The organism is Alphaproteobacteria bacterium, from assembly GCA_016699735.1.
Taxonomy (GTDB): Bacteria; Pseudomonadota; Alphaproteobacteria; order Micavibrionales; family Micavibrionaceae; genus JAGNKE01.
Window position 1 is genome coordinate 976,534 of the sequence record CP065008.1, and the last position, 57,671, is coordinate 1,034,204.

Annotated in this window: 50 protein-coding genes (2 of these 50 only partly in view); 25 read left to right on the top strand and 25 right to left on the bottom strand. The window is 54.0% G+C overall.

The features are described from left to right. Positions 1 to 164, top strand: partial view of a hypothetical protein gene (locus IPN28_04740; GenBank protein ID QQS58532.1) — the 3' portion only. 46 nt of this gene lie to the left of the window's left edge; the window shows 164 of its 210 coding nt (coding positions 47–210); its start codon lies off the left edge, out of view; it ends in the stop codon at positions 162 to 164. Positions 165 to 171: 7 nt separating this feature from the next. Here IPN28_04740 and IPN28_04745 read toward each other — a convergent pair whose 3' ends face one another. Then, positions 172 to 861, bottom strand: a complete 690-nt coding sequence (locus IPN28_04745) for a YIP1 family protein (protein ID QQS58134.1) — start codon at positions 859 to 861, stop codon at positions 172 to 174. 271 nt (positions 862 to 1,132) lie between these two features. On the opposite strand from IPN28_04745, the gene IPN28_04750 reads away from it, so the two are divergent. Genes IPN28_04750 through IPN28_04775 form a run of 6 tightly spaced genes read left to right on the top strand, consistent with a single transcriptional unit; the run spans position 1,133 to position 8,635 of the window. Continuing rightward, on the top strand, positions 1,133 to 2,059 hold the full coding sequence (locus tag IPN28_04750; GenBank protein ID QQS58533.1) for a MoxR family ATPase: 927 nt from the start codon (positions 1,133 to 1,135) through the stop codon (positions 2,057 to 2,059). 21 nt (positions 2,060 to 2,080) lie between these two features. Beyond that, positions 2,081 to 3,025 (top strand): DUF58 domain-containing protein, encoded by a 945-nt coding sequence (locus IPN28_04755; protein QQS58135.1) that lies wholly within the window; start codon positions 2,081 to 2,083, stop codon positions 3,023 to 3,025. Further along, positions 2,988 to 3,473, top strand: a complete 486-nt coding sequence (locus IPN28_04760; GenBank protein ID QQS58136.1) for a DUF4381 domain-containing protein — start codon at positions 2,988 to 2,990, stop codon at positions 3,471 to 3,473. Before IPN28_04755 ends, IPN28_04760 begins: the two co-directional genes overlap by 38 nt. After that, positions 3,461 to 4,489, top strand: a complete 1,029-nt coding sequence (locus IPN28_04765; GenBank protein ID QQS58137.1) for a VWA domain-containing protein — start codon at positions 3,461 to 3,463, stop codon at positions 4,487 to 4,489. Before IPN28_04760 ends, IPN28_04765 begins: the two co-directional genes overlap by 13 nt. Continuing rightward, positions 4,482 to 6,785, top strand: a complete 2,304-nt coding sequence (locus IPN28_04770; protein ID QQS58138.1) for a VWA domain-containing protein — start codon at positions 4,482 to 4,484, stop codon at positions 6,783 to 6,785. Before IPN28_04765 ends, IPN28_04770 begins: the two co-directional genes overlap by 8 nt. After that, positions 6,779 to 8,635 carry a BatD family protein gene (locus tag IPN28_04775; protein ID QQS58139.1) on the top strand — a complete coding sequence of 619 codons (1,857 nt, stop codon included), beginning with the start codon at positions 6,779 to 6,781 and terminating at the stop codon, positions 8,633 to 8,635. The genes IPN28_04770 and IPN28_04775 overlap by 7 nt, the downstream gene beginning before the upstream one ends. 91 nt (positions 8,636 to 8,726) lie before the next feature. On the opposite strand, the gene IPN28_04780 is transcribed toward IPN28_04775, so the two are convergent. From IPN28_04780 to IPN28_04805, 6 genes are all read right to left on the bottom strand, one after another. Continuing rightward, positions 8,727 to 9,302, bottom strand: coding sequence for a hypothetical protein (locus IPN28_04780; protein QQS58140.1), 576 nt, complete (start codon positions 9,300 to 9,302; stop codon positions 8,727 to 8,729). 244 nt (positions 9,303 to 9,546) lie between these two features. Continuing rightward, positions 9,547 to 10,137 carry a hypothetical protein gene (locus IPN28_04785; GenBank protein ID QQS58141.1) on the bottom strand — a complete coding sequence of 197 codons (591 nt, stop codon included), beginning with the start codon at positions 10,135 to 10,137 and terminating at the stop codon, positions 9,547 to 9,549. A 108-nt stretch (positions 10,138 to 10,245) separates the two neighbouring features. Then, positions 10,246 to 11,163, bottom strand: a complete 918-nt coding sequence (locus IPN28_04790) for a polyhydroxybutyrate depolymerase (GenBank protein ID QQS58142.1) — start codon at positions 11,161 to 11,163, stop codon at positions 10,246 to 10,248. 81 nt (positions 11,164 to 11,244) lie between these two features. Beyond that, a complete protein-coding gene (locus tag IPN28_04795) occupies positions 11,245 to 12,153 on the bottom strand; it encodes an efflux RND transporter periplasmic adaptor subunit (GenBank protein ID QQS58143.1) in 909 nt (302 codons plus the stop codon). A 5-nt stretch (positions 12,154 to 12,158) separates the two neighbouring features. Further along, on the bottom strand, positions 12,159 to 12,875 hold the full coding sequence (locus IPN28_04800) for an ABC transporter ATP-binding protein (GenBank protein QQS58144.1): 717 nt from the start codon (positions 12,873 to 12,875) through the stop codon (positions 12,159 to 12,161). After that, complete coding sequence (locus IPN28_04805; protein ID QQS58534.1) at positions 12,876 to 13,994, bottom strand: FtsX-like permease family protein; 1,119 nt, start codon at positions 13,992 to 13,994, stop codon at positions 12,876 to 12,878. Positions 13,995 to 14,090: 96 nt separating this feature from the next. Between IPN28_04805 and IPN28_04810 the strand changes: the two genes are divergently transcribed. From IPN28_04810 to typA, 6 genes are all read left to right on the top strand, one after another. Further along, positions 14,091 to 14,723, top strand: coding sequence for a TetR/AcrR family transcriptional regulator (locus IPN28_04810; GenBank protein QQS58145.1), 633 nt, complete (start codon positions 14,091 to 14,093; stop codon positions 14,721 to 14,723). 340 nt (positions 14,724 to 15,063) lie between these two features. Beyond that, on the top strand, positions 15,064 to 15,819 hold the full coding sequence (locus IPN28_04815) for a hypothetical protein (protein QQS58146.1): 756 nt from the start codon (positions 15,064 to 15,066) through the stop codon (positions 15,817 to 15,819). A gap of 185 nt (positions 15,820 to 16,004) precedes the next feature. Then, positions 16,005 to 16,559, top strand: coding sequence for a PAS domain-containing protein (locus IPN28_04820; GenBank protein QQS58147.1), 555 nt, complete (start codon positions 16,005 to 16,007; stop codon positions 16,557 to 16,559). After that, positions 16,531 to 17,835 (top strand): methyl-accepting chemotaxis protein, encoded by a 1,305-nt coding sequence (locus tag IPN28_04825; GenBank protein QQS58148.1) that lies wholly within the window; start codon positions 16,531 to 16,533, stop codon positions 17,833 to 17,835. Before IPN28_04820 ends, IPN28_04825 begins: the two co-directional genes overlap by 29 nt. A 141-nt stretch (positions 17,836 to 17,976) precedes the next feature. Next, positions 17,977 to 18,684, top strand: coding sequence for a pirin family protein (locus IPN28_04830; protein ID QQS58149.1), 708 nt, complete (start codon positions 17,977 to 17,979; stop codon positions 18,682 to 18,684). Positions 18,685 to 18,788: 104 nt separating this feature from the next. Next, entirely contained in the window at positions 18,789 to 20,606 is a 1,818-nt protein-coding gene (gene typA, locus IPN28_04835; GenBank protein QQS58150.1) for a translational GTPase TypA, read from the top strand. A gap of 5 nt (positions 20,607 to 20,611) precedes the next feature. On the opposite strand, the gene IPN28_04840 is transcribed toward typA, so the two are convergent. Continuing rightward, a complete protein-coding gene (locus IPN28_04840) occupies positions 20,612 to 21,034 on the bottom strand; it encodes a hypothetical protein (protein QQS58151.1) in 423 nt (140 codons plus the stop codon). 249 nt (positions 21,035 to 21,283) lie between these two features. On the opposite strand from IPN28_04840, the gene IPN28_04845 reads away from it, so the two are divergent. Next, positions 21,284 to 22,954 carry a hypothetical protein gene (locus tag IPN28_04845; GenBank protein QQS58152.1) on the top strand — a complete coding sequence of 557 codons (1,671 nt, stop codon included), beginning with the start codon at positions 21,284 to 21,286 and terminating at the stop codon, positions 22,952 to 22,954. Positions 22,955 to 22,960: 6 nt separating this feature from the next. Here IPN28_04845 and hemN read toward each other — a convergent pair whose 3' ends face one another. The 7 genes from hemN to IPN28_04880 form a co-directional block, all read right to left on the bottom strand. Next, complete coding sequence (hemN, locus tag IPN28_04850; protein ID QQS58153.1) at positions 22,961 to 24,298, bottom strand: oxygen-independent coproporphyrinogen III oxidase; 1,338 nt, start codon at positions 24,296 to 24,298, stop codon at positions 22,961 to 22,963. Positions 24,299 to 24,481: 183 nt separating this feature from the next. Further along, positions 24,482 to 25,276: a hypothetical protein gene (locus IPN28_04855; protein ID QQS58154.1), complete on the bottom strand. Its 795-nt coding sequence runs from the start codon at positions 25,274 to 25,276 to the stop codon at positions 24,482 to 24,484. Continuing rightward, positions 25,276 to 27,381 (bottom strand): transglycosylase domain-containing protein, encoded by a 2,106-nt coding sequence (locus IPN28_04860; GenBank protein QQS58155.1) that lies wholly within the window; start codon positions 27,379 to 27,381, stop codon positions 25,276 to 25,278. The genes IPN28_04855 and IPN28_04860 overlap by 1 nt, the downstream gene beginning before the upstream one ends. A gap of 58 nt (positions 27,382 to 27,439) precedes the next feature. Continuing rightward, the gene (locus IPN28_04865; protein ID QQS58156.1) at positions 27,440 to 28,021 is read right to left on the bottom strand and encodes a DUF2199 domain-containing protein; all 582 of its coding nucleotides are present in this window, start codon (positions 28,019 to 28,021) and stop codon (positions 27,440 to 27,442) included. Between the two features lie 7 nt (positions 28,022 to 28,028). Next, complete coding sequence (locus tag IPN28_04870; GenBank protein QQS58157.1) at positions 28,029 to 33,971, bottom strand: large extracellular alpha-helical protein; 5,943 nt, start codon at positions 33,969 to 33,971, stop codon at positions 28,029 to 28,031. 84 nt (positions 33,972 to 34,055) lie between these two features. Next, positions 34,056 to 35,060, bottom strand: a complete 1,005-nt coding sequence (locus IPN28_04875; protein QQS58158.1) for an inorganic phosphate transporter — start codon at positions 35,058 to 35,060, stop codon at positions 34,056 to 34,058. 9 nt (positions 35,061 to 35,069) lie between these two features. Next, entirely contained in the window at positions 35,070 to 35,699 is a 630-nt protein-coding gene (locus IPN28_04880; GenBank protein QQS58159.1) for a DUF47 family protein, read from the bottom strand. A 170-nt stretch (positions 35,700 to 35,869) separates the two neighbouring features. On the opposite strand from IPN28_04880, the gene IPN28_04885 reads away from it, so the two are divergent. Continuing rightward, a complete protein-coding gene (locus tag IPN28_04885; GenBank protein ID QQS58160.1) occupies positions 35,870 to 36,649 on the top strand; it encodes a 3-hydroxybutyrate dehydrogenase in 780 nt (259 codons plus the stop codon). Positions 36,650 to 36,659: 10 nt separating this feature from the next. Here IPN28_04885 and IPN28_04890 read toward each other — a convergent pair whose 3' ends face one another. From IPN28_04890 to IPN28_04910, 5 genes are all read right to left on the bottom strand, one after another. Beyond that, positions 36,660 to 38,978, bottom strand: coding sequence for a prolyl oligopeptidase family serine peptidase (locus IPN28_04890; GenBank protein QQS58161.1), 2,319 nt, complete (start codon positions 38,976 to 38,978; stop codon positions 36,660 to 36,662). 127 nt (positions 38,979 to 39,105) lie between these two features. Then, a complete protein-coding gene (locus IPN28_04895) occupies positions 39,106 to 39,882 on the bottom strand; it encodes a hypothetical protein (GenBank protein ID QQS58162.1) in 777 nt (258 codons plus the stop codon). An 83-nt stretch (positions 39,883 to 39,965) separates the two neighbouring features. Further along, positions 39,966 to 40,694 carry a hypothetical protein gene (locus IPN28_04900; GenBank protein ID QQS58163.1) on the bottom strand — a complete coding sequence of 243 codons (729 nt, stop codon included), beginning with the start codon at positions 40,692 to 40,694 and terminating at the stop codon, positions 39,966 to 39,968. After that, positions 40,691 to 41,551: a universal stress protein gene (locus IPN28_04905; protein QQS58164.1), complete on the bottom strand. Its 861-nt coding sequence runs from the start codon at positions 41,549 to 41,551 to the stop codon at positions 40,691 to 40,693. The genes IPN28_04900 and IPN28_04905 overlap by 4 nt, the downstream gene beginning before the upstream one ends. Positions 41,552 to 41,554: 3 nt before the next feature. Continuing rightward, the gene (locus IPN28_04910) at positions 41,555 to 42,031 is read right to left on the bottom strand and encodes a hypothetical protein (protein ID QQS58165.1); all 477 of its coding nucleotides are present in this window, start codon (positions 42,029 to 42,031) and stop codon (positions 41,555 to 41,557) included. 190 nt (positions 42,032 to 42,221) lie between these two features. Between IPN28_04910 and argS the strand changes: the two genes are divergently transcribed. Continuing rightward, the gene (argS, locus tag IPN28_04915; GenBank protein QQS58166.1) at positions 42,222 to 44,150 is read left to right on the top strand and encodes an arginine--tRNA ligase; all 1,929 of its coding nucleotides are present in this window, start codon (positions 42,222 to 42,224) and stop codon (positions 44,148 to 44,150) included. Positions 44,151 to 44,153: 3 nt separating this feature from the next. On the opposite strand, the gene IPN28_04920 is transcribed toward argS, so the two are convergent. Together IPN28_04920 and IPN28_04925 are read right to left on the bottom strand one after the other, a co-directional pair. After that, positions 44,154 to 44,837 carry a TIGR00730 family Rossman fold protein gene (locus tag IPN28_04920; GenBank protein QQS58167.1) on the bottom strand — a complete coding sequence of 228 codons (684 nt, stop codon included), beginning with the start codon at positions 44,835 to 44,837 and terminating at the stop codon, positions 44,154 to 44,156. A gap of 13 nt (positions 44,838 to 44,850) precedes the next feature. After that, entirely contained in the window at positions 44,851 to 45,384 is a 534-nt protein-coding gene (locus tag IPN28_04925; GenBank protein QQS58535.1) for a YbhB/YbcL family Raf kinase inhibitor-like protein, read from the bottom strand. Between the two features lie 153 nt (positions 45,385 to 45,537). On the opposite strand from IPN28_04925, the gene IPN28_04930 reads away from it, so the two are divergent. Then, positions 45,538 to 46,893, top strand: coding sequence for an MBL fold metallo-hydrolase (locus IPN28_04930; protein ID QQS58168.1), 1,356 nt, complete (start codon positions 45,538 to 45,540; stop codon positions 46,891 to 46,893). Between the two features lie 3 nt (positions 46,894 to 46,896). Here the strand turns inward: IPN28_04930 and IPN28_04935 are convergent, their stop codons facing one another. Beyond that, entirely contained in the window at positions 46,897 to 47,934 is a 1,038-nt protein-coding gene (locus IPN28_04935; GenBank protein ID QQS58169.1) for a hypothetical protein, read from the bottom strand. A gap of 159 nt (positions 47,935 to 48,093) precedes the next feature. Here IPN28_04935 and IPN28_04940 point away from each other — a divergent pair, with 159 nt between their 5' ends. Both IPN28_04940 and IPN28_04945 read left to right on the top strand, forming a co-directional pair. Next, positions 48,094 to 48,921, top strand: a complete 828-nt coding sequence (locus tag IPN28_04940) for a 3-keto-5-aminohexanoate cleavage protein (protein ID QQS58170.1) — start codon at positions 48,094 to 48,096, stop codon at positions 48,919 to 48,921. After that, positions 48,918 to 49,427, top strand: a complete 510-nt coding sequence (locus IPN28_04945; GenBank protein QQS58171.1) for a hypothetical protein — start codon at positions 48,918 to 48,920, stop codon at positions 49,425 to 49,427. Before IPN28_04940 ends, IPN28_04945 begins: the two co-directional genes overlap by 4 nt. 142 nt (positions 49,428 to 49,569) lie before the next feature. Here IPN28_04945 and gyrB read toward each other — a convergent pair whose 3' ends face one another. Beyond that, positions 49,570 to 52,008, bottom strand: coding sequence for a DNA topoisomerase (ATP-hydrolyzing) subunit B (gyrB, locus tag IPN28_04950; GenBank protein ID QQS58536.1), 2,439 nt, complete (start codon positions 52,006 to 52,008; stop codon positions 49,570 to 49,572). 293 nt (positions 52,009 to 52,301) lie between these two features. Between gyrB and hisC the strand changes: the two genes are divergently transcribed. From hisC to IPN28_04965, 3 genes are all read left to right on the top strand, one after another. Continuing rightward, positions 52,302 to 53,402 (top strand): histidinol-phosphate transaminase, encoded by a 1,101-nt coding sequence (gene hisC / locus IPN28_04955; protein ID QQS58172.1) that lies wholly within the window; start codon positions 52,302 to 52,304, stop codon positions 53,400 to 53,402. 2 nt (positions 53,403 to 53,404) lie between these two features. Continuing rightward, positions 53,405 to 53,932 (top strand): transcription elongation factor GreB, encoded by a 528-nt coding sequence (gene greB, locus IPN28_04960; GenBank protein QQS58173.1) that lies wholly within the window; start codon positions 53,405 to 53,407, stop codon positions 53,930 to 53,932. A gap of 74 nt (positions 53,933 to 54,006) precedes the next feature. After that, positions 54,007 to 54,162, top strand: coding sequence for a hypothetical protein (locus IPN28_04965; protein QQS58174.1), 156 nt, complete (start codon positions 54,007 to 54,009; stop codon positions 54,160 to 54,162). 20 nt (positions 54,163 to 54,182) lie between these two features. On the opposite strand, the gene IPN28_04970 is transcribed toward IPN28_04965, so the two are convergent. Beyond that, complete coding sequence (locus IPN28_04970) at positions 54,183 to 54,461, bottom strand: hypothetical protein (GenBank protein ID QQS58175.1); 279 nt, start codon at positions 54,459 to 54,461, stop codon at positions 54,183 to 54,185. A gap of 657 nt (positions 54,462 to 55,118) precedes the next feature. Here IPN28_04970 and IPN28_04975 point away from each other — a divergent pair. From IPN28_04975 to IPN28_04985, 3 genes are all read left to right on the top strand, one after another. Continuing rightward, positions 55,119 to 56,738, top strand: a complete 1,620-nt coding sequence (locus tag IPN28_04975; GenBank protein ID QQS58176.1) for a TROVE domain-containing protein — start codon at positions 55,119 to 55,121, stop codon at positions 56,736 to 56,738. A gap of 28 nt (positions 56,739 to 56,766) precedes the next feature. Next, positions 56,767 to 57,003 carry a hypothetical protein gene (locus tag IPN28_04980; protein QQS58177.1) on the top strand — a complete coding sequence of 79 codons (237 nt, stop codon included), beginning with the start codon at positions 56,767 to 56,769 and terminating at the stop codon, positions 57,001 to 57,003. A 124-nt stretch (positions 57,004 to 57,127) separates the two neighbouring features. After that, on the top strand, positions 57,128 to 57,671 hold the 5' portion of the coding sequence (locus IPN28_04985) for an ATP-binding protein (GenBank protein ID QQS58178.1). The gene runs 626 nt beyond the window's last position; only the first 544 of its 1,170 coding nucleotides appear in the window; its start codon is at positions 57,128 to 57,130; its stop codon lies off the right edge, out of view.

Below are 57,671 nucleotides of genomic sequence, written 5' to 3' on the forward strand. Positions count from 1 at the left end.
CTATTCAGGCTGCGTGGGTCTTCGGCGGCAAGGGCACATGGAATGATATCCGTCTGGAAGACGGCAAGGATCACGATACATACGAAAAACTGTCAGACGAGCTTTATCTGAGTTTCTGCAAAGCCATCGTCTACGCCGTCAATTCGGGCTTCACCAAGGAATAGGAGCCTTTCAGACTTGCCCGCTGATTTTGGCCAGCAGAAATGCAGCGCCAAACACGATGACGGCAGCGGCAACAATATAAAGAACCCCAAGCAGAATATTTCCGAAACCCCGCCACGCCGAAGCATAACCCTGAACCTGCGCGACCATATGGCTAAGCAGGATCAGGGACCAAACCGTCGTAAGGATGACAACGGCCAGGTTTGCAAGCTCAAGGGTCATCAGCGGCCCCGATAAATCGCCCCATCGCCCCTTCTGAAAGGAAGATGTAAAAATTTGGCCACCGAAGGCCGAAAGTCGGGGGTAATACATGAGTCCGGATAAAATCAGCGGTGCGTACGACCATACAAGCGCAAGGCGCAGATCGGCCTGACTCGCCCGCCCGCCCAGCCTTCGCCCCCCGCGTTCAATCACATAGCCGCCGATATAGGTCGAAGCCAGAGCGATGGGCGGTCCGATCAAAAGGGAGGCGGCCAGAAACTCGGAAAGGCTGCTGATCTGGTCGCCGACATGGTTATTCTCTCCGCTCTGAAGGACGTTGATAAACCCGTAAAGGCCAAGCAAAACAAAAAACCACAATGGCGAGGGGCGATTTAGAAGAGAGCGAATCGTCGCCCGCGGCCTGAGCCAGATGGAAAGAATGGGGTTCAGAACCTGCCCGGCGGGGCCGTAATGGTCGTCGGGGGTCGGGTATCGCAAGGCTGATGATCCTGATAAATGAGTTGTCCGAATAAACGTAAAACATAAGGGGTAAAACTCAAAATCATAATTTTTTAAGGAAATGCTGTTAGTGGTTTTCATAAGCAAAATCAAGCACTTCATGTTTCCTTTTGCTTTTCTTAAGCGAATGAATAAGATCGGAACACTTCACGCATAAGGGAGAACAACACCAATGGCCAAGGGAAAATCCGTATCGCAGGAACCGGTCGCAGATGTCAAGGCGGACAAAATGCAGGCGCTTGTGGGCGCAATGGAAAGCCGGATCGTCGGCCAGAAAGACCTGATCCGCAGCATGATGCTTTGCCTGCTCTGCGATGGGCATATGCTGATCGAGGGGATGCCGGGCCTAGCCAAGACCACGGCGGCTAAAACATTGGCCGAAGCCCTGGAAGGAGAATTCCAGCGTATCCAGTTCACGCCCGACCTCCTACCTTCTGACCTGATTGGTACTGACATTTACCTCCACGAAACTTCTAAATTCGAATTCCGTAAGGGGCCGCTCTTTCATAACATCATCCTCGCCGACGAGATCAACCGCGCCCCGGCCAAGGTCCAGTCGGCCTTGCTGGAGGCCATGGAGGAGAAACAGGTCTCCGTTGGCCTGCACACCTATCCCTTGCCGCCGCTTTACATGGTTCTGGCCACGCAAAACCCCATCGAGCAGGAGGGCACCTACAACCTCCCCGAAGCGCAACTCGACCGCTTCCTGATGCACTGTGTTGTTGGCTATCCCGATCACGACGAGGAAATGAAAATCCTGGAACTCGATGAAAAGCGGTCCGGCGAACCGGACATAAAAAAGGCGCCTTCCGCAGCGATGTCGCAGGAGGAGATTTTCAGGGCCAGAAAGCAGATCCGCGAAATCTATATGGACCCGAAGATCAAGCATTACGCGGTGTCCTTGGTCAGCGCGACCCGCAAACCCGGCGCCTACAGCCAGCAACTTTACGACTGGATATTGCACGGCGCCTCGCCCCGCGCCACTCTGGGGCTTGTCCACACGGCACGCGCACTGGCATGGCTGCAGGGGGATGGCTACGTCGCGCCCCATCACATCCAGCAGGTCGCGCCAAATATCCTGCGCCACCGGATTATCCCGACCTTCGAGGCCGAGGCCGGTGGGGTCACCCGCGACCGCATTGTCGCGCATTTGCTCGAAGTGGTCGCGGTGCCGTAAGATGGGCGCAAGGGGTCGGTCATGCTGTATCCGGATTTCAGGGAATTGATGGAACTGGGGGTTCGAACGCCGGGAATGGACCTCGCGGCGCGGCGAAAAGCCGTCTCCGTCATGACGGGGGATTATAAATCGCCCTTCCGCGGGCGTGGTCTGGAATTTGAGGAAGTTCGCGCCTACGCCCCGGGTGATGATGTCCGCAATATCGACTGGCGCGTCACCGCTCGCACAGGCCGCCCGCACCTTAAACTTTATTCCGAAGATCGGGAGCGCAGCGTTCTGGTCTGCATCGACCGCAACGACTCCATGCGCTTTGGAACCCGCGTAACCTTCAAATCCATTCAGGCGGCCCGCGCCGCCGCGCTCATCGGCTGGGCGGCCGTTCGGGATAATGACCGCATAGGCTCCTCCCTGTTTGGCAACGTCCCCGAGGGACAAAGATTTTTCGGCCCCCGCCGATCCCGCCGTTCGCTCTGGCGGATGCTCAAACTTTTGAGCGACAAAAAAGACCACTATAAGCAGCCGATGGCCCTCGCCGATCATTTGCAGCTTCTGGGAAAGGCCACCCCTTCAGGTTCCCTCGTTTTTATCATCAGCGACTTTCTCGATCTCGGCCACGATCTCAAAAAACGTCTGGCCGACCTTCATGCCCGCGCTGACGTGGTCCTCATCGCCGTGAACGACCCGGCAGACGGTAAACTGACGAAGGCGGGAACGATTATATTCTCCAAGGGGCAGGAAAGAATTGCGATTGATACCGATGACCGGGAAGGCTTGCGGGCATACGAACGGAATTGGAACCGCAATCGGCAAATTCTGGATGACATGGTTAGATCCCTGCGGCTGGGCTTTGTGCAAATCTCAACCGACCGGGATGTCCGAACGGATTTGGCGCTCGGACTTCGGCGCATCAGGAAGACAGGAGGGCGCGGTGCAGGACCAAAACACACAGCTTCTGGCGCAGCTTAGGGATATCAGGGGCTTTGACCCCTTCCCGTGGTGGCCGATCCCCCCCGGCTGGTGGTTTCTGCTGGCGGCTCTGGCTTTTTTGGGAGTGGCCTTGTGGGCGCTGGAGAGAGCTCTTGCCGCCCACCGCAACCGGAACGTCTGGAAAGTCGAGGCGCTTAAACTTCTTCAAACGCTTGAGGAGGATCGGCAAAAGCCTGTTAAGGATAAAATTGCCTCGCTCTCGATCCTTCTTCGCAAGCTGGCCATCCGTCGCCACGGACGCAAGCCATGCGCGGGGCTGGAGGGGCGCGACTGGCTGAAATGGCTCACCCTTAACGATCCGATCGGCTTTGATTGGGAACGAGAGGGTAAATTTCTGATCGAGGCGCCCTACGCACCCGAAGGTCGCACCGAACACGCCGCGGCTCTCGAAAGAATTATCAAGGCCGTGAAAGGATGGGTGCGGTAATGTTCACCTTCGCCTGGCCTTCGATGATTGCACTTCTTGTTCTGCCACTGGTGGCCCGCTATCTCCTGCCGAAGATCTCCGGCCGCATCGGCAAATCGGTCATCCGCTTTCCGCATCTCGAAATTCTTAAAAAGGCTTTCGGGGGAGTCGCCCCGCAACTCAGCCTGACCCTCAAACTGTTCCTCATACTGCTTTCTTTACTCTGGGTATGCCTTGTTCTCGCGCTCATGCAGCCCCAGATCGTCAATAAAAGAGAAGACATTAAATCCGAAGGCTACGACATCATGCTGGCGGTCGATCTTTCCGGCTCCATGCGGGCGATGGACTTCACCCAGGGCTGGACGCCCGTTAACCGCCTCGATATTGCCAAGACCGTGGTGGGGGATTTCGTCAAGGGCCGCAAGGAGGACCGCATCGGCCTCGTTCTCTTCGGCGACTTCGCCTACCAGTACGCGCCCCTGACCATGGATCACGACGCGGTCGTCAAGATGCTGAGGGAAACGGTGATTTCCATGGCCGGGGACGGAACCGCCATCGGCGATGCCATCGGCCTCTCGGTCAAGGCCTTGCGCGACCGCCCGGAAAAATCCCGGATCATCATTCTCCTCACTGACGGCGAGGATACCGCCAGTTCCCTTCCCCCGTTGCAGGCCGCAAAACTGGCCAGACAATACGGGATCAAGGTTTATGCCATCGGCATCGGGCGCGAAGGCACGGTGGGGATACCCGTCGGAGGGTTTTTCGGCGGCATGGCGATGACAACGAAAAACGACAAGCTCCTCAAAATTATCGCGGACCAGACGGGAGGAAGTTACTTCGAAGCCTCGGATACGACCACTCTGGTCAAGGTTTACGAACAGATTAACCAGTTGGAAAAAACCAAGGCCGAATCGCGGGAGTATGTCATCCGCACGCCTCTATACCGCTATCCGCTTTTGGCAGCTCTGGTCCTCTTTTCCCTGCTGGCTCTTATGCCTCTGGCCCAGCAGTCACAGGGAAGGAGGGCGAATGTCTAGCGCAGCGCAGATATCTGAAATAGCCTATGGCGGTTTTCATTTCTCCGAACCAGAATGGCTCTGGCTCTTGGCGGCAATTCCATCCCTCTGGTTGCTTTATAGCCTCTTTTACAAAGGCGGTCCGGTCAAGGACGACCGCCTCAAAGCCTTCGCCGACCCGCATTTGCTTCCCCACCTGCTGGACGGATCGGAAGGAGGCGCTAAAAAAAACAGCGTCTGGCGCTCGTTACTGATTTGGTCGATAATCTGGCTGTGCGGAGTTCTGGCGATGGCCGGCCCACGCTGGGACTACACCGAAATCGAAGCCTTCCGCCCCGCAAACGCGCTGGTTGTTCTTCTCGACCTGTCGCGCTCAATGGATGTTTCGGATATCAAGCCGTCCCGCCTCGCCCGCGCCCGTCAGGAGATCGAGGATATATCAAAATTATCGCAGGGATTAAATATCGGTCTCGTAGCTTTCGCCAATATCGCGCACTTGATTACTCCCCTGACAGACGACAAGGTCACGCTCGAACGCCTCCTGCCCTCAATAAAAACCGATCTGGTCTACACGCGGGGCAGCCGCCTCTCACCCGCCCTGCACATGGCGCGCAAGATGCTGGAAAATCAAAAAGGGGAGGAAAAACACATTCTGGTCCTCAGCGACGGCGGCTATGAGGAACCCGACGGTCCTATTTACCGCGCCATACGCGAAATCACGGATAGCGGGATGAAGGTCCACGTTCTTGCTATCGGCACCGAGCAGGGCGGCCCGGTCCCCGAGGGCAATGGCGGATACGTCCGGTCTTATTCAGGACAACAGGTGGTTTCTCGGATAGACACCGGCCGCTTGAAGCGCATCGCTTCCGACGGGCAGGGCGTTTACCGTGTGGCTTCTTTTAATGAAGACGACACATTAGAGGTATTGGCGCAAATCAACATCAAAGCGGATGAAAGCGAAGACTCACGAAAGTTGTTGCGCTTTTGGGAGGAGCGTTTTTACATCTTCCTGTTTCCCTGCCTTCTCCTGCTTTTGCCTTTATTCCGGCGGGGAGTGGCTTTTCCGGCCCTCGTAATTATGTCTTTATCACTGACTTCGCCCGCTCAGGCGCAGGACTGGCGCGATCTGTTTCTGACCAAGGAACAAAAGGGGCGTCAGGCACTCGAACAAAAACACTATGACGAAGCCGAGCAGATTTTCGAAGATGACCCTTATCGCCGTGGGGTCGTCGAGTACAAGGCCGGAAAATATGATGAGGCCGAAAAATCCTTCGAGCAGGTCAATCGCCCGGAAGTCGCGCAGGATGCGAAATATAATCAGGGCAACGCGCAACTCATGTCCGGCAAGCTTAAAGAGGCGATAGAAAGCTACGAAAAAGTCCTCAAGGACAATCCACAGCATAAAGACGCACAACACAACCGCGACATCGCCAAAAAAATGCTCGAGCAACAGCAACAGCAGCAGGATCAGCAAAAGCAGCAGGATCAGCAACAGCAACAGGATCAGCAACAGCAGCAGGATCAGCAACAGCAGCAGGATCAGCAACAGCAGCAGGATCAGCAACAGCAGCAGGATCAGCAACAGCAGCAGGATCAGCAACAGCAGCAGGATCAGCAACAGCAGCAGGATCAGCAGCAGCAGGATCAGCAGCAGCAACAGCAACAGCAGAAAAACAACGAAAGCCCTGAGTCTGCAAATCAGAAAAGCGCCGACGAAGAAAAAAATCTGCCGCAGAAATCAGAAAATTCCAAACCTACTAACCCTGAAGAACAGAAAAAGGAGGAGAGAGACACCCAGCAGGGCGCAAGTCAAAATCAGGATGAAGTGCAAGAGCAGAAAAAATCCGAAGAAAATCAGGAGGAGAAGCAGCAGGAAAGCTCCTCACATCAAAAACCGCAGGAGGAAAAGAAAAATTCTGGCGATTTTCCGCCTCATCCCGACCAAGTGAAGCCGAAAGAATCAGAAAAGGAAAAGCCGGAACAGCAACAATCGGAACAAAAACAGCAGGCGCAAGACCAGCCCGAGCAGCAAGAACAACCACCACAGCAAGATATGAGTAACACAGCACAAAACGACCAGAGACAACAGCAGGCTCAACAGGATCAAAGCGGGCAGGTTGAACCGACCAAGCGCCCGAGCCTGCGTGACCAGGCCAACCAGCAGAGGTTGCGCGATCAGCGCCCTCGCACACAGCAGGATGTCAACGCCGATCAATGGCTCAGCCACATCGATAGCGACACCGAGACCTTTTTGAAAAACAAATTTTATATTGAATCCTTGCAGTCAGGAGCAACCGAAGGAGGACAGACATGGTAAAAGCGCGCCATTTTCTCGTATTCTTGACTTTTATTCTGATGTTATGCGGGTCATGGACGGCATGGGCGGCAAGCTTTAAAGCCCAAACAGACCGTTCGGAAGTGTCCCTGAACCAGACCCTAACGCTGACCCTGACAGTGGAGGGAGCAAATAGTGCAGGCACACCCGATTTTTCAGCCCTTAAAGGCGATTTTCGGATTGTATCCCAGGGTCAATCCTCAAATTTCAGCATTATTAACGGCGCTTATTCATCCCAAATTGTCTGGAACCTTGTTCTCATGCCACTCCATGAGGGGGAAATCATCATCCCGCCCCTGAACGTGCAGACGGATCAGGGTAAGGTAAATTCACAGACGCTCAAGTTGATGGTCACAAAAACGGTGCGTAATACGAACATTTCTAAAAACAAACAAGGCCGCGATGTCTATATCGACGCGGCGGTCAGTGACCGCACCCCTTACCGCAACAGCCCTGTAGTTTTTACGGTCCGCTTGGTAGCTGCGGCGGCCGTCTCCGATATTTCCTTCGGCGAGTTGAAGATAGACAGCGCCGTCGTCGAAAAACAGGGGGAGCCAAAAGTTTATGATGAGATTCAGGGCGCAAGGTCGGTGAAAATCATTGAGTTGCGCTATCTCGTAACCCCGCTTCAGGACGGACCACTTAAAATCCCGTCTTTCGTTTTTCAGGGCATGGTCAGGGGCCAGGCCCGCAGCACCTCTCCCTTCGGCGGATCGCCCCAGGATCCCTTCGGAATATTTCAGGATTTCGCTTTTCTGGCAGACATCATGGGCCAGCCCTTTACCCTGACCTCGGACGAAATCATGCTGGAGGTCAAAAAAGACGCCGCGCAGATGGACCCCTGGATTCCGGCCGAAGATTTGAAAATCTCGGATGCCCTGGAGGGTGCAGAAAAAGCCAAAGTCGGTGAACCTCTCTACCGCCACCTGACTCTGGTGGCGAAGGGAAACGTCGGGGCCATCCTTCCCGATCTCAACGGAAAGATAGCATCGGAAAACGACTTTCGCATTTATGCGGAAACCCCGCAAACGGGCTTAAGCATAAGTCAGGACGGAAAGTCGGTGTCGGGCTGGCGTGAGGAAATATATACGCTGATCCCCCAGAACGGCGGGGCGTTGACGTTGCCCGAGATCAAGGTTCCGTGGTGGGACATAAAAAACAATAAGGTCGCATATGCAATCGTTCCGGGCCGTACGATCAATGTAGCGGGCGACAGAGCCGCACAATCTGGAAATCAGACTCCCGCCACCTCGCAGACCGGGCAAGCAGGGCAGCCGCAGGGGGAAACTCCGACCACAGACGATGCGGAAGAGGCCAAACTCCTGACGCGGGATACATATATTTTTTGTGCATTGGCGCTTCTGGGCACCGTAGGTTTACTTTTAACCTTGTATTTAATTCGGGGAAAACAGCCCAAGACCGCGCAACCCGAACAACCTAAGGAGACGCCGTCAAACGGCAGGCCTGTTGTCCGCAAACCCGTGCCTCAGCCCGCAAACGAAGATAAAATATCGCCCGCCGACTTGCATAAGGCCGCAACGCTGGACGAACTCAAAAAAATGATCGTGACCTTCGTGGTCCAGAGAGCGGGAGTGCGCCCCGCCGCCTCGCTCAAGGACATCGCGCTGCATATTTCCAAAGGGCTGGAAGGCGATATGCGTGAACGCGCGGAAAAAATCTTCGCCCGCCTCGAAGCAGCCCTCTATGCTGGACAGGAGACGCCCTTCGAACCCTTGAAAGAAGATTTTGCGCGAGTGCTGGAACAGTATGCCCGCCCGAAAAAGGATCAGGCGGTAAAAGTCGATCGCCTCGGCGCCCTGAACCCCAGTTGACAATATCCCAAAAAAGACGAACCGGCCCGAAACCTCCGGGGGGAAGGCGGGCCGGTCCGGCCGGCTTAAGAGGGTGGGAACCTCTTAAGCCTTAGTCGTAGCGGATATTGATCCGGTTCGTGTTCACGCGGTAATGCCCATCCAGAAGCCCGAGGACGGAACGGACGATATCGTCCTCATGCCTGCGGAAACCGTAAGGGTTTCTGCTATAGGTATAGGCAAGGATAAATCCCTCCCGAGCGGCCTTGTCGCGGTAAAACCTGTGGCTCGGAACGCCTCTGAAATTGCCACGGCTGTCCACGACGATCAGCAGCGGCAAACGGGCGTGCGTACCTTTCAGGCGCTTGGGGACGTGCAGGTCGAAACTTTTGCGCCAATCGTAACGGTTATTGTATCCGCCATAACGGTCCCATTGTTTATCGTAGTGTTTCCGTTTTTTCCAGTCATAGCCGCCGCGGTGATCGTCGCCATCCTCGCGCCAGTTATCCTCGCGGTGGTCGTCGTCGTCGTCCCATCGCCCATGATCGTCGTACCCGTAATCGCGGTTTTCGGAGCCACCCCACTTGCCACCATGATGGTTGTTACTATCGGCCAAAGCCGTTCCGGATGCCGCCGCGCTCATCAGCAGCAGCGAAAAGGTCAGCAGTGTTTTTTTCAATTTGGGCATCGTAAAATCCTTTCACACAAAGTGTTGCCTCACCTATGCAACGAGGAACCGGACGATTCCCTTCTAAAAAGTTAATGACGAAATAGGGGGGATATGAACGCGAAAAAAAAGCCATTGTTTCCGGGAACCGCATCGCAGGATACTAAGGAGTATTTGAGAAAAGGAAGCACAGACAACGGCCCGAAGCCTCCGGGGGGAAGGCGGGCCGTCCCGGCCGGTTAGGAGAGAGGGTACCTCTTAAGCCTTAGTCGTAGCGGATACTGATCCGGTCCGTGTTCACGCGGTAATGCCCGTCAAGCATATTCAGCACGGTCTGCACGATAAGGTCGTCCGTATGGCCGTCATCGTAAACCCGGTGCCCCTTTACAAGCGCATAGGCGAGGATGAATCCTTCGCGGTGCGCCTTTTTCTGAAAGAACACGCGGCTGGGTTGTCCGCGGAATTCTCCCGTGCTGTCCACAACGATCAGCAGCGGCAGGCGCCTGTCCACTCCCTTCAGGTAGCTGGGAGCATGAAGGTTGAAGGCCTTGCGCCAGTAGTCTTCGTTATAGCGTTTCTCGTAATACTTCCCGTCATGGGAATTTTGCTTCTTCCGCTTCCAGTGGGGGTCGTTCCAGTTGTCGTCCTCTACGTCGCGCCAACCGTTATCCGGGCGGCGGTCATCGTCGCCGTCATGGTTTCCGCGATTGCCGTAGTCGTAATGTCGGCTCTCGGAACTCCCGCCGCCCGAAGAACCGTTGCGGTGGTCGTCGTCATGAGCCAGTGCCGTGCCGAAAGCCCCAGCGCTCATCAGCAGCAGCGAAGCGGCCAGAAGTGTTTGTCTCATTTTGGACATCGTAAAATCCTTTCACTCAAAATGCTGGCTCATCTATGCAACGGGACATCGGGCGATTCTATTCAATAACAGAAATGAAGAAAACTGTGGGAGTATATCAGCAATAACCTACTCCGTCATCTCCATGAAAAACGCCCACATTTCATCGGTGGCGTTGAGGGCTTGAGAGGGCGCGTCAGCCTTTTTCCGCCCAGCCCGTCCACCCGGCCAGGAATGCCCGCCGCCCTCGATGATCAGATGCCGCACATCTTTCCCCTTCGGGCAGTGATAATCGTAAAGGATGACATCCTTCTTGTATTGAATTTTCTCCGGCTTGGCCTTGCATCCGTTGCGTTTCGCCCAGTATTCGGATTGCCAGAGCGCGGGCTTCATCGGCGTTCCATCCCACGCGTCCTGAATCCGGCTCACATTTTTTCCACCGTCCATTTTAATATGCTTGTCGGCGGTGCCGTTGATGATGAACGCCGCAACCGGCCCTTTAGCTCTTGGCTCATCGCCGAACATCGTGCCGACCACGGGAGCAATAGCCGCCACTTTATCCGAAAGTTCGATCCCCGCCCTGTGGCTCATCATCGCTCCGTTCGACATCCCGGTCACCAGAACCCGGTCGGGATCGACGGGATAGTTTTCAACAAGATGATCGATAAGCGCACTGAGAAATCCCGCATCGTCTGTATTATTCTCCATCGCATAACCGCAGCAATGCCAGAAATTCCAGGTTTTCAGGATTTTTCTAAACCGCCCGCTGCCGCTCGGATAAGCCACGATAAACCCTTCCTGATCGGCCTTCTTGGAAAATTGACTCATCTTGACCCCGTTAGAGTCATTCCCGCCGCCGCCATGAAGCATCAGGACCAGAGGGACTTTTTTCTTGGAGCCAAGAACACGCGGAGGAACATGGAGCGTATAATAGCGCTCCACCCCGTCATGGGTCATGGTCATGCGCTCTGAAGGACTCTCCCGCAACGCATGGACCGGAGCCCAGAGAACACATAGAACCAGAAAAAACACGGCAAAACGGGTCACAAAAATCTCCTGCGGGATTTCTTGCATTTTAACCCGATTGGAGCAACAAGGGAGCAGGGAATTTGTAATATTTTGTAAGCCCTATTTATCGGCGGGTTCTTCGATATAGACATCCATCTGCTGCCCAATATAAAGCCCCTGAACATCGGCGGGCAGGGCGTAGATGATCTGTAATACCCGGGTATCAACCCGTTGCCCGGAGACGGCAAGGTTCTGCTTCGGCTCGACATAGGGTTCGGTCCTGACGAATGTGAGAGGATAGGCTTTATCCGTCACCCCGCGCAGCAACCCTTCGGCAGTGGCGGATTTGGTAATCCGACCGGCATTTTCCTCGTCGATTTCAACCCGCACATGTAAGGAGGAAAGATCGCCCATGCGGATCAACGGCGGCGATACGATGCCCGCAGACGCAAACTCGCCCGGCCGGATATTAATGTCCAGAATAGTCCCGGCGGAAGGCGCACGCACAGTCATCCGCTCCTTGGTCGTCTGCGCTTGCGCCAGTTGTGTCTCCGCCTCTTTAACTCTTGCCGATGCGAACTCGGCGGCGAATTTCCCTCGGTTATATTCATCCTTTGAAACGGATTGCGGATTACGGACATCCTGGATCAGTTTAAATTTATCAATAGCATCCTCGGCGGCAATCTTGGCGGTCTCCAGAACGGCCGTATAACGGGCTATTTGGGCGTCGATATCCCGCATATCGAGCGAAAACAAAGCAGCTCCCTCTTTGACCGTATCTCCGGCCTTCACATGAACGTTGCTGACCAGACCCGAAATTTCCGTCCCGATGGCCACGAGTTCGCCCTTGGGTTCGATCACCCCGATCCCGGAAACCGAACGCGCAAAGCCGCTCTCGGGGGGCGGGGCGTCGGGTGCTTTTTTCGGAACCTCCGCACGGGTCAAAACCGAAAAAAGCGCAAAACTGAGTGCAAAGAGAGCAACGAAGGGCAGCTTCCATCCGCGGGTCCGTCTCCAGAGTTTCATCATGTAATTCACTCCTTATGAATATAGTCTTCCGGTTTGTGGTCGCCGGTGATCGTTCCGTCGCTCATCTCAAGAATTCTGTCGGCAAAATGATAAATCCGGTTATCGTGCGTCACCACCAGCACCGCGCGTTGATGATCGTTGGCAGCCGAGCGCAGAATCTCCATGACGGACTGCCCGGTTTTCGCATCAAGAGAGGCCGTCGGCTCATCACAAACGATAAGATCGGGATCGTGCACGAGCGCCCTGGCAATCGCCACCCGCTGCTGTTGCCCACCCGAAAGCTGCCGAGGCTGCTTGTGCAGATGCTCCCCCATCCCGAGCGTTTCAAGGATTGTTGAAGCTTTCGCGCCGGCTTCCTTCATAGGAATGCCGCCGGCGATAAGCGGAAGGGCTGCATTTTCGACCGCCGTCAGGGCCGGAAGCAGATTGAATTGTTGAAAGATAAAGCCGATATGCTCCCGCCTGAAAATCACTTTCCGGCGGTCGCTCAGGTCGGTGATCTCGGTACCCATGACCGTAACCGTCCCGTCCGTGGGGGTCAGGATGCCCGACATGATCGAAATCAGGGTCGTCTTCCCGCATCCCGAAGGTCCGACCAGCATCGTCAGTTCGCCCATCCGCACCATACAGGAAACATCGTGGATCACGCGGTTGGAGCGCCCGTCACCGATGGAAAAGTCCTTGTTGATATGCTCGATATTAACGGCTTCGGACATAAACATTTAACCCCTGAACACGATAGCGGGATCAAGCTTGAAGACTTTCCGCAAGCTGAAAATAATTGAAAAAAGCGTAATAATTCCAATCACAACAGACGTCCCGACCATAACCTGCCACCTCAGAATAAACCCCTTAAGGGCCGGAAGTTCTGCGGTAGACTGAAAGAAAAAGGCTGTCAGACCAATCCCCAGTGCATAACCGATACACGCAACGACAGCGGCCTGAAGCAGAACAACCCGCAGAAGCTGACCGTTGGTAAAACCGATCGCCTTCATCGCCCCGAATTGCTTCAGGCTCTCGATGACAAAAATATAAAAGGTTTGGGCCGTGATCGCCGCACCGATAATGATGCCCAGAACAATGGTAATTCCAAAATTAATAGGAATACCGGTGCGTTCAAGAATATACCGGATGCTGCGCCAGGCAAACTCCTCCTGCGTCAGAGCTTGCAGCCTCGTACGCTCGATAATTCGCTTCTTAAGCGCCTGCAAATCCTCTCCCTCCTTACCCTTCACAAGAACGAAGGGCAGCTTATTGCGCGTGGGTGGAGTAATTTCTACAGCCGTCTCATAGGAAACATAAAGGATAGGAAACGTAAAAAAAGTAGGCATGACATCGCACACGGACGTCAGCATCAGGCGGTGATCGTTCAGTTCGATCGGGCGAGGCACGACAACCTTCTGCTTGGGCCAGGTAAAAAAATAGCCGTTCTGGTCCATCATCGCGTTCTGCGGACGGCGCAGGCTTTTCTTGTCCCCGATAATCATCTTCGGGCAAATCCCGACCAGGGAAACATCGTCCACGCCGATGAGCTGAACCTGCTGCGTCAGCCCGTCGGGCATACGGATCGTCGAAAGCCCCTTGTAAAACGGAACCGCCCATTGCACACCGGGAACGCTGCGGACGTTATAAAGCTCGACGGCACGCATCGGTTCGACCTCTTCGATATACCGGACACGCGTATCCATCACCCAGATATCCGCCTCCGAAACGGCATAAATCGCGCTGGCCGTGCGGGCCATCAGGCTGATAAAAATGGAAACCTGCTGGGACATCAGGAGCGTCGCAAACGTAATGCCGAAAATCAGGCCGAGATACTTGGCCGTGTCGCCCATCAGGATTTTCAGCGCGATACCGTTCATAAAAAAACTCTCATAAAATTAAACTATATGGTACAGTATATAGAGTAAATATTATTAAACGCAAGAGTATAATAAATGAGAGATAAAAAAAAGCCGGCATCTCCAGGACGACCAAAGGATGAGGATAAGCGTAGAGCAATCCTGAAGGCCGCCGGAAAACTCTTCATGAAGCGCGGCATGGCCGGGACGACGATGGACGAGATCGCAAACAAGGCGGACGTATCAAAGCTGACCGTCTACAATCACTATGGCAGCAAGGAGGGGTTGTTCGAAGCCGTAATCCGCTCCAAATGCGAAGGCCATACCGGCGATCATATTTTTGACGATCTGACAGGAAAGAGCCCTGATAAGGAGCTGTACGGTATCGGAATGGCGTTTATTGGACTGGTATATAGTTCGGATGCAATCGCCCTGCACAGGATCATCATGAGCGAAGGTCAGAAAAACCCGGAGATGGGTCGCCTTTTTTATGCCGCCGGACCGGAGTCGTTATTCTCCCGCTTTTCCAAATATCTCGAAAAGGTTGAAAAACATTGCTCTTACAGGTTCCCCGACAAACGCGACGCGGCAGGAAGATTTTTCTGTCTGTTCAAAGGCGAGCTTCATATGCGGGCGCTCCTGAATATTTCCCCGCAACCAACAAAAAAAGAGCTGAAAAAAATGGCAAAAGGCAGCGTCGAATTTTTTCTGAAGGCCTTCAGCATTTAGATTTTAAGAGAAATGAATAAAAGTTCAATATTGACTAGCTAATACAATAAGATAGCAGGTAAAATTATAACTTTTATTAGCTATTTTGCGGTGCACAATATATAATGCTTAACATTCAACGATCATGAGAGCTAAAATAGGCTGGCTTAAAAAGAGTATTTCTATATCGGGAAAATCGAAGTGACGGGCCAAAACGAAATTGACAAAATTCCAAGACACCCCTTGGATGATAAGATAGCATACGGCTACGACCTCAACCGCAATCAGGTGGCTTCGCTCGTCAGGGAGCGGGTTCTCTTGGGGCAGCGGGATAAGATTAATGAGGAATAGTGGGATCATTATGGACACAAACGAATATTTAAGAACGTCAGCAGCCCAGAACGTTATACGTGAACAGCTTTTGAGCAAGGGCAAGGATCAGGCAGGCGTTCCTATCGACTATGAGTGTGCAACGCTTGTAACTTCGCTGACAGACCTAAGCAATGCTGAATTTTCTGATAAAAGCGCAATTGTTCTTCCAAGAAAGATTGAAGGAGATTTTGAGGGATTAGCGCGGCGCATGAGCGCCGACATCTATAGCGGCAAGCTAAAGGGGACGCTTCAGTCAGACTGGCAAAAATCTGTTCGTATTGCCGATTCATGGTTAGGGGTTGAAACAGTGCGGGCGTATGCGGCAGATATTGATGCTTATAGCAGGGAGCTTGTGACGATTATCGAGGATATGGAATTTTTGGAAAGCTTGGGACGGACTCCGTTGCTAAAAGTGTACTCCTACGATTATGACGATGACACTGTTGATCGGCCGCACGCTGACCCATATACGCCAAACTATTCAACAGGTGAAAAGTATGATGATCGTTACATCACGGTCTACAATCAAAAGGTAACACGCCACGCCAAACATCAGGACGCAGAAGCGAATGCTTCTCTGGATGAAATCAAGACCTACAGGCTAAAGCCCGGTGCGTCTGTAGGAACCTTCAATAATTGTGATATCTGGCGTCAGGCTTGTGGAATAAATAAAAAAGCCAAGCCATTCATCCATTGGTCTGGTACAGAGATAGGTGACGACCCAAAATTAATTCTGACGGCGTAACTTAAGTTAAAACAAATTCACTTGTATGCAGGGAATCTAGGCTAAGGGCTTGATTTTTCCAGGGTTTACAAAACTATCCCCAACACAATACGCTCATATCCCCAAAAAATTGACTTAAATCAATTCTTGTCCAACAATCTCACTTAGCATGATGACGTCGACATTCTTATATCGCGGATGGTTCCATGGCAGAAATCCAGACACTCTCTAAAGCGCGGACAATAACCCCTTCAGGCCGGGAGCAGTTTTTCGCTAACGATGAGGTCATCGTCAGCAAAACCGACCTGAAGGGCCGCATGACCTACGTCAACCGTGTCTTCATGAGAATCTCCGGCTACCATGAGGAGGAGTTGATCGGCCAGCCGCACAGCATGATCCGCCACCCGGAAATGCCGCGTGCGGTCTTTAAACTTCTGTGGGACACGTTGGAATCCCGTAAGGAAATCTTCGCCTACGTTGTCAATCTCTGCAAAAACGGCGACCATTATTGGGTGTTCGCTCATGTGACGCCGTCTTTTGATGGCTCTGGAAATGTTAACGGCTTCCACTCCAACCGCCGCGTCCCGGACCGTAAGGTATTGGACGGCATTATACGCCCGCTTTACAAACAGCTTCTGGACGAGGAAAACCGTCACGCGAACCGTAAAGAGGGCATGAACAACGCTTTTTCCATGCTGGTGAACCTCCTCCAACAAAAAGGGATCGGATACGATGAGTTTATCTTCTCTCTCAAAGGCTAAAACGGCGGCCTGCGCCGCCGCGGGTATCGCACTGATCGGAGGGCTTTCGGGTATTCCTGCGGTCGCTCTTGGCGCATCGGTCCTTGCGGCGGCTCTTGTCGCTTTTTCTGTAGTAACCATAGGTAAAATCGAACGCGAAATAACGCGAACTAAAAATGTCTGCAAAGCCCTCGCAAACGGGGATTTTGATATGCGCCTGACCCACATAAAAGAAGGCGGGGACTTTGGGGAGTTCCAATGGACCCTCAACGAAATGACCGACAGTATGGACGCCTTTGTCCGCGAAGCGACCGCCGCCATGGAATATGTCAGCCGCAACCAGTACTTCCGCCGCATCCTGGAGCAGGGGATGCAAGGCTCGCTCCTCAACGGCGCCCGCGTGATCAACAAGGCCACGGAAAGCGTAGCGGAAAAAATGACCGGATTCGTAAACATCGCCAACGATGTGGACGTTTCTCTTAAGGACGTGGTCAACCAGATCAACACGACAGTAACAACTCTGGAGACGACGGCCGACACCATGGGCGGAACCGTGGCCATGACTCGTGAAGGAGCGCAGAGCGCCGCGAGTATGTCCGATGAAACCTCACGCAACGTGCAGGCGATCTCCGCCGCCGCTGAGGAAATGTCGAGTGCGATTGCCGAAATCACGCAGCAGATGACCCGAACCTCAGAAATCGCCAACGGCGCGGTCAGTGAATCCGAACAGGCTCGGCAGATTGTCGAGGAACTGGCGCTGACCGCCAGCCAGATCGGCGATGTGGTGGTCTTGATCCAGAAAATCGCCGACCAGACCAATCTTTTGGCTCTGAATGCCACGATCGAAGCCTCAAGAGCAGGAGAGGCCGGCAAGGGCTTCGCGGTTGTCGCTGCCGAGGTCAAGGATTTAGCAAGTCAGACCTCCCGCGCCACACAGGATATAAGCCAGCATATTACGGATATCCAGAGCGCGACCGAACGCGCCGTCACGGCCTTCGGCAAGGTAGGGACGATTATCGGGGAGATCAACGAGGCCGCAACGGTGGTCGCTGCCGCGATCGAGGAACAAAGCGCAGCCTCCAAGGAAATAGCCTCAAACGCCGAGCGGGCCTCGATGGGCACCACAGGAGTTGCGGGCAACGTTCGCGAAATCAATCAAAGCGTGGGGCAGGTGGACGAAGCCTCAAAACAGGTCTCCGGCGTAACCGCGCAACTCTCCGAACACGCCAACCGCCGCGTTGGCGCCCTTCTGGGAAAAATGGGCGTTTTCATGGATGAATTGCGTAAGATTGCATAATTCAAACCCGTGCCCCTAAGGGGCAGTACCCCAAGGTAACCTTATTTGCCAAAGCGGCGAATAAGACAGCAGTATAATCGCAATCATAATCCTGAAATGCAGCGGACCTGAAAAAAATGGGTTTGCCGGGAAGGAATAGCCATGATGATCAAACGCAACAGTGAAGACAGAGGACCGACCGACCTCGGCTGGCTCAAAAGTATGCACAGTTTCTCCTTCGGCCACTACCATGACCCGAAACATATGGGCTTCGGCGCCCTGCGGGTGATAAACGAAGACCGTGTAACCCCCGGAGCGGGCTTTGGCACACACCCGCATGATAATATGGAGATCATCTCCTACGTATTAAGCGGCGAACTGGCCCATAAGGACAGCATGGGCAGCGGCGCGGTCATCCGTGCCGGAGAAATCCAGATCATGAGCGCCGGAACAGGCGTGACCCACAGCGAATACAACGCCTCGAATGACAACGAAGTGCATTTTCTTCAGATATGGATCATTCCCGGTCAGCGCAACACCCTGCCCGGTTATCAGCAACGCTTGGTCGACCCTGATACGGTTAAAAATCGTTTTGCGCAGATAATCGTGCCGGAGGGCAGTCAGAACGACACAGCTCTCAGCATTAAGCAGAACGCCACAATCTATCTTGGCCGCTTCGATGCGGGCAGGAAGGAAGCCTTTAAAGCCGATCCAAACCGCAAATACTGGCTCCAGATCGTGCGTGGAAAAGTCGAAATCGCGGGTCAGAAAGCGCAAGAGGGTGATGGATTTGCATTCGCGGGAGAGGCCTTTATAGACCTCAAAACCCTGTCGGAAGCGGAATTCCTGCTTTTCAATCTGGCGGCCTGAAAGGGCGCTTCTTGGGATATTAAGTAAATTTTCCTTCCCTTTTCTCCGCGGACTCTCTATTACTTCAGCCCGAAACAGCGGCTGAAGCCACGGAAAATAAAACAATGTCACGGAATTTACGCAATATAGCGATTATAGCCCACGTCGATCACGGCAAAACCACCCTGATCGACTCCATCATGAAGCAAAGCGGAATGTTCCGCGACAACCAGCAGGTCGCCGAACGCCTGATGGACTCCGGTGATCTGGAGAAAGAGCGTGGCATCACCATTCTGGCCAAGCCGACTTCGATCAACTGGGACGGCGCCCGCATCAATATCATCGATACCCCCGGCCACGCCGATTTCGGCGGCGAGGTCGAGCGCGTCCTGCATATGGCCGATGGCGTGATCCTTCTGATCGACGCCGCCGAAGGCCCGATGCCCCAGACGAAATTCGTTCTCGGCAAGGCTCTGAAACAGGGGCTGCGGCCCATCGTCATCGTCAACAAAGTGGACCGCCCCGACGCGCGATCCGAAGAAGTACTGAACGAAGTCTTCGACCTTTTTGTCTCTCTCGACGCCAGCGACGAGCAACTCGATTTTCCCGTGCTTTATGCATCGGGCCGTGCCGGATGGTGTGCCCGCGAACTGACCGACCCCCGCGAAAACCTGCACCCGCTTCTGGACCTGATTCTTGAACACGTCCCCGCGCCGCAGGTCGAGGAGGGAAAACCCTTCGCCATGCTGGCCACGCTTCTGGACTATGACTCCTTCCTCGGACGCTGCCTGACAGGCCGCGTGGTCAACGGTTCGGCAAAAATCAACGACACCGTAAAAGCCATGAGCCTTGATGGTAAAACCATCGAATCTGGTCGCCTCACGAAGCTTTTGATGTTCGAGGGCACCAAGCGCATCCCTGTCACCGAAGTCCACGCGGGCGACATCATCTGTATAGCCGGTTTGACCAAGGCATCGGTGGCCGATACGATTTGCGCTCCGGCTGTAACCGCAGCTCTGGAATCCACCCCGATTGACCCGCCGACCATGGCCGTGACGATCAGCGTCAACGACTCCCCCTTCGCCGGAAAAGAGGGCACCAAGGTAACCTCCAGCCTGATCCGCGAGCGCCTGATGGCCGAGGCCGAGTGCAACGTCGCCATCACCTTCAAGGAAAGCGAAAACAAGGACTCCTTCGAAATCGGCGGACGCGGGGAACTGCAGCTCGGCGTACTGATCGAAACCATGCGCCGCGAGGGTTTTGAACTCACCGTCTCCCGTCCAAAAGTTCTTTACAAAGAGGAAAACGGCCAGCGCCTCGAACCCATCGAGGAAGTCACCATCGACGTCGACGAGGAATTCCAAAGCACGGTGATCGACTCCATGAACCGCCGCAAGGCCGAGCTTATAGATATGCGCGGCAGCGGTGCAGGCAAAATGCGCCTGACCTTCCGCGCACCGTCACGCGGCCTGATTGGCTATCAAAGCCGCTTTCTGACCCAGACCCGCGGCACCGGCGTTCTCAACCGCATCTTCCATTCCTACGCGCCGTATAAAGGCGATATCCCACAAAGACGCAACGGCGCACTGATCTCCACCGACAACGGCATGGCGGTTGCGTACGCCATCTTCAACCTGCAGGATCGGGGCAGTATGTTTATCGGCCACCAGACGCAAGTCTATCAGGGCATGATCGTCGGCGAACACAGCCGTGACAACGATCTGGAGGTCAACGTCCTCAAGGGCAAGAAACTGACAAACGTCCGCGCCTCAGGCGCCGACGAAGCTCTGACGCTGGTCCCCCCGCGCCGAATGTCGCTGGAGGATATGATGGCTTACGTGAATGAGGATGAATTACTGGAGGTCACTCCAAAATCTTTGCGCCTTCGCAAAAAACTTCTCTCTCCTCACGACCGCAAACGCGCCAGCCGCGCTGCGGAATAAGGAAATCAGGCGGGTTCCGTTTCCCGTTGCAGTGTGGGAACGATTTCATCTTCTGCTACTGGCCGCAGGCGCCCTTCGGTAAGATCATAAACATCAAGAATTCGGCAATCTTCCTCCGCTTCGCAGGAGAATTCAGGCGAAGAGTGGGGTAACGCCTTCTCCAGTCCCCAGGTCAGGTCGCAGGTGAAAATATAATCGCCAACGCCGGGTTGCCAAGCCTCTTGAAGCTTTCCGCGTCCGGCACCTCTGATATACCCGCCTTCTTCGCACGGAGGATTCTCGCCCTTGGTATTATAAACGACGACGGATGGCTTGTGCCGCGCAACAAGAAGCCGGACCATGCGGCCTTGAAACATCTTATCCTCCTGCGCCTCCATCTTCGCAAACCGCATATAATGATCGTAATGTGGGTCGGTCGTCTCTGTCATTTCATAACGGCTGGAGAGGGCACAGCCGACGGCAAATTTATTTCATAATCGACAGGAACAACGCAATAAAAGGAAGCGTAAGCAACTGTTATCGATAGACAATATCCGTTCATAAGACGCATAGCAGCTATGCGTAAGGAGCATGAAAATTGCCACGATTTTACTTCACAAACGCATGGCAAAAGGCCTATATAGAGCGCGAACGGTCATTAAATATTATGTATAATAAAAGACCGGAAGGTTGCAGTCATGGAAATCAACGTCTTTGAACTCCTTCAGAAAGATCAGGTTCTGACCATTTTTACGGTCATTAGCCTTGGCTATTTACTTGGAAAGACAAGCTTTTTTGGAATCAGGCTCGGAAATATCAGCGGCGTGCTGATCATGGGCCTGCTCTTCGGCTCATGGGGGTTCGCCGGAAACGCGCAGATCGCCACCTTCGGCTTTACACTGTTTATTTTCTGCGTTGGCCTTCAGGCCGGACCAAGCTTTTTCGCCTCCTTTGCCTCCGATGGCTCGCGCTATATGCTGCTTTCGCTCATCGTCGCCGTAACCGCCGTGGCCATAAGTCTGCTTTTCGCGCTGATCTTCGCTCTGCCGCAGGGAAGCGCCGCCGGGATGCTGGCAGGAGCGCTGACAAGTACGCCGACTCTGGTCGGGGCACAGGACGCCGTCCTCACGCACGCGGCAACGCTGCCCGAAGGCGTAAGCGCGCAGGAAATCATAAAAAACCTCAGCGTGGCCTATTCGCTCACCTATTTGTTCGGCATTGCCGGACTGCTGATTTTCATTAAATACGTGCCGCAGATATTTCACATTGATCTGGCCACCGAAGCCCGGAAAATCGCGCCTGCGCGCTCAACGACCAAGACCATCAATGAAAATAACCTGCCGATGGTGCGGACCTACAAGATTGAACCGGGCAGTAAACTCATCGGGCGCACCATTCACCAGATCCAGGAGTCCAACCGTCAATATTTCACTGTGCTGGGCATCCGCCGCGCCGGAAAAATCATTGAAGTCGAGCGCGATACGACCATGATCGAGCAGGGCGACATCGTCTCCGTGATCGCCTCCGTCGCGCAGCACAGCATCGCCAAGGAAAAGAACATCCCGGAGGTTTTTGACAAGGAACTCCTCAATTTCCGCATCAGAACCAAGGAAATTACGATCACCGCCTCCGAAATCGTCGGCAAAACTCTGGACGAGCTCATGCTCCCCGCCCGCCATGGGTGCTACATTATCGGCCTTCTTCGCTCAGGCGTGGACCTTCCGGTCGATAATGGCATAATCCTGCAAAAGGGGGACAAGCTCGAAGTCATCGGTGAGGAAAACCTGATCCTCGAAGTCAGCCAGAAACTCGGCAGCATTGAATCCGACGTCGAAAAGACGGACCTCCTGACACTCTGTATCGGTGTGGCCCTCGGCCTTCTTCTGGGTACGATGGTTCTGAAATTCGGCGAAGTCTCCGTCAGTCTGGGCAGCGCCGGCGGTCTGCTCATCGTCGGAATTCTCATCAGCTTCATCCGCTCTCTTTATCCCATGTTTGGCGCCTTTCCCCGCGCCGCCCGCAACATCATGATGGATTTCGGGATCGTGCTGTTCATGTCCTCGATTGGTCTGAACGGCGGGAGCAAGGTTCTCGAAGCCCTGACCACCGTGGGGCCGCTCCTGATGCTCTGCGGCGCGGCGGTGACGGTTATCCCCGTCGTCGTGGCCTTCCTGATTGGCCGCTACCTGATGAAAATGAACGCCGCCCTGCTGATGGGGTCGATCACCGGCGCGATGACCAGCACGGCCTCCCTGAACGTCGTGATGGACATGGCCAAAAGCCAGGTTCCGGCATTGGGCTATGCCGGAAGCTACACCGCGGCCAACGTCATCCTGACCTTCTTCGGCGCTCTTCTGGTCTTGATGTAAACGGGATCAGACAGCTCGGGCGTGACGACCCGCCTCAGGGGCAAGGTAAGGATCGAAACACGCCGCAACCACCCGCACGAAGGGCTTCCCGTGTTCGCTGATCCGAAGGCAATCCCCCTCCACCCGCAAAAGCCCATCCTGCTCTAGTACAGCAAGCCGGTCCCGCGGCACAGAGATCTCAGGAAAATCGGCAAAGCTCAGGCTAAAATCGCACATCAGCCGCTCAATCAACGCTCGGCGCGTTCGGTCGTCCGCGCTCAGAAAACAGCCTCTCTGGATCGGAAGATTCTGTGCGCTCAGCGCCGCCCGGTAAGTTGGCGCATCGGTCGTATTCTGGACATACGCGGTCTCGAACTGGCTGATCGAGGACAGACCGAACCCGAGGATCGTGCGCGAGGGATCGTCCGTATAGCCCTGGAAGTTGCGCCGCATCTCCCCGCGCTTCTGGGCGCGGGACAGGCTGTCGGTCTCCAGCGCATAGTGGTCGATCCCGATCTCCCGATACCCCCGCCGGGTGAGCATCAAGCGCAGGGTTTCGATCATATCGAACCGCTCCGGCGCCCCGGGCAGGCGGAATTTCTCAAGCAGCATCTGATGCTTCTTCATCCACGGCACATGGGCATAGGGAAAAACCGCGAGCCGCTGCGGCGAAAGGCTCATGGCCAGATCGGCCGTCCGCGAGACGCTCTCAACCGTCTGCTCCGGCAGCCCGACGATCAGATCAAAATTGATCTGATGAATACCGTGCCGCCTCAAAGTCTGCACACACGAGCGCACCAGATCATAGGGCTGAACCCGGTTGATCGCCCGCTGCACAGTCTCATCGAAATCCTGAATGCCCAGACTGACCCGTGTAACCCCCATGGCGGCATAGGCAGCGATTTTTTCTTCGGTGAGAAGCCGCGGGTCGCACTCCATGTCAATCTGGGTGTCCTCTGAAAAGACGAATGACCGGGCAACACCGGAGAGAAGGGCGGATAAATCCTCAGTCTCCGCGAAATTCGGCGATCCGCCGCCGAAATGAACCCGCGCCGCCGGCAGCAGGGAGCCGATGATATCCCCACACAGCCGGACTTCCTCCAGCAGCGTGCGGATATATTCGCCCACAGGCTGGTATGTGGCCGTGATCTTGGTATGGCATCCGCAATAGTGACAAAGGCTGTGACAGAACGGGATATGCAGGTACAACGACACCTTCTCGTCTTTATCGAGCTGTGACAGTAACCCGCGATAGGTCTCTTGCGATATCTCATGCGTAAACTGCACCGCCGTCGGAAAGCTGGTGTATCGCGGCACCGGGCGGTCATATTTAGCGATCAGGGCATCGGTCGAAAGCGCGGTCATGCCTTGAGGATACTGATTTATTCTGTAAAACCATTGACTTAAATCAAGAGGGTTAGGTCACTTCAAAAAGAAATCCGCAAAAACCACTCCGGCTATGGGTCACGCACGATCGGGAACGCGCCGCCGCAACCGACCGCCGCATTCATCTCGTAGACGGGCAGGTCGTGTCGGGGGGATGAAAGCCTAACCACGCCCGAAAATAACAGTAAAAAAAACATCAAAAATGACAGGCGCAATAAAAAAGGCAAGACTCAGTGTATGCGCCAAAAGAATCTGAAGAAGATTGATTTTTTGGTTGTTTTCTTGAAGAGCCTGCTGATAAAAAATCACAGCGACAGGACCAAACAGGAAGTAGGGAGAAATTACGGTAAACAACAAGAATAAAAACACTAGCAAAGAGCCAGCCTCTAGACCTAATAAAAAGACAAGTCCAAAAATCAGAAGCAGATAAGCAACAAGTGGGATAGGAGAAAAAAACACAAACAAAAACTCATAAAAAATGCTTTTTAATCCTGTTGAAGACGTTGGCGTATCTTGTATTTTCCTCACAAATAAGTGAACAAGAAAAAGAGTGACTAGAAAAACCAAAAGAAAAATAGGATTAAAAACAGGAAATTTATGAAAAAAAAGATCGGCGTGTGTATAAGGAAAAAAGGGATTATAGAATAGACAACTAATAAACAGACTAAGAAAAAACAGCGTCAACCGATTTATACCGATCAAAAGAGATTCCCAAAGACCGCTCGTTTTTCTCCCCCGTATCAGCCAAAATATGATCCAAGACCATAAACATAGGGCGCTGGTATACCCAAAGGCAACATAAAGCCCCATGAAGTTTCTGAAATTAATTAACTCATGACTTTTTTCAAAAGAGAAAAAACGGTTTCCGTGAAGCAAAAGAAAAAATATGCCAATAACGAAATACCACAAGTAGGCATTAATAAGCTTTCCTCTGGCTGTCTTGGGAAAAACATTCATCACTTCACCGTAAACCTGACCGGAGCCAGACTCCGCACATCCCCGTCGGGAGTAAGTAAACTCACCCGTAAAATATGCGCCCCTTTCGTGACGGACCAGAGCAGGGTCGCCTCCGTCCCGTCCAAGATGGGTTCGTCATCCAGCGCCCATTCCACCCGCGCCCCTACGGGCAGCCCGCGAATTTCAAACCGGAATTTCTGATGCGCCTGCGGGATACGCGGATCATAGGCGATCTGAAGCCCATCCGTCGGCCGCACCAGCTCTGGCTTGACGCTCAGTTCCGGCCCTTCATGCCCGACCTCTTCCTCATATCCCGCCCGAACCCATTCGGTCGTCAGGGGGCAGGAACCCTCTTCGTCGCGGGGCCGCGCACACACGCTTTTGGAAACCAGCGCTGGACTAAGATAAAGCTTCTGCGTTTCTCTGTTCTTATTCAGCACAGAAAAAATCGACCGCAGAACCAGCGCCGGTCCGCCCGATCCCGTTACACCCTCCATCGGTGTGTTGTCCAGATTCCCCATCCATACCCCCACCACATAACGGTCATTATACCCCATCGTCCACGCATCGCGGTAATCCGTGCTGGTGCCGGTTTTCACAGCCGTTTGCACAGGCAGGTTCAGAACACTGCCCGCGCCGAACTCCATCCGCCGCGCCCACGGGTCGGAGAGGATGTTCCCGATCATCGAGGCCGCTTCTTCGGAAAAAATCCGCACGGGCTTTTGCAAATCGTCCGGCTGCCGCAAAAAATGAAACGGACGGTAAAGCCCCTTGTTCGCCAGCGCTCCGTAAGCCTGCGCCATTTCCAGCAACGTCACCGCCCCGTTGCCCAGCGCCAGCCCCTCGTCATAAATATTCGAACTCTCCGACAGGCTGAAAAACCCGAGCCGTTGCAGGGTCGTCAGATACTCCCCCGTCCCGACATACCGGATCGCGTGTAGCGCGGGGATATTGAGCGAATTCCCCAAAGCCTCGCGCAGCGTCAAAATCCCGTAATGCGTGTTGCTATAATTCCTGAAATTATGCAGCCCGTGTCCGATGGCCTCCGCCAGCGGCGAGTCGTCAAGGAACGTCGCCCCCGTCCAGCCCTTTTCAAGCGCAGCGGCATAGACGAACGGCTTCATCGCCGACCCCGGCTGGCGCGGCGTAGTCACCGTATCAATCTCGATCCCCGGCGTGTCCTCCTCCGGCAATCCCGCGCCGCCGACCACCCACGCCAGAATCTCCCCCGTCTCATGATCGGCCACCAGAACGGCGGCATTGCGAACGCGCTTCTTATGAAGGCTCAAAAGCCTCTGATCGACGATGTCCTGCACCTGCCGCTGCAGTTGAGAGTCCAGCGTCGTACGGAAATGATCGCGGAGATGCGCGGGGGCGTTCAGCCTTACATAACGAGCAAAATGCCGTGCATCGACGGTCAGAGAAGGCTTTCGGACATCAAGCTTCTGTCCTGCAATCTGCGCGAATTCTCCCGCACTGATGATCCCTTCATCTTTTAAAGATGAAGCCAGCCGCATCAGCGGCATTTCAATCCGTCCTGGAAACCGGAAGGGATCGTAAAGCGATGGCGCCCGCACCAGCACGACAAGCGCGAGCATTTCTTTTTGCGTAAGGGTCGAAAGGTCGCGGTTGAAATAATACTGCGCCGCCTGCGCGATCCCCCGTCGGTTGGAGCCGTACGGAACCTGATTGAGATAAAACTCGAACAACTCCGCTTTGGAGACGCTCCGCTCCAATCGTTGCGCCTCGAACCCCTCCAGCCACCGCGACCACAGGGAGCGGGGGCGCGGATGGATCAGCCGCACGACCTGCTCTGTGATCGTACTCGCCCCCCGCACCGTACGGAGTTTTTTGACATTCTGATAAACCGCCGCCAATCGTGCGGACCAGTCAACTCCGGCATGTACGTAAAACCGCCGATCTTCGGAATGAAGAAAAGCAACCTTCAAGAACTCCGGCACCTCATAGAGCGCCACCCGGTCATAAAGGTTCCAGCGGTTCTCGTAAGTAATGCCCAGCGGCTCACCGTTCCGGCCCGTCACCCGCAGCGTCTGGACGTCGGACACGATGCCGTGCAGGGACTTTTCGATAGGGGTACGGGACAAAAACGTAAGCCCCCATAACAGCAAGGAAGAAAAAACAACAAAACAAGCTGTCAAAAGCCTAATGTTTTTGCGTAAGGCTATCGCGGATATCATGGCCATTTAACGCATAGAGTTCAAGGATACGGTCAAAAGTGATCCCATCCCTTTGTTCAAGACTGAGCGGATGATCGCACGGCTCCAGTTCTAAAATTGGCCGTTGTTCGTTATCCTGTGGAAGAACGTGAACTTTTAAGGAAAGTGTCTCTGGATAACCTTTCAGAGAATTCGAAAACCATCCAAACCAAGGCCCAAGCTGCGACCGCACAGGCTCATTATAATGTTCTAAGTACAGATAAAAATTAGCCTTGGACAAGCTGGACCAAACCCCATAACCGAAGAAATCATTTTTTGTCCCGATAATCGGAAGGAGAAGAACACAGCGTACAAAATAATGTTCATTTTCAAAAATACAAAAGTCCTTCGTCAGTATATGGGATGCTTCTAAGATAGATTTATTTGATTCAGGACTAATTGAATCTTGCCATAGGCTAGGCGCATCGGTGCCAAGATCAAAAAGACCTACATGCGATTGACCACAACAAGGGCAGATCCATGAGTTATCGTGCAAGCGAAGCCATCGGGGGTCGTTGAGTAAATCCATATTCCACTCACGGCCCGGTCTGTATCACAAGCGCCCCATTCTGCCCGCGCCCGTAAACATCGGGATCGTACATCTCCTCGGCCCGCACGGGCGGCGCAGCGAATGTACCGTCCGCGATGGCTTGCGCGACATAGGAAAGATGATAATTCCCCGCCGGGAGCCAGTCCGAAAAGAACCGAGCCGAGTCATGCCGCAATTCCTTGTGATAGAAGCTCCAGAACGAGAAATTATACTCCCGCCAGTCGCTGTATTTAAACCACAGTGACCCGCCCGCCTGATCGTAGACCGCCTCCGCATCGTCCACGGTTGAGGCCGTAGCCAGATCGCGGTTGACGGTCTCCAGCCCGCCCGGAAGCGGATCGTTGACCACCACGAAATTGCGCGGGGCAGGGAGGTTCAGGAACAGATCGACCCGCACCAGATCGCCGCGCTTGATGGCTTCCCCGTCTTTCAGGATCGTCCACTTGCCGTCCTTCTTCACGCTGTATTCGCGCCCGATATCCATTCCGGCGTTCATCTTGTTCTCCCACCCGGATTTCGGCGCATAGCGCACCCGCGCGGCATAATAAAGCCGCCCCGGACCGTCTTTGGTCAGGTTCAGAGCGCGTTTCTGGCCGGGATCCTCCGCCGTAATCATCTTGGAAAGTGTGACAGGCGTATCACGGAAATCCTTGAACGCAGCTTCCCCGAACGTCTGCGCGTCCAAAGCCGCCGTGACTTTCATCGCGGGTTTATCGGTTTCATAAACCCGCGCATATTCGATCAGCCCGTTCATGCAGAACATATTCTCCTGCGTGTTTTCCCAGTGATCGCGGCTCTCCCGGCTCTGCGTGATCATCCGCACCAGCTTGAACGGCTTGTCGCCGATCAATTCCTTCCCCGCATCCGTTTTCCCATAGGAAAGAAACGCCGAAAGGATCGCACAATTATCGCGCAGCGGCGTGGCCAGAAGACGCAGATACCCGTCATCCAGAGTCTCGCTGAACATGAACTTCCCGCCCGTCTCGTTCCCCGCCGCGAAAATCATATCAACGGTTTCCTTGGCACTCGCCTTGGTGTTCTCGAACATCAACGCGGCCTGAAGATAATGCGCCTTCCCGAACAAGCTCATATTTTTCAGATGCGGCGCATAACGCTGAACATCATCGGCGGCAATTTTCCCCTCACGCGCCAGAGCGGCCAGCGCCACGGCCCGCACCGTAGAGGTCATCCCCGGCTGATAAAAATCCGGCACGGCATCCTGCCGCAGGAAATTCAAAAGATAATCATGCAGTTTCTTCTCGACATCGGCAGGAATCGTATACCCGTCCTTCTTCAGCCAGTTGAACGCCATCGCGGTATAGGCGCTGAGATAGGGGTCCGCCCGGTCATCCGTCGCCACGAAATAAGTCATCCCCCCATTCGGCGCCTGATAATTCGCAGCCGTATCAAGCGTCGATTGCGGCAGCTTATCAGCCCCGTCCCAGACAAGTGACTCCGGCAGCCACGGCTTCAACTCCTTGTAATGCGCGGCCATAACCCCCTTGGTTAGAACCTGCTCCCAGCAGATATAGGGATAATCGCGCATATAGCGGAACGCGCCCGCAAGATTGGCGATGACCGAGGGCGAAAGCACGACGCTGACATCCCCGCTATCGGTATAAATCTCCTGAGGGAACAGGATATTCTCTGAAACCTTCGCTTCGGTCGTCGTGCCATACGTCGCGGCCACGTCGAACACGCGCTTCTTATGGACAGGCAGGGTGAATTCCATGCTGTCCTTGTCCGCGGCGTCTTCCGCGAACGCACGGAAAGTAATTAAACCATCGGCGATTTCCCGGTCTACGGGCAGCATCTTGGCTTCTATAGGCACATACACCGTCTGTCGCTTGAACGGCTCCAGCGTCACGGTCTGTTCCGCAGAAACCACGTCTGAATCTTTGGTCGCAACATCCCCGAACGCCTCGATTTTAACCGTGAGCGTACGCGGCGCATCCGTGCGGTTCATCACGCTGAATCCGGCAGTAAACGTATCGCCCTCGCGCACCTGATTGGGCATCACGGGCCGCAACTCGGTCGGACGGTTGACCTTGAACGTCCCCTCACCAAGCCCCAGCCGATCGGTCGGTGTCGTCGCCACGGTAAGGACGCGCCAGCCCGTCAGATTATCCGGCGCATCGAACGTGATCGAAGCCTGCCCGTTCGCATCGGTCTTCAGCGCAGGGTTCCAGTAGCTGACAAACTTGAACAGGTTCCGCATATCGACATCGCCGCCGCCGTCTCCACCGGGATTTGCGCCCTTCTTCTCGAATTTCTGCCGCCCGACAAGTCTGTAAATCAGGCTGTAATTTCTTAAATCCAGCGCATCGAGATCGTAAAATCCCTTGTAAGGATCGAACGCATCGCGCCCCGCGCTGATAAGATCGAAGACGGATTCATCCAGCACAGCAACGGCCAGTTCGATCGGCTCGGCTTTTTCCGTCGCATGGCGCGGCGCAGCGGTCAGAGAAACCTGAACCTTGTCGCGCGGACGGTAAACATCCTGCGCCGCCTTCACCTCGACGGTCATTTCCTTGTACGGGTCACGCACGGGCATGGTCACATAACCCAGCCGGAATGTGGGTTTACCCAGATCGACCTGCCCCAGCGGCGGCACATCCTTGTCAACTCGCGGCGAAACCACCATGACCGAAAGATAAAATCCCGGCAGGTAGTCCGGCTTGATCGAGATTTCCAGCACAGGAGCGCCTCCCTCGAGGGTCTGCACGAAATGCTCGACGATCCCATACCGTTCAACCGTCACCAGTGCCTTCGCGCCAGGGTAGGGGTTCTTGACGAGAAACTTGGCCGTATCCCCGACCTTGTAATCTTTCTTTTCGGGGATGACAGGCAGGATGTACTTATCTTCATCGTTCCACTGCACGTAGTCATCGCCAGCGACCCAGATCATGATCTCGGTCTTGTGTTCGCGACCCTTGGTATCAGCAATCTTGGCAATCATGCGGTACGTTCCGGCCTTCTCCGGCGTAAACGTGCAATCCTGACCTTCGAGCGCCGAGACTTGCGAGCAGGCTGCAACCTGTTTCCATTCCCGCGTAATATCGCTCAGATAGGCGTTCCCGGCCCCTTTGACCTTGGCCACGCTGATCTCTTCATATTCGATCACGGACTGTATCGTCGTCCCCGCAGCCGGACTGCCCTGATCGTCCACGACAAGCGTTTGTAGGTTCACGGGTTGCTTGGAGGTATAAAACCATTGCGGACTTTTCACACCGACAAATCGGTCAACGCCCACATAATCCGCCTGCGCGAGTGAAGCAACGGACTTACCTCGGTCGTCCTGCACCGCGCTCTCCACGGCAAGCGTCCCGTAATAAATCGGCTGCTGCGGCAGAACGAAAACTTCGGCCCATGCCCCCTTATCGTCTAGTTTCTGCTCCTTCTGCAAAAGCTGCTCGGAACTCAGCCCCTCGCTCGACCCGCCGAAGTAAAAATTCTGTGCTGCAGGATTGTCAGACGTAAAGCTGCCCATATTCAGGGTCACGGTTACCCGCGCCAGCGCATCGCCATAAGGTCCGCCGGAATGAAGCGCCGCAAGACTTTCAATAGTCATCGCATCGCCCGGCCGGAACAGGTCGCCGCCGATCTCAGTGGTTACACGGAAAGGCGCGGGCGTAAAATCGCTGACCAGAACCTGCAGCGGATAAAGCGTAAATTGCTCGTCCTTTTCCTCATATTCGTACTCATCTGCCGCCTCGGGGTTTTCGGCGGTCTCAGCAGGCGGGTTGACCCGGAAGTCCGCCTTCAGCTTGAAGCGATACCAGCCGACAGCGCCCGATTGAGGAATGGGGTATTCCCCTGCATACGCGCCGAAATCGGAGAACACAACATCCTTGACCTCCTGCACCGTCTTTCCGGTCGGATCGACAATCTCAAGCGTATAGCGCCCCTTAGGCGGCTTAGTCAGAGTCCGCTCGTTCTGGTTCCGCAGGAAGATTTTGTACTGCATGGTGTCCCCGGCGCGGTAAATCCCCTGCGCCGTCATGCCCCAGCTTTTCAGATGCCCGAAACGGTCGCGTGTATAGGCGTTCGTGCCGTCCTCGGAAAGATTCCACGTATCGAGGCCAAAACTCGGCGCCAGTGGCAGCAGCGCCATCTCCGCCCCCTTGTCCAGACGGGCGAACAACCGCACCTCGGCATCGTCCCACGCATTAAGCAAATTCTGCAGCGGGTCCAGCGTCTCGCTTCCCGGCAGGATCGCAATCCCCTGAGAGTCCGTGACAGCCGTCGCCAGAACATCCTTCGGAGCCGAAATATTCGGCAGAGAATCCGTGTAAAGACTGACTTTCACGCCTTCGACAGGCAATCCAGTCGCCAGATCAGTCACCCAGAGCAGGGAATTAAAATGCCCCAGCTTCAAATGCGCCTGCCACGGCGTCACCTGCGCGAACAATTTGCGGTCGCCTTCCCATTTATCGGCAACCTCAGGATACGTCGAGAGAAACCCATAGAGAGCGCCGGATTTCCCGCCCAGCATCTCGCGCACACCGCCCGGAACCCCGTACTGGATATCCTCGATTTTTTGAACCGACTTGGAATAGGTCTGGTTCTCCTTCACCCCGTCCGGCGTCACCGAACGGTAGTTAAACGTGAAAGACTCAAGATTGTTGACATAAAACGGCAACTCGCTATCCGTCTGGCTCTCCAGAACGGCATATTTATGCGGCATCTCGAAATTCGGATTGCGGTGATTGGTCGAGAATTTCATCTCAATAGCCTGCGGCAGGACGCGCCCGAACTCATCCTCAAAACCGGAGGCGGGAAGGCTCAGCACATACTCCTGCGCCGCCTTCAGCCCAACGGGAAGCCCGACATAATAAAGCCGGTCGGCGGAATGGGGCGTTCCAAGGCTCGACCAGTCGCGGTTCTCATCGCCCCACGGATTGTAATCTTTCTTATCTCCGGACAGGCTGGGCTTGAAAACGGCATTGTCCTTGACCTCAGACCGCAAGACGGGAACCGTAAACGCAAGCGAAACCCCGCGCAGTGGGTTGCACAATAACCTCTGATCCGGCGTCATTTGGGGAGGGATCAAGATCGAGGAGCCGTCATTGGCTGTGCAACTCACTCCGGCAAAGCCAAAATCCGGAAACGTCTGAAAACTCACAATATCCCGGCTCTGCGCGCTCGGTTCTGTCCCTTCGGCGGAAATTAATCCCGGCTCGATCCTTAAGGTGGCGGCGGAATTCACAGCCAATTCGCTCTGCGGCTCCACCAGCCAGACGCGCCGCGCCTCCTCGCCGTTGATTTCAGTCTTTTGGTCGTCGCTCTGCCGCGCTTGCTGATCGACCCGCACCCAGAGTTTATCCGTTGGGGAAAGGACGTAATCAGGCAGCTTCTGCCAGTCTTCATCAGGCTTAACCAAAAGAGGAACCCGCGTTCCGCCGCCGGAGGGCGCAATGAACAAATGCTGCTCGACCGATGATCGTGACACCGGCTGCGTAAACACGACCCGGATGACGGGATGCGTAGGAGAGCGCCAAGTATTGAAGTTGGTATAGCTGACATCCGGCCTCTGGGTAATAAAGCCGCTCATTTCCTCTTTCGCCAGCTTTCCGCCGTCTTCAGCGGTAATGACAGGCGCAATCGTCACGACATACTTCGTGGCGGGCGCCATCGTATCCGCGCTGTCGAGATTACACGACAGGGAGGACGTATTAAGCCAGCGCCACTGGCACTTTAAGGGCGGCGTAATCGAAACGCCGACTTCCTCAACGGTCCGCTCCATCCGCCCCAACGGAACGACGGGGCGGTTGAATTCGATGACGATCTGATTCCCCGGCGGAACATCTTCCCCGGTGGGCGTCACCCGCAGGATGCTAAGCGTTTTAGGAGTGTCGGATGAATGGGCGGAAACGCTGGAAAAAACACACACAAAAAGAAAAAGTGCACACCATAAACGGTCACGCATCGCCCACCCCAAAAAATAAAATAAAGAATATCTAAGAGCTATCACAACCCATTGAGACGGGGAAGGAGAGGCGCAAGGAATTTTTTAGCCGATAAACACCCTGAAGACCGACATAAGCAGACCCGCAAAAACGAAAGTCAGCGGAATTGTCAGAATCCAGGCCCAGACGATATTGGCGACCAGACCCCACTTCACAGCGGAAACCCGCTTGGACATTCCCACCCCCATGATTGATGTCGTAATCACGTGAGTCGTACTAACTGGAATCCCAAAAGCGGAAGCCGCCGAAATAATCCCCGAAGCTGTCGTTTCCGCTGCAAATCCGTGAATTGGCTGCAGCTTGATCATCTTGCTGCCCAGCGTACGGATAATTTTCCACCCGCCGGCCATGGTGCCAAGCCCCATAAACAGAGCGCAGGAAATTTTGACCCACAGCGGCACAACAAAGTCATCTGTCGGATAGGTCAGGATAAGAGCAAGGGCAATGATGCCCATCGACTTCTGGGCGTCATTCAGCCCGTGATTGAGGGCCATGAACCCGGCGGATATGATCTGAAGCTTGGAAAAGGCCTTATTGGTCTTGGACAAGGGCAGCCGATAAACAATCCATGTCAGAACGACCATGATAAAAAAACCGATCGTAATACCCAGAATCGGGGAGGCGACCATCGGAATCACCACCTTGTTGACCACTCCGCCCATAATAATGCTGTCCCAGCCGGCGGCACTGGAAAAATAAGTAGCGCCGAGCAGGGAGCCGATAATCGCATGGGAGGAACTCGTCGGAAGCCCCTTATACCACGTGATAAGGTTCCAGATGATTGCAGCCATGACCGTACAGATGATGGTATAAATCGTGATAGTTTCCGCGTTGACCAGACCCTTCCCGATGGTGGCCGCAACCTCCGTCCCGATCAGGGCACCCGCAAAGTTAAGCACACCGCCATAAATAACCGCTGCCATTGGGCTGAGCGCCCGCGTGGAAACCACCGTGGCAATCGCGTTCGCGGCATCGTGGAAACCGTTGATGTAATCAAAAATCAGGGTCAGGACCACCGCAACGATCAAAAGGATTAATGCCGCTTCCATGGCCGGGCGCTAGCTGTTCTTGAGAACGATCTGGAGCGCGACGCCGGCAAGGTCGCGGAACCGGTCCACGACTTTCTCCAGCATATCGTAGATATCCCGGCGCAAAAGCAGATCACGGATATCCCGGTCGCTCTTGAACAGCGCCACGATCAACTCGTTACGGAGCTTGTCCCCCTGATGCTCAAGATCTTTCAGAAGTTTGACATTCTCTCTGACGGTTTTTAGATCTTTTTTGGACAAAAGCGCCCTCAGAAGAACGCGCGTTGCTTCGGCCTCCTTGAGAATCAGCTCCGCCTGATGCGTGAAATCACCACCCTCCGTGGACATCCCGTGCATGGAAATCCTGTCGGCGATTTTTTCGATGATTTTGGGGACTTTATAAAGGATATTGGCGATATCCTGAATATCTTCCCGGTCAAAAGGCGTGATGAAAGATCGGCAGAGTTCCTCGGTCAGCTTGGCGGAGGTAACCTTGGATTGCGCCCGTATTGCATGAATTTTTTCGATTCTTTTGGCGCGGTCGACGGGGGCGCCGTTGATGAAGTCCTTGAACCCGGCTGTGGATTCGTAAGCTTCCTCCGACATCGCCTCAAGAAGCTTGTAAAACTTGTCCTCTTTAGGAAAAAAGCTGAAGCCCATGGCAAAACCTCATATCGATTTTCAGTGTGCCGCGAACTTCGCACACATACGCCCGCCTGTACAGTAATTTTCTCTAATAAATAAAGAAACCATTTTGAAAAACGCCAAGGCAGCATAAAATCGGTACAAGTTTACACCAGATTCATAGCAGCGCAGAGGGACTCAGAAAAATGCTCAAGGGAAAAACCGCCATCATCACAGGCTCAACCAGCGGCATAGGTCTGGGCATCGCCAGGGGATTCGCCGCGCAGGGCATTAACATCGTCATGAACGGTTTCGGCAAGCCCGAGGAGATCGAAAAACTCCGCAGGGAAATTGAGGGGCAGGGCGTGAAGGCCCACTATAACAGTGCCGATATGAGCAAACCCGATCAGATCGCCGCTCTGGTAAGCGAAGCCCAAAAAACCATGGGATCGGTGGATATCATTGTAAATAACGCAGGGATCCAGTTCGTCTCCCCGGTCGATGATTTTCCGCCGGAAAAATGGGACGCCATCATCGGCATCAACCTCTCGGCAGGCTTCCACATGGTCCGCGCCGCCGTTCCGCTGATGAAAAAGCAAGGCTGGGGCCGCGTCATCAACATCGCGTCCGCCCACGCGCTCGTCGCCTCACCCTTCAAAAGCGCCTATGTCGCCGCCAAGCACGGCATCCTCGGCTTCACGAAATCCGTGGCGCTGGAAGTCGCGCAGAACAACATCACCTGCAACGCCATCTGCCCCGGCTATGTCTGGACGGCGCTGGTGGAAGGGCAGGTCAAGGATACGGCGAAAGCGAGAAACATCTCCGAGGACGAAGTGATCAAAAACGTCCTGCTCGCCGCGCAATGGACCAAGAAATTCGTAACCGTAGAGCAGATTGCCGGAACCGCTCTCTTCCTCTGCTCCGATGCCGCCCAGAACATCACCGGCACATCCATCGCCATCGACGGCGGCTGGACGGCGGCTTGACCAGCCTCCTTCATTGACCTTTCAGAGCCGCTTCAATAAACGAGAACATCACGCCATAGGCATCATAGTCGGTGCCTCCGGATTCATTTCTGAAAAGATCATCATGCCCGCCCTTGTCCTTCCAGAAAAGCAGGCATGGGGATTGGGGGGTCACTTCCTGCATGGCTGCAACAAATTTAAGGGCATGGGCAGGGTGCGCGGTCGCATCTTCCCCCGCGGTCATAACCAGGCAGGGCGGATAGATTGTATCCTTATCAATATTTTGCAGCGGGGAGTAGCCGGAAATGACCTTAAGGTCTTCAGGAACCATAGGATTTCCGTAATCTTTACCCCAGGCCGTACAACGATAGTAATCTTGGCCGATACACATATTGAGAATATCCAGAACCGGAATCTGGGAAATCACGCAGGCAAATAAATCCGGCCTTTTTTGCATGGAGGCAACAACGGTAAGCCCGCCGTTGCTGGCCCCCATGGCAATCAGTTTACGGGAGGACGTTTTGCCGGATTTGATCAAATGCTCGGCGCAGGAAATGTAATCTTTAAAAGTGTTCGGCTTGAGACGCCCTGACCCTCCCTCAGCCCAGCCCGGCTCCCAGCCTCCGTCGCCGCGCACATGAGCGACGGCATAAATCCCGCCGCTCTGAAGCCAGACGGAGATGAAGGGATCATAAGCGGGGACAGAACACAGGCCAAAACCGCCATAGCCCCACAGAATGGTCGGCGCCGTCCCGTCCAGCGGAGTGTCCTTTCGATGGATAAGAGTCATCGGAACGGGTGTTCCATCGGCCGACAAAGCCATCTCCCTTGAAACCACAAGATCACGCGTGTCTTTCAGGCTTCTTTTCTTTACTAACGGGGTGGTTCGAAAATCTCTGACATCAAGGCGGATGAGTTCATAGGGATGAAGATAATTATTGATCCTGACATCAATAGTCAGCCCCTCATAATCAACGGAAACGATCTCCAGGCTTGAAGAATTATTCGGCTTATACTCAAAAACCATATGGCCTTCTGGATTATACGCCCTTATGACGTGTTCGAGGCGCGAGACCTCAACAGTAATAATATGATTATTGATTAAAATAGGGGCGCTTGAGCCCACAAGTTCTAGCGTGGAAACGACGACCTGTTTTTCTCCGGCTCGGTAATTTTTAAGCGAAAACTTGAGGATTTGTTTCTTTCGAAAATCAAGACTCTTCGCGGCATATAAAGTCTGATCGTTAAACCCGAAAAAGTCTGGATAATTATGGCTTAAATATACAGGAATTTCTACAAGGCGCTCAGGAAAGCGGACGTCGGTTAAATATTGCCGAAGCGGGATGCCCATATGCTTGTTGTACTTACTCAGGACAAGATGGCGGCCGGAGAGCGCCATTTCTTCAAACCTCCAGTAGGTGTCAAGGCTGGAATGTTCGGAAGAATAGTTTTCAACGACAACGGCGTCCTTTTCCAGGAAATCGCCTATTTCATGAGCATATAAATCTTTCAGATAAGGGGATTTGGAGCTTTTGGTGTAGTAATAAGTGTTCGCAGTCGGATGCCAGGCTTCAAAGAAAAAGTCATAGGTGGCGGTATCGGTTTCTTCCAGAGTTTTTCCGGATTCCGTATCGACCAGCCTGATACAGAATTTTGACTCAGGTTTAAAAAAAGCATGATTTTGAGAAAAAAAGTAAATAAGTGCGAATTTACCATGAGGGTGGATCCAAACGCTTTTAATTTTCACTTGATCGTTTTGCGTAAAAAAATCCTTTTCATTAAAGAGCGTAGTTTTCCGTTTGGTCAGAAGACACTCTTTATCTAGACGAAAATTATTTTGATCATCCGGGAGCACCTTGAAGATAGATAAACCAACGCGGATTTTCGCTTCCCTCTTTCGGGAGGGTCCGGTTATGGGAGGCCTGAGCAGAGTATAGCCTTTAACGGGTGAAAAATAACCCGGAATCGCGGATAAGCCTGAAAAAGCGGAGCGGAAAGATTTCTTTAGCACCGCGAGCGTATCAGCCCCGCCTTCGCGGAACCCTATAAATTTTTGCAGCAAAAATTTCTGGTGTTTGATCCAGAAATACCCTTCGCTGGTCTGGTCCTCCATGAATTGTGAGACGGACTCTAAAGGCCGGAAAGGATCGGGAAAGACGTCTCCGTGGAAATAATAAGTGGAATGGTCACAGCGCGGAGGTTTTGCTTTGCAGGACTTAAGATATTCCCCGACAGGAGAGCGCTTGCGCTCATCCTTGCTGGCGTCTGTCCGGCCTTTGCGCGTTTTGACATTTTTTTTATGAATTTTAAAAACTTCAGGAAGACTCGCGCTTCTTGGTAGGTTACTCATGGAAACCTCTTAATATATATCTATGCATAAATAGTAATACATACATATGAATACATACAAGATAATTTTCAAAATTTATCTGAGAAGTCTGTAAAATCGAATAGTGCAGGGAGCTATGCGGCCCGATTTAACCAGAAAGAGCAGGGTCTTCCGGTCTTGAAATCAGGTTTTCTGGCAGGACATTCGCCATATCGCCTACGCCATAATACCGCGTGCTGCCCGAAGCCAAATTTTTGCAAGCTATCATCGTAGGTTCTGATTTTAGACGTTCGCTGACGGAGCGAAAGGAAACCGCTGGCACAAGAATCGATGCCAGGGCTGTACCCTGGTCGTTCAGAACAGGAATTGTGGGATCGTAAACAAATTCTTTTCCCTTTGCCTCGACCAGTAAAAAAGTATGAGGATCAGGAAAATTAACGCCGTCATCATTAACCCTCTGAATGAATTCACCCGACATGAGTTGGCTTTTTATGCCGTGGCTATCCAGATACCTTTTGGCCAGAAGAGCAAATTCTACACACATCGCATGATTGGCCTTGAAAATTTCAGAAAGTTTTGGAGTTTGATCGGGATGGTTACGGTACAGGGTGGAGCGGGCAAACTCGTTTGTAGACTGATTTTTCCTTTTACCTTCGATAACCCCGGAAAAAGCTTGAGCCACGGTAGCGAAATCATAAGGAACGCCGGCGTAAGTCTGGGCAAAAAAATTCCTGGACTCGTCTTTTCTCAAAGTCTGAAGATAGGTATCCGCGGGCCCGGAGACACGGTCAAAAAAAGTCTCAAAATCCGCCTCAACGGAATAAGGCATATCTTTGGATCCGATAAATCCCCCGCCAACGGGCACCTTATCCCCGTTTTCAACCTGATCCAAGGCAAAGCAATGATGATAAAACTGCTCTTTCATCCCGTATAAGTAACACGAAAAGCTGGAAAATTCAAATTTTCATAAATAGGCAAGTAAGCGCGGCTATTGATAAGGCCGCCCGTCTAAGCCGCCTTCTTGTGCGGCCCCTTCTTGGCGGATTTGGAGGTACTATTCACGTTCGCAGCCTGTGCAGCCGAAGCCTTCCCGAAATTCCCCTTCATTTTTTGCTTCAGCATATTCAGCTTGCTCTTCTCCCGGGCCTCGCTCCGCGCCCGTTCGATCTTCTCCATATTAGCCCAGAACTCATCATGCCCGTACTCAATCGCCGGATTCTTCAGCCGCGCCGAATGCGAAGCCTTCACCAGCTTGTAAGGGTTGCTGAGAGCAGGCAGCAGGATATCCTCCACAAAACGGCAATCCAGCCGCACCCGCCCGTACCCCAGCAGCCACCCGAACCAGCCGTGTATAACGTGTTCACCCCTGATATCCTCAAGATCGGCCTGATCGATCTGAATGAAAATCAGCCCGCGCTTGTGAATAATCCGCTGGTTCGTCAGCCCCACTTCCGTGGAAATCCAAACAAGAAAAAGCGGAATAAAAATCGCAAACCCCGTAAACACAAAAATCCACGGGATCGGCGTAAACCGCTCGTTAAACACTAGAAAGTAAAGATCGACATTGAACTTGACGGCGTTATGCGTAAAGAAGGCATACAGATAATAATCGATCAGAAACCCGATCGCGCTCAAGGCGCTCAGAGCCAGCAGCCCCTCCAGAAAATAAATCCAGTGCGGACGGAACGTGGCCAGAAGTTTCTCGTCGTTGCCGATGACCTTGCGGATATAGCTCATGCTTTTTCCCTCACCACAAGGACATCGGCGGGGGGATGGGTCAGCAGCGTTCCCGCCAAGCTGCCCAGAAGCGAGGGCATAAGCCCGACTCGCCCGTGGCTGCCCATGGCAATCAGCTCCGCCTTGGTATTTTTGACCTGCTTGGCCAGAACATCATAAACCGGACCTTGCACGACCCGCCCGGTCAGCCTGATCCCCGCCTTGCCCTTTTTCTTGGCCAGCTTGCTCTCCTCCAGAACGAACTTTTCCATTCGCCGCTGATCCTCGTCCAGAACCGCAACCTTGGTCTCAAGATAAATATAGGAAGTCTCGAACGGATAAACCGGAACCTCATAGGAATGAACGCCATAAAATGAAGCCTGTGGGGCAAGAGAGGCGGCAAGACGCAGCGCCGCCCGTGAACTCGGCGAAAAATCCACCGCGCACACGACGTTCGCATACGCCCCGATGGGCTTGTTTTTAACCATCAGGACAGGGACACTGCCTTTCCGCACAAGACGCTCGGCGGTCGTTCCGGCGAACAGATCGGGAATCTTGGTCTTCCCGTGCAGCCCTAGGACAATCAGCCCGGCCTTGACCTTATGCGCGGCCCTTAAAATCTCTTCATGGACGTCCGATCCGGCAACTGCCATAACTGAGGTTTTAACGGCCGCCGCATCCTTATAATCCTTCAGATACCCCCGCATCATGTCTTCGGTCGCCGCCTTTAAAGCCGTGCTGACCCGCTTCGCCCGGTATTGCGGCAGCACATGAAGGAGATGCAGCGGGCATTTCTGCTCCTTCGCCAGCTTGAGCGCCCGCTCCATCGCCCGGTCGGAATTATTGGTAAGATCGGTGGCCAGAAGTATGGATTTCATCGCTTACTCCTTCATCATGGACGGAGAGACTTTAAACGTGCAGGGCAGGGACTCATTATAAAAAGAGCAGAACTCGTTGATATCGATCCCGGCATCGCCGTTAGTGTCATAATAGGGGAAACGGTCGCGTGAATACTCAATATATTCCTGCAGCGTCATCTCTTTGTCGCCATTGGCGTCGATCGCCTCGAAGCGGTAGGAAACATGGCCGCTGACCGCCGCCTTATCGACCCCCGGATTGGCGGCGAAACACCCGCCGACGCACTCACCGAACGTCACCTTTCCGTCGGAATTCAGGTCAAGGGAAGGAAAGATCTTCTGATGATACATCTCGAATTCCGCCGCATCGATCAAGCCGTCATAGACAAGATCGGCATCCTCAAACGCCTTCGCGGCGGCAATCTGGCTGACCTCTTCCGCGAAGGCGGAAGAAGAGAAAAAAACAAAAAGGGACAAGAATAAATAAATGATCTTTTTCATGACAATAACCCTCAAATAAAAAAAGAGCCTAGCACAAGTTCACAAAAGTAGATTTGACTATGATCAAAAGGATGTTGATGGGATTCAATCAAAAACAAGGGGCGAAGCACAAACTTTTTCACAACGACCCTTGACCCCGAAAGCAAGACCTTCCATAACGTCCTAGAAACAAAGGGGAATATTCAGGGTTATGGACTCTCTGGCTGCTAAATTGACAAAGATCACCGAACAGGCCTTTTCGGCCCTCGGCCTGCCGCCCGAATATGCGCGGGTGATGGTGTCCGGTCAATCGGAATCCGCCCAGTTCCAGTGCAACGGCGCGATGCCCTCCGCCAAGGCCGCAAAGAAAAACCCCCGCGAAATCGCGCAACTTGTCATCGATCAACTCCAATCAAACGACAAAGACGGGGTGTTCTCGGATCTTTCCATAGGCGGTCCGGGGTTCATCAATATCGCCGTAACCGATGCTTTTATCGCCGCGCATCTTGCGGAATTAAACGACGATCCGAAATTGGGCGTCCCTCTAATAGCAGCAGGGCAGACGGTCATTCTCGATTACGGCGGCCCGAATGTCGCCAAGGCGATGCACGTGGGTCACTTGCGCTCCTCCATCATTGGTGACTCGCTGCGCCGCCTTCTCGGAGAAGTCGGATACGCCGTCATCGCCGACGTTCACCTCGGCGACTGGGGCACGCCGATGGGGCAGATCATTTCGGAATATGAAATTCGTTACCCCGATTGGCCATATTTTTCTAAGAAAAATGTAGAAGTTATAGAAGCTGAAACTGCTGCTGAACCAATGGATATTGATATTCCAATGTTTTATCTGCCGTCATCTCAAGATAAATCAAAACAAAATTCGTATCTTCTAACCTCCCAAAAAGATGGCGAAGAAGCTGGAGAAATATTGGCAGAAACTGCGGCAGAGCCTTTTAATCCTAAAATAAGCATGCAGCACTTGGAAGAGATTTATCCTTTTGCTTCTAAAGCATGTAAGGACGATGCCGAACGTGCTGAGAGGGCTCGTAGGGCTACTGTTGAGTTGCAGAATGGGCATCCTGGCTATCGAGAATTGTGGGAATATTTTGTAAAAGTTTCTAAAGACGGCATGAAAAAGAATTTCGACGCGCTCGGCGTTCACTTTGACCTTTGGAAGGGCGAGGGCAGCGTCCATGATCTGATCGAGCCCATGGTCGAGAAACTGAAAACGCAAGGTCTGGCACGGAAGGATGACGGGGCGCTGGTGATAGACGTCGCCCGCGAAGACGATAAAAAGGAAATCCCCCCGCTGATTCTCTACAAACGCGACGGGGCAGTGATGTACGGCACCACCGATCTGGCCACGCTGGTTGACCGGATGCAGGAGAATAAACCCGCCAAAATCATCTATGTCGTCGATCAGCGGCAGGGGCTGCATTTCGAGCAGGTCTTCCGTGCCGCACGCAAGGGTGGGATCGTGCCGGAATCCGTCGAATTGACCCATGCCGGGTTCGGCACCATGAACGGGGCGGACGGCAAACCCTTCAAGACGCGGGCGGGCGGAGTCATGAAGCTCGAAGACCTGATCGCCATGGCCGTTGATAAGGGTCGTGAACGCCTGAAGGAGGCGAAGCTGGCCGAGGATATGCCGCCCGCAGAGAAAGAGGAGATCGCGCACAAGGTCGCCATCGCCGCTATAAAGTTCGCGGATTTGCAGAACAACCGCATTGCGGATTATGCCTTCGACCTTGACCGCATGACCGCCTTCGAGGGCAAGACCGGACCTTATCTGCTCTATCAGGCCGTGCGGATAAAATCCCTCCTGAGAAAGGCAGAAGAGCAGGGGTTCAAGACCGCGAACACCTTCGTTCTGAAAGCGGAGGACACGCCGCTGGCGTTATTGCTCAGCGAACTCCCAGATCAGATTCAACTAGCAGTCAAAAATTACTCGCCCCATATTCTCTGCGATTATGCCTATAAGGTCGCTCAGGAATTCAGCAGCTTCTATGGCAAGTGCCACATCCTTTCGGAAAATGACGAAGCGCTAAGGGGCAGTCGCTTGGCTTTGTGCGCCCTCACGGCCCGCCATTTACAGACAGTGCTGAACCTTCTGGGCATCGGAATCCCCGAACGGATGTAGTATTTAATCCTGCGGAGCGCAGTTTTTATCCGCCTGAATAAACCGCACGGCCTCCATCGGATCGTCGGTCATTTTCACGAAACGTAGATCGGCCTCGTCGATTGTCTTGTGCATGATCATCGTATTCTGCAAAAAGGGTTGCAATTCGCGCCAATATTCGCTGCCCATGATGATAAGAGGGAAAGCGCAGATTTTTTCGGTCTGCAGAAGCGTCGCAACTTCAAAAATTTCATCCATGGTTCCAAACCCGCCGGGCAGCAGCACAAACGCCCGCGAGTATTTCAGCAGCATCACCTTACGCACAAAGAAATAATGGAAATCAACGCTGATATCGGTATAGGGGTTCGGAACCTGTTCTTTGGGCAGCTTGATATTGCAGCCGATCGAAACCGCCCCGGCATCTTGTGCGCCCTTGTTCGCCGCCTCCATGATCCCCGGCCCGCCTCCGGTCATAACGCTGAACCCGGCCTTGCCCAGTTCTGTGGCAGTTTGATAAGCCAGTTGATAATACGGGTCGTCCGGCCCAAACCGCGCCGAACCGAAAAACGTGACGCAATTACGCACATTCCGCAGTGCACGAAACCCGCGGTAAAACTCGCTCCATATCCGCACCGAGCGCCACAGGTCGGAAAATCCGCTTTCCCGCCCCTGCAGCAGATAAGTGTCAAAATCGTTTGGGTTGCTCATAGCTCTAGATCAATCAACGCCCATAAACCGCCATGATCTGCGCCTGCCCGATGGAATGGGCATTGATGAAATACCCCACCATCGCGCCGGAGGCATTGGCATCCAGATCGAGCTTTTCAACATCCAGCGCATGAAGCGTTAGGAAATAGCGGTGCGGCTTGTCGCCCACGGGCGGACAGGAGCCGCCGAACGTCGACTCCCCGAAATCCGTCCGCCCCTCGATGGCGCCCTTGGGTATCGCCTCAGTCCCGCTGGCCCCCTCGGGAATTTCGGTTACGGAGAGCGGAATATTAAACACCGTCCAGTGCCACCAGCCGCTACCCGACGGCGCATCGGGATCGTAATAGGTGAGCGCAAGGCTCTTGGCCTCCGCCGGAATCCCTTCCCACGAGACCTGAGGTGAAAGATTCTCCCCTTCGCACCCAAAGCCCTTATAGACCTGCTTGTTATCAATCGTCGCATTCTGGCTCAGGCTGGCACTGTGCAGAACGATTGTATCGTAGACCTTCTTCACGGGCGGCGAATCCGCAAAAACCTGCGGCGTCATAAAAGTAAAGCCAAGAACCAAAACTCCCAAAATTGTCTTCATCGTCAATTCCTTTAACCCGGTATCTTCCGGCCACGATTTCAAGTATGAGATACAGGATAATGGGTCAGACAGAGATTTAAAAGCTCTGGGTAGAAGAAACACAGGAAAAAGATGAAACTCACATTTCTCGGCGCGACAGGTACGGTCACAGGTTCAAAGTATCTCCTCGAAGACGAAAACCATAAATTCCTGATTGATTGCGGCCTGTTTCAGGGTCTGAAGGAACTGCGCCAGCGCAACTGGAACAAGCTGCCGATAAACCCCGCGTCCATCGACGCCGTGATCCTCACCCACGCCCATATCGACCATAGCGGCTATCTGCCGATACTGGTACGCGATGGCTTTAACGGACCGATTTACGCCACCGATGCGACCATTGACCTCTGCAAGCTCCTCCTGCCCGACAGCGCGAGAATTCATGAGGAGGACGCCGCGCGCGCCAACCGCGAGGGCTACACGAAGCACAAGCCCGCCTTGCCGCTCTACACCGAACGCGACGCCGAACGCGCCCTGCAGCGCTTTAAGCCCGTGGATTTCGGCAAGGAGCAAGCCCTGAACAACATCCTCTCCTTCACCTATAGCCGCGCAGGGCACATTCTCGGCGCCGCCAGCATCCGCGTAACGGACGGCCAGACAGCCATTGTCTTCTCCGGTGATCTCGGCCGCCCGAACGATCCCGTCATCTGCGCCCCCGCGAAGGTGCAGGACGCTGATGTCCTTCTTCTGGAATCCACCTACGGCGACCGCCTGCACGAGGGGCGCGACCCACTGGACAAGATGGCGGAAATCATCAACGATACCGCCTCACGCGGCGGTTTGATCCTGATCCCGGCCTTCGCCGTCGGTCGGGCGCAAAGCCTGATGTTTTACCTTTATGAACTCAAACGCAAGAACCGCATCCCGAATATTCCCATCTTCCTCGACAGTCCGATGGCGACCAACGCAACGGAAATATTAAAGAAACATGGCCACGAACACCGCCTCTCCGAACACCTGTGCGCGCAGGTCTGCAGTGTCGCAAAAGTGATTCATACGCCTGAGGAATCAAGGATTCTCAACAATGCGAACATGCCCTGCATCATCATTTCGGCCAGCGGCATGGCCACGGGCGGGCGCATCTTGCACCACCTCAAGGCCCACATCGGCGACCCGAAAAACACCGTCCTGTTCGCAGGGTATCAGGCGGCGGGGACTCGCGGCGCCCGTCTGGTTCATGGCGAAAAGGAAATCAAGATTCACGGCCACCTCTACCCCGTCCGCGCCCGGATAGACAATCTCGACACGCTCTCCGCCCACGCGGATTATAGCGAGATTCTCGATTGGCTGCGCGGCTTCAACAAGCCCCCGCGCATGACCTACCTCACGCATGGCGAACCCGAAGCGGCGTCTTCCCTGAAATTCAAGATTGAGGAACATCTGGGCTGGCGGGTGGAAATTCCCGAATATCTCTCAACCGTCGAGATATAGGCGTTATATTCCGAGCTGGTGCTGCGCGGGTCCGTCTTGAACATTGCCGCCAGAAGGCGCAGGTTCCGCAATCTCGGTCGGCGTCGTCTGCGCCTTGATATCGTTGATGATCCAGCGCATCATTTTCCAGTCGTCGGGCGACTCTCCGACCGTGACTGAAGGGCTGGCCAGAACGTAAACGCCCTGCTTTCGGTGCGCCAGAAGCTCGTCGGTCAGGATCTTATAGGGATCGGAGCGCAGCGCCTCATCGTGCTTACTGAAAATCAGCGTACTGAACAGAGGCTTGCCTTCGCCCATATTGACCCGGTTGCCCTTGATTCCCCGGCCGAAATGTTCCTGAATGGCTGTTTCCGTGGGGATAAGCCGGAACAGTCGCGGAAAACCGATCATGCGCGTCTCGCCGACCGGAACGCCCGCCCGCCGCTCCTGCATGGCGTTGTAAAGATGGGCCATATCCTCCGTCCGGTGTCCAAGGAAAAAATTCCGGTAGGGAACGATCGACTCACGGTGCAGGGCAAAAACCCGGTCGCGGAAGGGAAAATCAGCATCAAGTTCATGGATTTTCAGCAGGACTTCGCGGGCCTCCTCGGCGGAGTGAACGGGAATGCTGAGATAATTGCCCCGGTTGGCCGCAACCCACTGCTCGGGGTTGCTCGCCCCCTTTTCCTTGAGGTTTCGGAACGAAATCGGCCGCGACGCCAGATCGAGGTTCAAACTGAGCAGAATGTTCCGGCGCGCTTTGACCGCATCGGCCAGACCTTCCTGCGCGTGCTTATTGAAGACATGATCCCGGTCGCCATGCCCTTCGGGACGTACCCAGCACGCCCGCACAATCTCCGTATTCCCCATCCGCGTATGCGACTTGCGGAACGTGAGCGGCAGCAGATTGTCAACGGAGAGAATTTCAAGCCCTTCATCGCCCCCGGGGTTGGTTGCCGTAATCCCCAGTCTTTCATTGCCGCGGTAAGTCTGCTCGAACTCCCGGGCGGTCATCTGCCGCGAAAAACCTGTCTCTTTATTGAAAACCAGCGCAACGTCCATACGAAACCCCAAAAATCCTTTTTTCCAAGGCGCAAGCCCCCGCGCCAAGTCATTGACTTACGGTAACTTTTCTAACAAAATTCTACGCCAAAGTCACGAAAATGGAAAGTTTAGCGCATAAACCCGCAGAAATCCGGCATTTTCAGGAAAGGATAACCCGTGGCCACCCCCTGCATCATCACCGTCGCCCTCTGCGGCTCCGTCCCGCGCAAGGAGCATAACCCCGCCGTTCCCATAAGCGTAGAGGAACAGGTCGAATCCGCCCATGAATCCTTAGAGGCCGGAGCAACGCTGGCCCATATCCACACCCGAAATGCGGACCAGACCCCATCCTCCGACCCCGAATTTTTCGCAAAAGTACAGGAGGGGATCAAAAAACACTGCCCCGGCATGATCATCCAGTTCTCCACGGGCGGGCGGGGCAGGGCGATGGAGGAACGCGGGTCGATGCTTTACCTGAAGCCCGACATGGCCTCTCTGGCCACAGGATCGGTGAATTTCCCCACCATCGTCTACGCCAACCCGCCCGACCTCATCGACCATCTCGCCGCCGAAATGCTGAAATACGACGTGAAGCCGGAGATCGAGATTTTCGACCTTCATATGCTCTACAACGCCGGAAAGCTGGTCGAACGCGGCCTTTTAAAGCCACCCGTCCATGTGCAGTTCGTCTTCGGCATCAAGAACGCGCTGCCCGCCGAACGCCGGATTTTGGATTTTTATCTCGCGGAGCTGCCGCGTGTTCTCCCCGGCGCGACCTGGACGGCGGCGGGCATCGGCAAGACGCAGATCGAGGTGAACAGATGGTGTCTGGAACGGGGCGGCCACTGCAGGACAGGGCTGGAGGATAATATCCGGCTGGATGCAAAAAACCTCGCGCCCTCCAACGCCGCCCTCGTCAGACAGGTCGTGGATCTCTGCGCCGCCCACAATCGCCGCCCCGCAACAGCGCAAGAAGCACGGGAGATTTTGGGGCTAAAAGCATGAAAAAATTCAAACTTAAAATGCCAACCGAAAAGGATTGGGATGATTGGTCGAACGATCCACCGAGAGATTGTGTAACCACATGGAATAGAGGCCACGCAAAACAAAAGTTTTTTGGCAAGACCATTGAGCAGGTGATTCCAGAGTTAAAGCGAAATTTTATGGGATACTACGACGAGTTCTGCGATATGCCCCGCAGATGTTTTCAGTACTATATTTTCGCAATTACAGAGATTCTTAAAGAATTTGCTGAGTCAGGCTCTAAGGAAGAACGCTATTCAATCTCTGACATGGCCAGTTGTTTTTTATCTTTTTTTAAGAGCCGGGCCAAAAATGACCCAAAAAGTTTAAAACCAATTATGAAGCTTATATGGCCAGAACTTGAACGTGTCGCCAACAACCAATATAAATTTTATGCCCCTGTAGATATTTACGGCGATTTTAAGGATCATTTAGCCGAAATCAAAAAGCTCTGCGATGAAAACAAAATTGAATACTTGGACCCTTAGGGTCGAGACTCACAGCTTTTATAAAGTCAGCGAAAACACAGGTTTTCGAGAACTGCATCGCAGAATACTTGGGCGTATTTGAGAAGCGGAAGCGAAGAAAACCTGTGTTTGCAGGTCTTTAGAAAAGCTGTGGATTTTGACCCTAAGCATCAATCCGTGACTTCAGCGCATTATCCTGAATGAACTCCCGCCGCGGCTCCACCACGTCGCCCATCAGGGTCGAGAAAATCTCATCCGCCTTGATCGCGTCGTTCACCGTCACCTGCAAAAGCGTGCGGGCGTTCGGGTCCAGCGTGGTCTCGCGCAGCTGCTCGGAGTTCATCTCCCCCAGACCCTTGTAACGCTGGGTGGTCAAACCCTTACGCCCGGCTTCCTGAATCCGGTCATAGAACGCGGCGGGGCCGTTGACCTTCGCCAGAACCTTATCGCCGCTGAAAATCTCCACCGGACCGGCGAAAAGGTCGCGCAGCCAGTCCAGCGCCCCGTGCAGCCGCCGCGCATCCGGCGAACGCACCCGGTCCAGCGACAGCCGAACCGTTTCCTTCACACCGCGCACATTATGGCGGAAATTATAGCCCTTCTCGGCCGAAAACTCCCCCTCCCATGTCCGTGCGTTCTGAGGCTCCCGCGCATTGAGCCGCTCGATAGTCGTCTTGGCGTAAGTTTTTCCCGCCTCCTCATCGTTGAAAATCCCCTCATCGAACGCGCCGGCAATCGCGGCTTGTTCCACCACGCGGCGGTTGCCCGCCCGCTGCGACAGCGCGTTGATCGAATTCCGCAGGGAACGGGATTTTTTCAACAAATCGCGCAGATCGTTGCCTGTGCGCGTCGCGCCCTTGGCATCCACAATGCGGATTTCGTCAATCGCCGTGTCGATCAGATAATCCTCCAGCGCCCGCTCATCCTTCAGGTAAAGCTCGCCCTTGTTCCCGCGCTTGACCTTGTAAAGCGGAGGCTGCGCGATATAGAGATACCCGCGCTCGATGATGTCGGGCATATAGCGGAAGAAGAACGTCAGCAGAAGGGTGCGAATGTGCGATCCGTCCACATCCGCGTCCGTCATGATGATGATTTTATGATACCGCGCCTTCTCGATATTGAACTCATCCGGCCCGATCGAGGTGCCGAGCGCGGTAATCAGCGTCCCCACCTGTTCCGAGGACAGCATCTTGTCGAACCGCGCCCGCTCGACGTTCAAAATTTTCCCGCGCAACGGCAGGATCGCCTGATTGTAACGGTCGCGAGCCATTTTGGCCGTGCCGCCCGCCGAGTCTCCCTCGACGATAAACAGTTCCGAGTTGGACGGGTCTTTCGAATAACAATCCGCAAGCTTTCCGGGCAGGTTGGAGACATCCATCACCCCCTTGCGCCGCGTCAGGTCACGCGCTTTGCGCGCCGCTTCCCGCGCCATCGCCGCTTCCATCACCTTGGCGACGATCTGCTTGGCCTCGGCCGGATTTTCCTCCAGCCAGGTGCCAAGTTTGTCGGCAATCTCCGATTCGACAACGGGCCGCACCTCGGAGGACACCAGCTTTTCCTTGGTCTGCGAGGAAAATTTGGGATCGGGCACCTTGACCGACAGAACGCAGGTCAGCCCCTCGCGCATATCCTCGCCGGTCAGCTTGATTTTTTCCTTCTTCGTTATGCCTTTTTCTTCGGCGTACTTGCCCAGAACGCGGGTCAGAGCGCCCCGGAACCCCGCAAGATGCGTCCCCCCGTCCCGCTGAGGAATGTTATTCGTAAAGCACAACATCGTCTCATGATAGGCATCCGTCCATTCCATCGACGCCTCAACAGTGATCGAGGATTTATCGTCATGGGCGCGGATCGTCAGCGGCGGATCGAACAGCGCCTTCTTCGTCCGGTCCAGATACTGCACGAAACTCTCGATCCCGCCTTCGTAATGCAGATGGATGGTTTTCCGCTCGTCTTCATTCTCATTGCGGTTGTCCGACAGATAGATATTCACGCCCGAATTGAGGAACGCCAGTTCGCGCAAGCGGTCCTCCAGCGTTTTGAAATCGAAATCCGTCATCGTGAACGTGGCGGTGGAGGGCAGGAACGTGACCTGCGTTCCGTTGCGCTCGTCCGGCTCAAGATTACGGATCGGCTTCAGCGGCTCGACCGCATCCCCGCCCTTAAACCGCATATACCATTCCTTGCCGTTGCGCCGGATATGGAGATCCAGAAACTCCGAAAGCGCGTTGACCACCGAAACACCCACACCGTGCAACCCGCCCGAAACCTTGTAGGAATTCTGGTCGAACTTTCCACCCGCATGAAGCTGCGTCATGATAACTTCCGCCGCCGAAACCCCTTCCTCCGGGTGGATATCGACCGGAATCCCCCGTCCGTTATCCCGCACCGTCACGGACCCGTCCGCATTCAGCATGACATCGATCTGGTCGCAATGCCCGGCCAGCGATTCGTCAATCGCGTTATCCACGACCTCATAGACCATGTGATGCAGGCCTGTGCCGTCATCCGTATCCCCGATATACATGCCGGGGCGCTTACGCACAGCTTCCAGCCCGCGCAAAACCTTGATGGAATCGGCGCCATATTCATTACTCGCATCCATAGGACTGACTTTCCTTGCAGTAGACTCGCTCATTGACGTATTTCCTGATAAAGAATCGGTGGCCTAAGCCGCTGTTTTCGGACGTTTTTCTTCATGATTTTTGAACATCATTTTCTATAGCACGGCCAGCACAGGAAAAACAGGGAAAAAGCATGATAAATCAATGTTTTTACGCAGCTTATAAGGGCTTGAAGATGCCTTGGTTTTAAGGCTGCATTGATTTTCTATAATGATAATATTTGATCAGAAGAAAACCCTTTCTTTTTCCGCGGCAATCTGGCTTGATCCCTCCCATGACGACACCGCTTTTAAAACTGGTCCGCAAGCATTTCAAAACGATGGAGGGCTACGTCTCCGCCGGCATGGAAATGGCCAAGGACGATACCAAAATCTTCCTCAACGCCAACGAAAACCCATATGATTTGCCGGGGCTGGAAGGCCTAAACCGCTATCCGGAACCGCAGCCTCTGGCCCTTCTGGAGGCCTTCGCCCGTACTTATGGCGTGGAGCGCGATCAGATCGTCATCACCCGCGGCGCGGATGAAGCGATTGCGATTCTGATCCGGGTCTTCTGCGAACCGAACAAAGACTCCGTCATCATCACCCCGCCAACCTTCGGGATTTACGGCGTCGACTCCCGCGCCCAGCCCGCAAACGTGATCGAGGTTCCTCTTATAAAGGCACAAGGCACATTTACGTTAGATACCGAAGGCATTATCAAGGCGGCCAAAGAAAAAAAGAATAAAACGAAGCTCGTCTTCCTCTGCTCTCCCAACAACCCGACAGGCACCTCCTTCTCGCATGAAACCATTTCCGAAATCTGCGAAGCCCTCGAAGGCGAGGCGGTGGTCATTCTCGACGAAACCTACGCGGAGTTCGCGGAGCAGGGCAGCATGACATCCGATTTGGACAGCACGCCCAACCTCATCATCTTGCGGACGCTCTCAAAGTCCTACGCCTTCGCAGGAATGCGGATCGGCTGTATGCTCGCGGCGGATACCGACTTTATCGCCCTTGTTCGCACCAAAGCCCTGGAAACCTATCCTCTTGTCCGCATGAGCGTCGAGGCCGCTTTCCACGTCCTCTCGCCGGACATCAAACCCATCGCCGAAGCAAACATCAAAAAACTTCTGGCCGAACGCACCCGCATGGAAACGGAACTGAAAAAATCCGCTCAGGTCACACATATCTACCCGTCGGACGCCAACTTCCTGCTCGTCGAAATGAAGGACGCGCACGGATTCTATGAATACGCGAAAAAAAATAACGTGATCCTCCGCGATTTTTCCTCAAAGAAGGGCACGGAAAAGTGCTTGCGTATCTCCATCGGCACCGAGAAGGAAAACGACACGGTTCTCAAGCTCCTGAAGAAATTTGCCTCCGGCAAGGCATAATCATGGCCCGCAAAACCAGCCCACAACCCCCGGCAGCGCCGGAAGAGAAACATTATATGACTCCCACGGGCTACGCCGTGCTGGACAAGGAGCTGAACCACCTGCTGCACACCGAGCGCCCGAAGATCGTTGAAATCGTCGCCTGGGCGGCGGGCAACGGCGACCGCTCCGAAAACGGCGACTACATCTACAATAAAAAACGCCTGCGCGAAATCGACCGCCGCGCTCGTTATCTGACGAAAAGGCTCGAAAAAACGGTCATCGTCGATCCCGCCAAACAGCAACACTTGGACCGCGTCTTTTTCGGCGCGCAGGTGACCTATGTCCGCGAGGACGACTCCGAAGTCACGATCCGTCTGGTCGGGGAGGACGAGGCGAATTTCGCGGTGGGAAAAATAAACTGGCTCTCCCCCGTGGGCCGTGCCCTGATGAAAAAACAGGTCGGGGACTCCGTAACCGTCCGCACCGAAGAAAAAACCGAAAAAATAGAAATTCTTTCAATATCTTACCCCATCGAAAAAACGCCCTGAAATTTTTTTTAAAATATAATCATTGCAATTTAGTGCACTATGAAGCTTACGCCGAGTTTGCGGAGCAGGGCAGCATGACATCCGATCTGGACAGCACACACAATCTGATCATCCTGCGTGACTTCTCCTCAAAAAAAGGCTCTGAAAACTGCCATGGAATCTCTATAGGAAAAGGAAATGAAAGTCATAAGGTTATAACTCTCCTGTCGGCTTTCGAAAAAGGGGATTAGGCAAGAAAGAAACGAAAAGACTAAGGTTCATCGCCGTCTGTTCCAGTTGAGGAAGTCTTGCTTCTGTTACAAATTTCTTTGTACTTCTGATACCCGCCGTACCCAAGGAATAGAGGGGTAGCGAGTATACAAACCGGACAGACAAATCCCGTAGTCGCCGCCAATGTGGATCCAAAAACACCGATACCGGCCCCGGTCAAAAGGGCTTTGTTGGCCTCGCTCTTGAGTATCCCGGTCGCAGAATCGGCGCCTGATACTTCATGAACTTGGACAACAGAGTCCTTGGGAATGTCCGTCATATGTCCCTCCTTATGGTCACTACAACCATATTCGCAAAGGGCTGACGAATGTTACGCTTCTTCCCAAAGCAAAACGCCAAAAGTGGAAATAAAAAATAATTCTTGCAAATTAGTGCACAATGCACTAATTATAAAAGGGTCGGGCCGGAGTTTCAGGGTTACCGTTGCAAAAGTCCCTGAAGCAACAACACGCCCGGCAATGATTTTTTTAGCGGTGGTGGGCCGGCGATGTTGGCTTATCGGGTCATTAGGTCGCCGGTTCAATTCCGGCCGGAGTGGAAACATTCCGTAGCTCAGTGGATAGAGCGAATGAGTTGCCAGTGTCACAAACACGCCCGCCACCGCTAAGAAAATTTTTCCGGGCCGGAGCAGGAGGGTTATCGCTCATAACGATCACCGCCCTCAGGCGGCAACACGCCCGGGAAGCAGTTTTTTTAGCGCAGATGGGCCGGATATTTTGGCTTATCGACTGTTAATCGCCTGGTCGCCGGTTCGAATCCGGCCGGTGTCGCAAGACGCTGTAGCTCAGTGGTAGAGCAGGAACGCCAGAATAACAAACATGTCCGTTTGCGCTAAGAAATGAAAAAGCCCGCATCGTGCGGGCCTTTTTATCGAAACGATTGAAAGAAGTGAAAGAAAGCAGAAAAGAGGTGCGTCATGAAATACAGAGGATACTTTGCAACCAGAAAAACCCAAACTCCGCAAACCGAGGGTCTGGAGGGCATGGTTGAAAACAGCGCGGGCGGATATGCCTATCCGGTCGATAACTGGACGCGCCTCGCCCGTTTCCTGATCCTCGGATCGGAAGCCGGAACCTATTACATCGCCGAACGAGCGCTGACCATCGAAAATGCAAAGGCCGTAAAAAGCTGCATAGAGGAGGACGGCGTGAGGGTCGTGGAAACCGTGGTGGAAATCTCCGCCGAGGGCCGCGCCCCGAAAAACGATCCGGCCTTGTATGTGCTGGCCATGTGCGCGGGCCTTGGAAACGAGGATACGCGCAAGGCGGCTCTGGCCGCTTTGCCGAAAGTGGCCAGAACTGGAACCCACCTCCTGCACTTCGCGGAATTCGTGGAGGGATTCAGGGGATGGGGCCGTGGCCTGAGACGCGCAGTGGCGGATTGGTACCTGAAAATGGAGTCCGAGCGTCTGTCCCTGCAGCTTGTGAAATACAAGCAGCGTGACGGCTGGTCGCACCGCGACTTGCTGCGTCTGGCGCACCCGAAAACGGAGGACACGGATAAACGTGCTCTCTTGGGGTGGACCGTGCAGCCGGAAAATGCCGAGCGTCTGGCCGAAGCGGCGGAAAAATTCCGCTTGATCGACGGCATGGTCCGTTTGCAGAAAGCCGGAAACGTGAAGGATGCGGTGGACATCATCCGTTCCTTCTCCCTGCCGCGTGAAGTGGTTCCGACGGAACTCCTGAACGAGCAGGACGTCTGGAACGCTCTGCTGGTGGATATGCCGATGACGGCCATGATCCGTAACCTGGCGAAAATGTCGGCGGTCGGCCTGTTGGCGACCGGATCGGACGCGGCGGATTATATCGCCGAGACGATCCGCAACCCGGAGGCAATCCGCAAGGCACGGGTCCACCCGCTGACCCTCCTGATGGCGCAGAAAACCTACGCCGGCGGAAAGGGGCTGAAAGGCAAGCTGGAATGGACCCCGGTGACCTCGGTCATCGATGCTCTGGACGATGCTTTTTATGCGTCGTTCAAGAACGTCGAACCGACCGGCGCACGCATCATGCTCGCGCTCGACGTCTCGGGTTCCATGCAGCAACCGATTGCAGGCACCTCGATCCTCGCGAGCGAAGCGTCTGCGGCAATGGCTCTGGTGACGGCAGCGGTGGAAAAGCACGTCCATATTGTGGGCTTTTCAACCGGCCTGATCCCGCTTGCGATTTCAGCCAGACAGCGTCTGGACGACGTCGTAAGAACGATGCAGGGCCATACCTTCGGCGCAACCGATTGCGCGCAGCCGATGCTGTACGCCATCGAAAAGGGTCTGAAGATCGATACCTTCGTGGTCTATACGGATAACGAGACGTATTTCGGTCAGATCCATCCGGTGGAAGCGCTGCGCCGCTACCGGGCAAAATCCGGAATTCCGGCCAAGCTGATCGTGGTGGGCATGACCTCGAACGGGTTCTCCATCGCCGATCCGAACGATGCCGGAATGATGGACATTGTCGGGTTTGACTCGGCAACTCCGGGCGTGATGTCCGATTTTATCCGCGGCTCCTCTGAATCCGTTCAGGAGGCTGCGGAATAATCGCAAACGGCGCGAAGGAGCATGAAAGATGACGCGTTCACCCGCCAAAGACAGTTCGCAAGGGCAAATGACCCCCGAAGAGCTGCGCGAGGCGGGTGAACGTCTTTACGGCACATGGGGCTGGCAGACGAAACTGGCCAAGGAACTGCACGTGGACGGCAGCACGGTCCGCCGCTGGCTCTCCGGCAAGGTGCCCATCCCCGGCCTCGCGGCAGTGGCGATCGGTCTTCTCGTTAAGCTGCATACATCAAAGCCGGATGTGTAGTGTAAGCTACTTCTCCACAAAAAACTCTTCGAATTGCTTTATCCTTTAACTGTGGACATGACAGGTTTGCATCTTTTAAAATTTCTTCGCATGATTTTTTCTACCCTTTCATAAGTTTAATAATATGCAAAGCGACACGATTGACCCTGAGTGGATTAATAAGGAAATATCTGAACAACTTTCGATTATGCGTAATCGCGGTGAAGGGCAAAGCTTAGAATTTAAAGAAAATTTCCCTGAAAACGGCTATGACCTCGGAAAAGAAATAGCTGCATTTGCTTCTACCAATCTTGGCATAATTCTTATTGGGGTTTCAGATGAGGGAGAACTAATTGGATTAGAAAAAATGGACAACGCCAAAGAGCGCGATAAGATATGTCAGAGGATTGAAGGCATTTGCAACAATAATGTTAAACCTGCAATTACCCCTATAGTTAAATTTGCCAAGGAAAAAGACTCTATAGTTTTGGTCATCGAAGTTCCTCGCGGCAAACAGCCTATTTACTATGCCGGAAATAAACCATATGTACGACATCTTTCGACGTCCCGTCCGGCAGAGCCACATGAAGTTATTGAACGCGTTGTTGAGTGGAGTCAGACAGCAAAGTTAACCTCTCCAACCAATCCTGAAAACAGGCAATTTTTTTCATCATTAGAAGATACTCTTG

Excerpts from the sequence above, each read along its gene's own strand:
- IPN28_04750 (QQS58533.1), top strand. The coding sequence starts at position 1,133 with ATGGAAAGCCGGATCGTCGGCCAGAAAGACCTGATCCGCAGCATGATG.
- IPN28_04755 (QQS58135.1), top strand. The coding sequence starts at position 2,081 with ATGCTGTATCCGGATTTCAGGGAATTGATGGAACTGGGGGTTCGAACG.
- IPN28_04765 (QQS58137.1), top strand. The coding sequence starts at position 3,461 with ATGGGTGCGGTAATGTTCACCTTCGCCTGGCCTTCGATGATTGCACTT.
- IPN28_04770 (QQS58138.1), top strand. The coding sequence starts at position 4,482 with ATGTCTAGCGCAGCGCAGATATCTGAAATAGCCTATGGCGGTTTTCAT.
- IPN28_04775 (QQS58139.1), top strand. The coding sequence starts at position 6,779 with ATGGTAAAAGCGCGCCATTTTCTCGTATTCTTGACTTTTATTCTGATG.
- IPN28_04780 (QQS58140.1), bottom strand. The coding sequence starts at position 9,302 with ATGCCCAAATTGAAAAAAACACTGCTGACCTTTTCGCTGCTGCTGATG.
- IPN28_04785 (QQS58141.1), bottom strand. The coding sequence starts at position 10,137 with ATGTCCAAAATGAGACAAACACTTCTGGCCGCTTCGCTGCTGCTGATG.
- IPN28_04795 (QQS58143.1), bottom strand. The coding sequence starts at position 12,153 with ATGATGAAACTCTGGAGACGGACCCGCGGATGGAAGCTGCCCTTCGTT.
- IPN28_04800 (QQS58144.1), bottom strand. The coding sequence starts at position 12,875 with ATGTTTATGTCCGAAGCCGTTAATATCGAGCATATCAACAAGGACTTT.
- IPN28_04810 (QQS58145.1), top strand. The coding sequence starts at position 14,091 with ATGAGAGATAAAAAAAAGCCGGCATCTCCAGGACGACCAAAGGATGAG.
- IPN28_04815 (QQS58146.1), top strand. The coding sequence starts at position 15,064 with ATGGACACAAACGAATATTTAAGAACGTCAGCAGCCCAGAACGTTATA.
- IPN28_04820 (QQS58147.1), top strand. The coding sequence starts at position 16,005 with ATGGCAGAAATCCAGACACTCTCTAAAGCGCGGACAATAACCCCTTCA.
- IPN28_04825 (QQS58148.1), top strand. The coding sequence starts at position 16,531 with ATGAGTTTATCTTCTCTCTCAAAGGCTAAAACGGCGGCCTGCGCCGCC.
- IPN28_04830 (QQS58149.1), top strand. The coding sequence starts at position 17,977 with ATGATGATCAAACGCAACAGTGAAGACAGAGGACCGACCGACCTCGGC.
- typA (QQS58150.1), top strand. The coding sequence starts at position 18,789 with ATGTCACGGAATTTACGCAATATAGCGATTATAGCCCACGTCGATCAC.
- IPN28_04840 (QQS58151.1), bottom strand. The coding sequence starts at position 21,034 with ATGACAGAGACGACCGACCCACATTACGATCATTATATGCGGTTTGCG.
- IPN28_04845 (QQS58152.1), top strand. The coding sequence starts at position 21,284 with ATGGAAATCAACGTCTTTGAACTCCTTCAGAAAGATCAGGTTCTGACC.
- hemN (QQS58153.1), bottom strand. The coding sequence starts at position 24,298 with ATGACCGCGCTTTCGACCGATGCCCTGATCGCTAAATATGACCGCCCG.
- IPN28_04855 (QQS58154.1), bottom strand. The coding sequence starts at position 25,276 with ATGAATGTTTTTCCCAAGACAGCCAGAGGAAAGCTTATTAATGCCTAC.
- IPN28_04865 (QQS58156.1), bottom strand. The coding sequence starts at position 28,021 with ATGGATTTACTCAACGACCCCCGATGGCTTCGCTTGCACGATAACTCA.
- IPN28_04870 (QQS58157.1), bottom strand. The coding sequence starts at position 33,971 with ATGCGTGACCGTTTATGGTGTGCACTTTTTCTTTTTGTGTGTGTTTTT.
- IPN28_04875 (QQS58158.1), bottom strand. The coding sequence starts at position 35,060 with ATGGAAGCGGCATTAATCCTTTTGATCGTTGCGGTGGTCCTGACCCTG.
- IPN28_04880 (QQS58159.1), bottom strand. The coding sequence starts at position 35,699 with ATGGGCTTCAGCTTTTTTCCTAAAGAGGACAAGTTTTACAAGCTTCTT.
- IPN28_04885 (QQS58160.1), top strand. The coding sequence starts at position 35,870 with ATGCTCAAGGGAAAAACCGCCATCATCACAGGCTCAACCAGCGGCATA.
- IPN28_04890 (QQS58161.1), bottom strand. The coding sequence starts at position 38,978 with ATGAGTAACCTACCAAGAAGCGCGAGTCTTCCTGAAGTTTTTAAAATT.
- IPN28_04895 (QQS58162.1), bottom strand. The coding sequence starts at position 39,882 with ATGAAAGAGCAGTTTTATCATCATTGCTTTGCCTTGGATCAGGTTGAA.
- IPN28_04900 (QQS58163.1), bottom strand. The coding sequence starts at position 40,694 with ATGAGCTATATCCGCAAGGTCATCGGCAACGACGAGAAACTTCTGGCC.
- IPN28_04905 (QQS58164.1), bottom strand. The coding sequence starts at position 41,551 with ATGAAATCCATACTTCTGGCCACCGATCTTACCAATAATTCCGACCGG.
- IPN28_04910 (QQS58165.1), bottom strand. The coding sequence starts at position 42,031 with ATGAAAAAGATCATTTATTTATTCTTGTCCCTTTTTGTTTTTTTCTCT.
- argS (QQS58166.1), top strand. The coding sequence starts at position 42,222 with ATGGACTCTCTGGCTGCTAAATTGACAAAGATCACCGAACAGGCCTTT.
- IPN28_04920 (QQS58167.1), bottom strand. The coding sequence starts at position 44,837 with ATGAGCAACCCAAACGATTTTGACACTTATCTGCTGCAGGGGCGGGAA.
- IPN28_04925 (QQS58535.1), bottom strand. The coding sequence starts at position 45,384 with ATGACGCCGCAGGTTTTTGCGGATTCGCCGCCCGTGAAGAAGGTCTAC.
- IPN28_04930 (QQS58168.1), top strand. The coding sequence starts at position 45,538 with ATGAAACTCACATTTCTCGGCGCGACAGGTACGGTCACAGGTTCAAAG.
- IPN28_04935 (QQS58169.1), bottom strand. The coding sequence starts at position 47,934 with ATGGACGTTGCGCTGGTTTTCAATAAAGAGACAGGTTTTTCGCGGCAG.
- IPN28_04945 (QQS58171.1), top strand. The coding sequence starts at position 48,918 with ATGAAAAAATTCAAACTTAAAATGCCAACCGAAAAGGATTGGGATGAT.
- gyrB (QQS58536.1), bottom strand. The coding sequence starts at position 52,008 with ATGGATGCGAGTAATGAATATGGCGCCGATTCCATCAAGGTTTTGCGC.
- hisC (QQS58172.1), top strand. The coding sequence starts at position 52,302 with ATGACGACACCGCTTTTAAAACTGGTCCGCAAGCATTTCAAAACGATG.
- greB (QQS58173.1), top strand. The coding sequence starts at position 53,405 with ATGGCCCGCAAAACCAGCCCACAACCCCCGGCAGCGCCGGAAGAGAAA.
- IPN28_04965 (QQS58174.1), top strand. The coding sequence starts at position 54,007 with ATGACATCCGATCTGGACAGCACACACAATCTGATCATCCTGCGTGAC.
- IPN28_04970 (QQS58175.1), bottom strand. The coding sequence starts at position 54,461 with ATGACGGACATTCCCAAGGACTCTGTTGTCCAAGTTCATGAAGTATCA.
- IPN28_04975 (QQS58176.1), top strand. The coding sequence starts at position 55,119 with ATGAAATACAGAGGATACTTTGCAACCAGAAAAACCCAAACTCCGCAA.
- IPN28_04980 (QQS58177.1), top strand. The coding sequence starts at position 56,767 with ATGACGCGTTCACCCGCCAAAGACAGTTCGCAAGGGCAAATGACCCCC.